General features: G+C 37.0%; 54 protein-coding genes, 1 tRNA gene and 1 pseudogene. 44 read left to right on the forward strand and 12 right to left on the reverse strand.

All coding sequences use genetic code 11. The annotated features are described in order from the left end of the window. The first annotated feature begins 209 nt into the window (after positions 1-209). Both OA84_RS10285 and OA84_RS10290 read left to right on the forward strand, forming a co-directional pair. Positions 210-1523, forward strand: a complete 1314-nt coding sequence (locus OA84_RS10285; RefSeq protein ID WP_039346123.1) for a M16 family metallopeptidase — start codon at positions 210-212, stop codon at positions 1521-1523. Positions 1524-1529: 6 nt separating this feature from the next. Beyond that, positions 1530-3578 (forward strand): M16 family metallopeptidase, encoded by a 2049-nt coding sequence (locus tag OA84_RS10290; RefSeq protein WP_039346126.1) that lies wholly within the window; start codon positions 1530-1532, stop codon positions 3576-3578. Positions 3579-3657: 79 nt separating this feature from the next. On the opposite strand, the gene azu is transcribed toward OA84_RS10290, so the two are convergent. The 8 genes from azu to OA84_RS10330 form a co-directional block, all read right to left on the reverse strand. Further along, positions 3658-4158 carry an azurin gene (azu, locus tag OA84_RS10295; protein WP_233701846.1) on the reverse strand — a complete coding sequence of 167 codons (501 nt, stop codon included), beginning with the start codon at positions 4156-4158 and terminating at the stop codon, positions 3658-3660. Positions 4159-4316: 158 nt separating this feature from the next. Then, positions 4317-4637: a four-helix bundle copper-binding protein gene (locus OA84_RS10300; RefSeq protein WP_039346131.1), complete on the reverse strand. Its 321-nt coding sequence runs from the start codon at positions 4635-4637 to the stop codon at positions 4317-4319. Between the two features lie 170 nt (positions 4638-4807). Continuing rightward, positions 4808-6259, reverse strand: coding sequence for a sigma 54-interacting transcriptional regulator (locus OA84_RS10305; RefSeq protein WP_039346136.1), 1452 nt, complete (start codon positions 6257-6259; stop codon positions 4808-4810). 96 nt (positions 6260-6355) lie between these two features. Continuing rightward, positions 6356-7507 (reverse strand): vWA domain-containing protein, encoded by a 1152-nt coding sequence (locus OA84_RS10310; protein WP_039346138.1) that lies wholly within the window; start codon positions 7505-7507, stop codon positions 6356-6358. A gap of 269 nt (positions 7508-7776) precedes the next feature. Then, positions 7777-8346 (reverse strand): pentapeptide repeat-containing protein, encoded by a 570-nt coding sequence (locus OA84_RS10315; protein ID WP_039346140.1) that lies wholly within the window; start codon positions 8344-8346, stop codon positions 7777-7779. A gap of 15 nt (positions 8347-8361) precedes the next feature. Next, on the reverse strand, positions 8362-8874 hold the full coding sequence (locus tag OA84_RS10320) for a hypothetical protein (protein WP_156965070.1): 513 nt from the start codon (positions 8872-8874) through the stop codon (positions 8362-8364). A gap of 108 nt (positions 8875-8982) precedes the next feature. After that, positions 8983-10542, reverse strand: coding sequence for an Rne/Rng family ribonuclease (locus OA84_RS10325; protein ID WP_039346144.1), 1560 nt, complete (start codon positions 10540-10542; stop codon positions 8983-8985). Between the two features lie 395 nt (positions 10543-10937). Further along, the gene (locus tag OA84_RS10330; RefSeq protein WP_039346147.1) at positions 10938-11228 is read right to left on the reverse strand and encodes an HU family DNA-binding protein; all 291 of its coding nucleotides are present in this window, start codon (positions 11226-11228) and stop codon (positions 10938-10940) included. Between the two features lie 46 nt (positions 11229-11274). Between OA84_RS10330 and mutY the strand changes: the two genes are divergently transcribed. The 32 genes and pseudogenes from mutY to OA84_RS10495 all read left to right on the forward strand — a co-directional run bounded on the left by mutY (position 11275) and on the right by OA84_RS10495 (position 43715). Continuing rightward, the gene (gene mutY, locus OA84_RS10335; RefSeq protein ID WP_039346149.1) at positions 11275-12324 is read left to right on the forward strand and encodes an A/G-specific adenine glycosylase; all 1050 of its coding nucleotides are present in this window, start codon (positions 11275-11277) and stop codon (positions 12322-12324) included. Positions 12325-12386: 62 nt separating this feature from the next. Beyond that, on the forward strand, positions 12387-12941 hold the full coding sequence (gene gldD / locus OA84_RS10340; RefSeq protein WP_039346152.1) for a gliding motility lipoprotein GldD: 555 nt from the start codon (positions 12387-12389) through the stop codon (positions 12939-12941). Between the two features lie 22 nt (positions 12942-12963). After that, complete coding sequence (locus tag OA84_RS10345) at positions 12964-13884, forward strand: PfkB family carbohydrate kinase (RefSeq protein ID WP_039346154.1); 921 nt, start codon at positions 12964-12966, stop codon at positions 13882-13884. A gap of 90 nt (positions 13885-13974) precedes the next feature. After that, entirely contained in the window at positions 13975-15804 is a 1830-nt protein-coding gene (locus tag OA84_RS10350; RefSeq protein WP_039346156.1) for a hypothetical protein, read from the forward strand. Positions 15805-15869: 65 nt separating this feature from the next. After that, on the forward strand, positions 15870-17246 hold the full coding sequence (locus OA84_RS10355) for a peptidylprolyl isomerase (RefSeq protein WP_039346157.1): 1377 nt from the start codon (positions 15870-15872) through the stop codon (positions 17244-17246). Positions 17247-17861: 615 nt separating this feature from the next. Continuing rightward, the gene (locus OA84_RS10360; protein ID WP_039346159.1) at positions 17862-18560 is read left to right on the forward strand and encodes a chymotrypsin family serine protease; all 699 of its coding nucleotides are present in this window, start codon (positions 17862-17864) and stop codon (positions 18558-18560) included. 1 nt (position 18561) lies between these two features. Beyond that, a complete protein-coding gene (locus OA84_RS10365) occupies positions 18562-19026 on the forward strand; it encodes an immunoglobulin-like domain-containing protein (RefSeq protein ID WP_156965071.1) in 465 nt (154 codons plus the stop codon). A gap of 322 nt (positions 19027-19348) precedes the next feature. Beyond that, positions 19349-19549, forward strand: coding sequence for a helix-turn-helix domain-containing protein (locus OA84_RS10370; RefSeq protein ID WP_039346162.1), 201 nt, complete (start codon positions 19349-19351; stop codon positions 19547-19549). Further along, positions 19546-22932: a helicase-related protein gene (locus OA84_RS10375; protein WP_039346164.1), complete on the forward strand. Its 3387-nt coding sequence runs from the start codon at positions 19546-19548 to the stop codon at positions 22930-22932. Before OA84_RS10370 ends, OA84_RS10375 begins: the two co-directional genes overlap by 4 nt. 2 nt (positions 22933-22934) lie before the next feature. Continuing rightward, positions 22935-26651: an Eco57I restriction-modification methylase domain-containing protein gene (locus OA84_RS11260; RefSeq protein WP_052252194.1), complete on the forward strand. Its 3717-nt coding sequence runs from the start codon at positions 22935-22937 to the stop codon at positions 26649-26651. Beyond that, positions 26651-28372, forward strand: a complete 1722-nt coding sequence (locus tag OA84_RS10385) for an AAA family ATPase (protein ID WP_039346166.1) — start codon at positions 26651-26653, stop codon at positions 28370-28372. The genes OA84_RS11260 and OA84_RS10385 overlap by 1 nt, the downstream gene beginning before the upstream one ends. 310 nt (positions 28373-28682) lie before the next feature. Next, positions 28683-29198, forward strand: a complete 516-nt coding sequence (locus tag OA84_RS10390) for a hypothetical protein (RefSeq protein ID WP_039346169.1) — start codon at positions 28683-28685, stop codon at positions 29196-29198. Positions 29199-29441: 243 nt separating this feature from the next. Then, entirely contained in the window at positions 29442-30302 is an 861-nt protein-coding gene (locus OA84_RS10395; RefSeq protein ID WP_021190095.1) for a helix-turn-helix domain-containing protein, read from the forward strand. A gap of 100 nt (positions 30303-30402) precedes the next feature. Further along, positions 30403-30696 carry a putative quinol monooxygenase gene (locus tag OA84_RS10400; RefSeq protein ID WP_039346170.1) on the forward strand — a complete coding sequence of 98 codons (294 nt, stop codon included), beginning with the start codon at positions 30403-30405 and terminating at the stop codon, positions 30694-30696. A gap of 277 nt (positions 30697-30973) precedes the next feature. Beyond that, positions 30974-31273, forward strand: a complete 300-nt coding sequence (locus OA84_RS10405; RefSeq protein WP_039346173.1) for a hypothetical protein — start codon at positions 30974-30976, stop codon at positions 31271-31273. A 780-nt stretch (positions 31274-32053) separates the two neighbouring features. Next, entirely contained in the window at positions 32054-32839 is a 786-nt protein-coding gene (locus OA84_RS11265) for a DUF6624 domain-containing protein (protein ID WP_052252195.1), read from the forward strand. 243 nt (positions 32840-33082) lie between these two features. Further along, positions 33083-33835: an abortive infection system antitoxin AbiGi family protein gene (locus OA84_RS11270; RefSeq protein ID WP_052252196.1), complete on the forward strand. Its 753-nt coding sequence runs from the start codon at positions 33083-33085 to the stop codon at positions 33833-33835. Positions 33836-33982: 147 nt separating this feature from the next. Continuing rightward, the gene (locus OA84_RS10425; RefSeq protein ID WP_052252197.1) at positions 33983-35677 is read left to right on the forward strand and encodes a hypothetical protein; all 1695 of its coding nucleotides are present in this window, start codon (positions 33983-33985) and stop codon (positions 35675-35677) included. A 229-nt stretch (positions 35678-35906) separates the two neighbouring features. Beyond that, positions 35907-36251, forward strand: coding sequence for a hypothetical protein (locus OA84_RS10430; RefSeq protein WP_039346176.1), 345 nt, complete (start codon positions 35907-35909; stop codon positions 36249-36251). A gap of 145 nt (positions 36252-36396) precedes the next feature. Then, positions 36397-36987: a hypothetical protein gene (locus OA84_RS10435; protein WP_156965072.1), complete on the forward strand. Its 591-nt coding sequence runs from the start codon at positions 36397-36399 to the stop codon at positions 36985-36987. A 186-nt stretch (positions 36988-37173) separates the two neighbouring features. Further along, positions 37174-37497, forward strand: a complete 324-nt coding sequence (locus OA84_RS10440; RefSeq protein WP_039346190.1) for a hypothetical protein — start codon at positions 37174-37176, stop codon at positions 37495-37497. Positions 37498-37724: 227 nt separating this feature from the next. Then, positions 37725-37790, forward strand: a pseudogene (locus tag OA84_RS11580) (hydroxyisourate hydrolase); the annotation flags it as partial. Positions 37791-38041: 251 nt separating this feature from the next. After that, entirely contained in the window at positions 38042-38593 is a 552-nt protein-coding gene (locus OA84_RS10450; protein WP_039346211.1) for a hypothetical protein, read from the forward strand. Between the two features lie 75 nt (positions 38594-38668). After that, the gene (locus OA84_RS10455) at positions 38669-39007 is read left to right on the forward strand and encodes a hypothetical protein (RefSeq protein ID WP_156965073.1); all 339 of its coding nucleotides are present in this window, start codon (positions 38669-38671) and stop codon (positions 39005-39007) included. Positions 39008-39192: 185 nt separating this feature from the next. After that, a complete protein-coding gene (locus OA84_RS10460; RefSeq protein ID WP_039346214.1) occupies positions 39193-39672 on the forward strand; it encodes a hypothetical protein in 480 nt (159 codons plus the stop codon). 28 nt (positions 39673-39700) lie between these two features. Next, positions 39701-40201, forward strand: coding sequence for a GNAT family N-acetyltransferase (locus OA84_RS10465; RefSeq protein ID WP_039346216.1), 501 nt, complete (start codon positions 39701-39703; stop codon positions 40199-40201). 56 nt (positions 40202-40257) lie between these two features. Continuing rightward, a complete protein-coding gene (locus OA84_RS10470) occupies positions 40258-40620 on the forward strand; it encodes a DUF2200 domain-containing protein (RefSeq protein ID WP_039346218.1) in 363 nt (120 codons plus the stop codon). A gap of 276 nt (positions 40621-40896) precedes the next feature. Next, a complete protein-coding gene (locus tag OA84_RS10475) occupies positions 40897-41979 on the forward strand; it encodes a calcium:proton antiporter (protein WP_039346220.1) in 1083 nt (360 codons plus the stop codon). Between the two features lie 183 nt (positions 41980-42162). Further along, on the forward strand, positions 42163-42357 hold the full coding sequence (locus OA84_RS10480) for a hypothetical protein (RefSeq protein ID WP_039346222.1): 195 nt from the start codon (positions 42163-42165) through the stop codon (positions 42355-42357). Positions 42358-42412: 55 nt separating this feature from the next. Beyond that, a complete protein-coding gene (locus tag OA84_RS10485) occupies positions 42413-42745 on the forward strand; it encodes a hypothetical protein (protein WP_039346224.1) in 333 nt (110 codons plus the stop codon). A 73-nt stretch (positions 42746-42818) separates the two neighbouring features. Continuing rightward, positions 42819-43439: a hypothetical protein gene (locus tag OA84_RS10490; protein WP_039346227.1), complete on the forward strand. Its 621-nt coding sequence runs from the start codon at positions 42819-42821 to the stop codon at positions 43437-43439. A gap of 27 nt (positions 43440-43466) precedes the next feature. Continuing rightward, positions 43467-43715 (forward strand): hypothetical protein, encoded by a 249-nt coding sequence (locus tag OA84_RS10495; protein ID WP_039346231.1) that lies wholly within the window; start codon positions 43467-43469, stop codon positions 43713-43715. Between the two features lie 57 nt (positions 43716-43772). Here the strand turns inward: OA84_RS10495 and OA84_RS10500 are convergent, their stop codons facing one another. After that, positions 43773-45068 carry a DEAD/DEAH box helicase gene (locus OA84_RS10500; protein WP_052252198.1) on the reverse strand — a complete coding sequence of 432 codons (1296 nt, stop codon included), beginning with the start codon at positions 45066-45068 and terminating at the stop codon, positions 43773-43775. A gap of 204 nt (positions 45069-45272) precedes the next feature. Between OA84_RS10500 and OA84_RS10505 the strand changes: the two genes are divergently transcribed. After that, on the forward strand, positions 45273-46262 hold the full coding sequence (locus OA84_RS10505; protein WP_052252199.1) for an NAD(P)H-dependent flavin oxidoreductase: 990 nt from the start codon (positions 45273-45275) through the stop codon (positions 46260-46262). Positions 46263-46556: 294 nt separating this feature from the next. Here the strand turns inward: OA84_RS10505 and OA84_RS10510 are convergent, their stop codons facing one another. After that, entirely contained in the window at positions 46557-46892 is a 336-nt protein-coding gene (locus tag OA84_RS10510; protein WP_039346233.1) for a HopJ type III effector protein, read from the reverse strand. A gap of 473 nt (positions 46893-47365) precedes the next feature. Between OA84_RS10510 and OA84_RS10515 the strand changes: the two genes are divergently transcribed. Beyond that, the gene (locus OA84_RS10515) at positions 47366-48586 is read left to right on the forward strand and encodes an ATP-binding protein (protein WP_156965074.1); all 1221 of its coding nucleotides are present in this window, start codon (positions 47366-47368) and stop codon (positions 48584-48586) included. Between the two features lie 270 nt (positions 48587-48856). Here OA84_RS10515 and OA84_RS10520 read toward each other — a convergent pair whose 3' ends face one another. Then, positions 48857-51205, reverse strand: coding sequence for a polyribonucleotide nucleotidyltransferase (locus tag OA84_RS10520; RefSeq protein ID WP_039346235.1), 2349 nt, complete (start codon positions 51203-51205; stop codon positions 48857-48859). A gap of 353 nt (positions 51206-51558) precedes the next feature. Between OA84_RS10520 and OA84_RS10525 the strand changes: the two genes are divergently transcribed. Further along, positions 51559-51801 carry a GlsB/YeaQ/YmgE family stress response membrane protein gene (locus tag OA84_RS10525; RefSeq protein WP_039346237.1) on the forward strand — a complete coding sequence of 81 codons (243 nt, stop codon included), beginning with the start codon at positions 51559-51561 and terminating at the stop codon, positions 51799-51801. 130 nt (positions 51802-51931) lie between these two features. Here OA84_RS10525 and rpsO read toward each other — a convergent pair whose 3' ends face one another. Continuing rightward, complete coding sequence (rpsO, locus tag OA84_RS10530) at positions 51932-52201, reverse strand: 30S ribosomal protein S15 (RefSeq protein ID WP_039346238.1); 270 nt, start codon at positions 52199-52201, stop codon at positions 51932-51934. Between the two features lie 164 nt (positions 52202-52365). Here rpsO and OA84_RS10535 point away from each other — a divergent pair, with 164 nt between their 5' ends. The 7 genes from OA84_RS10535 to OA84_RS10565 all read left to right on the forward strand — a co-directional run bounded on the left by OA84_RS10535 (position 52366) and on the right by OA84_RS10565 (position 57312). After that, positions 52366-52971 carry a hypothetical protein gene (locus OA84_RS10535; RefSeq protein ID WP_052252200.1) on the forward strand — a complete coding sequence of 202 codons (606 nt, stop codon included), beginning with the start codon at positions 52366-52368 and terminating at the stop codon, positions 52969-52971. Between the two features lie 380 nt (positions 52972-53351). Continuing rightward, the gene (locus OA84_RS10540) at positions 53352-53681 is read left to right on the forward strand and encodes a single-stranded DNA-binding protein (RefSeq protein WP_039346242.1); all 330 of its coding nucleotides are present in this window, start codon (positions 53352-53354) and stop codon (positions 53679-53681) included. Between the two features lie 63 nt (positions 53682-53744). Next, positions 53745-54185 (forward strand): HRDC domain-containing protein, encoded by a 441-nt coding sequence (locus OA84_RS10545; protein ID WP_039346246.1) that lies wholly within the window; start codon positions 53745-53747, stop codon positions 54183-54185. 216 nt (positions 54186-54401) lie between these two features. Then, positions 54402-54884 carry a GNAT family N-acetyltransferase gene (locus tag OA84_RS10550; RefSeq protein ID WP_039346247.1) on the forward strand — a complete coding sequence of 161 codons (483 nt, stop codon included), beginning with the start codon at positions 54402-54404 and terminating at the stop codon, positions 54882-54884. 89 nt (positions 54885-54973) lie between these two features. After that, on the forward strand, positions 54974-56323 hold the full coding sequence (gene hisS, locus OA84_RS10555) for a histidine--tRNA ligase (RefSeq protein WP_039346331.1): 1350 nt from the start codon (positions 54974-54976) through the stop codon (positions 56321-56323). A 42-nt stretch (positions 56324-56365) separates the two neighbouring features. Continuing rightward, positions 56366-57181 carry a class I SAM-dependent methyltransferase gene (locus OA84_RS10560; protein ID WP_039346250.1) on the forward strand — a complete coding sequence of 272 codons (816 nt, stop codon included), beginning with the start codon at positions 56366-56368 and terminating at the stop codon, positions 57179-57181. Positions 57182-57238: 57 nt separating this feature from the next. Beyond that, positions 57239-57312: transfer RNA gene (locus OA84_RS10565), tRNA-Ala, on the forward strand. Positions 57313-57671 lie beyond the last annotated feature (359 nt).

The following is a 57671-nucleotide window of genomic DNA, read 5'->3' on the forward strand; positions in this document are numbered from 1 at the left end:
GCGCCCCGGCTTGAACGGATCCCGATGTAAAATCGGGAGGGAGTGGAAGACGGAAAAAGGCGCCCAAAAAAATATGGCGCTAAAAGAGCAAATTTTCCCTTTTAGCAACTTTTTCTGCAAACCTCGCGGCAGCTTGCAGAATTCTTTATAAATTGTGTAACGATTACGACAAATGCACTACTTATTAATGATAGAATTAATATAATATTATGATAAAAAAATCTTTTTCAGCTTTTGGCCTCCTGCTTTTGGGAGTTTTGTCACAGGCTCAGGAAATTAAGTTTGAAGAATATGATTTGCCCAACGGCATGCATGTGATTCTGCACCAGGATAATAAAGCGCCTGTAGTTACCACCGCGGTGATGTACCACGTGGGTGCTAAAGATGAAATCGCGAACCGTACAGGTTTCGCGCACTTTTTTGAGCATTTGCTTTTTGAAGGTACGCCGAACATCAAACGTGGTGAATGGATGAAAATCGTAGGAGCGAATGGCGGTTCGAACAACGCGAACACGACTGACGACCGCACGTATTATTACGAAACTTTCCCGTCAAACAACCTGCAACTCGGTTTGTGGATGGAATCCGAAAGATTGAGACATCCGGTGATTAACCAAATTGGTGTTGATACGCAAAATGAGGTGGTGAAAGAGGAAAAACGGATGCGTGTGGACAACCAGCCATACGGAAACATCATGAAAGCCATAAAAACCGGCCTGTTTAAAAAACATCCGTACAAAAACACCACGATTGGTGAAATGGAAGATCTGGATTCTGCGAAACTGGAAGAATTTTTGACTTTCTTTAAAAAATATTACGTGCCGAACAACGCCACTTTGGTCGTTGCCGGAGATTTTAAAACCGCTGAAGCGAAGAAATTAATTGACGCTTATTTTGCGGGAATTCCGAAAGGTGCGCCGGTTGTAAGAAATTTGCCGAAAGAAGATCCGATTACGCAGGAAACGGTAATGACTTACACCGATCCGAATATTCAGTTGCCGGCTTATCTTTACACGTACAGAACTCCGGGTGATAAAACACGCGATTCTAAAGTTTTAGATATGATTTCGTCTTATTTAAGCAACGGAAAATCCTCTGTACTTTACAAAAAACTGGTCGATCAGGATAAAAAGGCGCTGCAGGTGCAGGCAATAAATCTTGGTCAGGAAGATTACAGTGTTTTTGCATTTTTTGCAATTCCGTTGGGAACTACCACTGAAGCTACTCTGCGAGCAGACATCGATGCTGAAGTGAAAAAATTGCAGACGACACTCATCAGCGAAGAGGATTTCCAGAAACTTCAAAACCAATTTGAAAATCAGTTTGTAAATGCAAATTCAAGTATTCAGGGAATAGCGAGCTCACTCGCCACAGCGCACGTATTAAAAGGCGACACGAACCTTATCAACAAAGAAATTGATATTTACCGAAACATTACGCGTGAAGATATTCGCGAAGCTGCGAAAAAATATTTGAACAGCAACCAGCGCGTTATTATTAACTATTTACCAGAAAAAAAATAAACGAAAATGAAAAAATCATTATATAGTATTGCGGCCGTATTTTTTGTTTCTGGCTTTCTGAGCGCACAGACGATCGACCTGAATAAAATGCCGACGCCGGGACCGACGCCGACTGTAAATATCGCGAAACCACAATCTTTCAAACTGAAAAACGGTTTGACGGTAATGGTGGTGGAAGATCATAAATTACCACGCGTAAACACCACTTTAACTTTCGATCATCCACCGATGGTAGAAGGAAATAAAGCCGGTGTAAGCGGAATTATGGCGGATTTGTTGGGAAGCGGAACTTCAAAAATTTCCAAAGACGACTTCAACAAAAAAGTAGATTTCTTAGGTGCTTCCATTAATTATGGACCAAACGGTGCGAGCGCAAACACGCTTTCAAAATATTACCCGGAAATCTTGTCGCTTTTTGCGTCTGGAGTCATTGACCCAAAATTTTCTGCTGAAGAATTAAGTAAATCCAAAGAAAGAGGAATTGCAGGTTTGAAATCCAGTGAGCTGAGCGCACAGGCGATCGGAAACCGCGTTTTCAATGTTTTAACTTACGGAAAAAATACAGCGAAAGGCGAGTTTGAAACTGAAGAAACCTTGAACGCAATTACTTTAGCTGATGTTCAGGATTACTACAAGAAATCTTACGCGCCTAACAACGCTTATTTAGTTGTCATCGGTGATGTGAAATATGCTGAGGTAAAGAAAATGATAGAAAACGCCTTCAGCAGCTGGAAAAAATCGGATTATAAATATCCGGCGATGCCAGATTTCGCTAATGTTGCGAAAACAGAAATCGATGTTGTAGATGTGCCAACTGCAGCGCAGTCCGTAGTTCTTCTGGGTGATCTGCACAATTTGAAAATGAAAGATCCACAATATTTTGCTGCTACAACGGCGAATTATATTTTGGGTGGCGGAAGTTTGGAAACCCGTGTGAACATGAATCTTCGCGAGAAAAACGGATTTACCTACGGCGCTTATACTTCTTTGGATACATCGAAATATGATTCAAGTTTTGGTGGAACAGCCAATGTACGCGGTGAAGTTACTGACAAAGCCATTAAAGAATTCATGACGGAAATTAACGGAATTAAAACCATTAAACCGGAAGAATTGCGCAACGCAAAAGAAAAACTGAAAGGTTCTTTCATTCTTTCCCTTGAAAGACCGGAAACCGTGGCGCGTTTTGCCTTAAACCTGATTACTCAGGATTTACCGAAAGATTTTTATACCAATTATTTGAAATCCGTCGACGCATTGACCGTTGAGCAGGTTCAAAAAGCTTCAGACAGCTTCATCAAGCCAAATAATATGAGAATATTTGTGGCAGGAAAAGCGAGCCAGTTTGCAGATCAGTTAGATACTTTGGGTTATCCGGTGAAATATTTCGATAAATACGGAAATCCCACATCAAAACCTGAAGTAAAAAAAGCTGACGCAAATGTAACGGTTGCCAGCGTTGCTGATAAATATTTAACAGCAATCGGCGGTAAAGACAAAGTTTCAAAAGTGACTTCTATCTCTTCAAATTCTTCAACCAAAATGCAGGGAATGGAATTGGGAATTAAAAATACCCAGGCACTTGGCGGAAAAATGAATATGGAAGTTTCTATGATGGGAAACACCGTGCAGAAAATTACTTTCGACGGAACGAAAGGCAGCATGTCGGCACAGGGAAATAAAATGGATATGCCAGCAGAAATGGCGGCAACTTACGCAAAAGAGAAAAATCTTTTCCCCGAATTGACTTTTGGAACTTCGAAAGATTACACATTAGCCGGTATTGAAAAAATTAGTGGTGAAGATGCTTATGCAGTGAAAACCGCAGATGCAACTTACTATTACGACGTTAAAACCGGTTTAAAAGTAGCTGAAATCAAAAAGCAGAAAATGCAGGGTAAAGAAGTTGAAATCCCTACATACTATTCTAATTACAAAGAGGTTGACGGCGTGAAGTTGCCGTTTACCATCAAAGTAAACCAAATGGGGCAGGACATGCAGCTGGATGTAAAATCTTACGAGCTTAACAAATCAAAACCTGAAGATTTTAAATAGTATTTTTTAAGTTGAATTAAATGAAAAAAACGGCACTTTAGTGCCGTTTTTTTTTATTATTCAGATGATGTGAACTTTTTTATTTCACGTTAAACTTACCTTTCATAATAGAGTAGTGACCTGGGAAAGAACAAAGGAAATCATAAGTACCTTTTTCCGGAGCCGCAAAAGTGATTGTTGTCGATTCTCCGCCACCAATCAAATCGGTGTGTGCAAGCACAGAACTCATGTCTGTTGGCAAATAGTCGTTCTCTTTATTCTTAGCAGCCTCTTCTCCAAATTTTGCCATATCAGTGCCGTTTGCCAAAAGGGTAAAGTTGTGACCCATTGCTTCTTTCGGCATTGTACCCGTGTGGTTCAATGTTAATTCTACAGTTTGTCCAGCGTAAACATTAAGTTCAGTTTGGTCGAACTGCATTTTGTCATTGGCATTTAAAGTAATTTTAATAGTGTCCTGCTTTGCAGCTTCGTCTTCAACAGCCGCTTCCGGTGCAGCTGTAGTTTCTGTGGTTACCGCAGTATCCTTTTTATCACTACAAGAGGTAAACAAAGCCCCGCTTAAAGCGACGGCAACAAACATTGTTTTTAATGGTAAACGTTTCATTTATTTTAATTTTAAGCAAAGTTAGAAATATTGTTTTGAAGATAAAAACTTTTGGGCAATTAATTAGGATAAATTTATCCTATATTATTTTTTCCGCCTGAAATAAGGCTTTTTTTCTGTTTTGTCTTGATTGCTTACGCCGCATAAGCGCCGCAGGCTTCTTCACATTTGCGGCAAATCTCAGCACAATAGCGGCAATGTTCCATATCGTGTTTTTCACATTCTGCCGCGCATTCTCCACAGATTTTCCGGCATAAATCGACCATTTCTTTCGATACAGATGATTCGAAAGTGACCACTTTTGCGGTTGCACTACATATTTCGGCACAAACAATATCCGTCTGAATGCAACGCGCCATCATCCTTACATCATCTTCGGCTAAGCAGGCGCTTGCGCAATTATTGCAGGCTGCCACACATTCATTTAAAGCATTAATTAAACTCTGATTTTTCATAATAGTGTGTTTAAAAGATTAACTTAAAATTACAAAAATATTTTTTAGCTGCTTTTCTTGCCTTTTTTTTGATTTTAGCAATTTTCATTGCCGGCTTGCATTTTAAATTTTAAAAGTCAAATTTTTCCTGCTTTTTCCGGGTATTTTTTAATTGTTAAATTGAAAGCTGCTTAATTCCGGAAGTAATGCCCGATGCCGGCGCCATCAAAAGTGAAAGTGTTTTCACTTTCAGATTTATCGAGTTTTTTGCTGATGGTTAAAGCCCATAAAACCAGTTCTTTGCAGAACTTCTGATCTTCGGTTTCCAGTTCTTTGGCATATTCCGAAATAATTTCATTTAAAGGGTTGATGCTGTCCAGTTTTCGGTTCAGCTCATTGTCCGAATCGCTGTAGTTCAGCTGAATTGATTTTTGGTTAAACCACTGTATCAAATCCGTATACGCGGTTTTCACGCCATCTTTTTCCAGTTTAGGTATTCTAGGGAAGATCATTTCAAACTGCGTCATCACCGCCTGATCGATCAATAGTTTTGCAACGTGGTCAGCGCCTTCCTGTTCGCCTTCGTACACCAACTCAATTTTCCCGGTGATCGATGGAATTATAGACATGAAATCCATCAAGCGAATTGATGTTTTGTTTTCACCTGATTCGATAAGGCGAAGTTTTGCAGCAGCGATTAGATTTTCCATCGCGCTGATGGTAAGCCGTGCACTTACGCCGCTTTTTGCATCTACATATTCGCTGTTCCGCGCTGCAAATGCAACTTCTTCCAGCAAATCTTTAGCAAGATCCGGAATCTGAATGCTTTCTTTATCTTCGGTGGAGATCCGGGCTTCCTGCTCAGTGATTTCCCGAGCGAGCGCGATTGTTTTTGGATAATGTGTAAAAATCTGGGAACCAATTCTGTCTTTCAACGGTGTTACAATACTTCCGCGGTTCGTGTAATCTTCCGGATTCGCGGTGAAAATAAACTGAATATCCAATGGCATCCGAAGCTGAAAACCACGGATCTGCACATCACCTTCCTGCAGGATATTGAACAAAGAAACCTGAATTCTCGCCTGTAAATCCGGTAATTCATTCAACACGAAAATACAGCGGTTTGCACGCGGAATCATTCCGTAATGCAAAACGCGCTCATCGGAGTAGGGAAGTTTCAAAGTTGCGGCTTTTATCGGATCGATGTCGCCAATTAAATCCGCAACATTTACGTCCGGCGTCGCCAGTTTTTCAAAAAAACGGTTGTCGCGGTGCACCCAGGAAATCGGCGTATCATCACCTTTTTCTTCAATCACATCTCGCGCAAATTTTGAAATCGGGTCAAAGGGACTGTCATTAATTTCAGAACCTTTTACAATCGGCATATATTCATCGAGGAGATTTACCATGCTGCGCGCGATTTTGGTCTTTGCCTGACCGCGAAGTCCGAGTAAATTGATGTGATGTCCGGCCAAGATCGCTTTTTTAAGCTGGGGAATCACTGTGTCTTCGTAGCCCCAAAGTCCTTCGAAAACCGGTTCTTTTGCTTTAATTCTTGCTATTAAATTCTCCTGAATTTCCTGGTTAATCGTCTTCTGACGGTATCCGGATTCTTTTAAATCTTTAAATGTTGTATCGTTCATAAATTTAGTTGTCAGTAATCAGTAATCAGATGTCAGGGAACAATTAGCAATTAACAATTAATAATTAAACATCATTCCTTCATCCTCCCTCCTTATTTAAATTCTCTTAATTCTGTTTTTTTCGTAATCTTCAAAAATCATTTGTCCTAAGCCTGACAGTCCGGTGAGAAAAGCTTTGCCTTTATTCATTGCCGTAAAGGCTTCTACAAATTTCCGCAAATACGGGTCTTGCGCAATCATAAAAGTCGTAATCGGGATTTTCAGTTTTCTTGCCTGCGCAGCTTTGGTTAAACATTGCGCCACAATTTTTTCGTCAAGACCAACGCTGTTCATATAAAATTCGCCTGTAGGCAAGGTAATACAACTCGGTTTTCCGTCTGTAATCATGAAGATTTGCTTGTTGGTATTTCTCTTTCGGCGCAGAATATCCATTGCGAGTTCCAGACCGGCAACGGTATTCGTATGATACGGACCGACCTGCAAATACGGCAAATCTTTCACCTTTATCGGCCAGGCTTCATTTCCGAAAACAATAATGTCGATAGAATCTTTCGGATATTTTCTGTTGATGAGCTCCACAAGCGCCATGGCGACTTTTTTCGCCGGCGTAATGCGGTCTTCGCCGTATAAAATCATCGAGTGGCTGATGTCGATCATCAGCACGGTGCTCATTTGCGCTTTATGTTTGGTTTCTTCAACGATAAGATCGTCTTCCGTCAGGCGCAAATCTGAAATTCCGTTATTGATTTGGGCGTTTTTCAAACTTTCGGTCATGTTGATAGTCGCAAGATCATCACCGTACTGAAAATTTCGGTTTTCACCGTCGCGCTCATCGCCAATGCCGGCTTTTTTGGTATTGTGATTACCGATGCCGGACTTTTTCAGCTTGCCGAAAATTTGGTCTAAAGCAAATTCGCGCAAAGCCGCCTCCAGTTTCGCAGTTAAAATGTTTTTACCTTTTCCTGTGCCGGTATTTCCGTCTTTATCGTCGGTTTCCTCTTTGATGTAGCCGCGCTTTTTCAGGTCTTCTTCAAAATCTTCCAGCGTATATTCATCAGTGAAGATGTCGTATTCTTTATCGAGCATGTCCAGCCATTCAAAAGCTTCTTCTATATCACCGGAAGTATGCGTGAGAAGATCCTTAAAAACATCAAAAACCCGGTCGAAATGCGAAATTTCTTCCGGAACGTGCTTACTGAACGTAAAACCTTTTTCGAAATTAAAATCGCTGTTTTTCCTCTTTTCCATTTTCTCTCACTTTCTGTTTTTTTATAAATACGAAATGTATCATAAAACGGTTTTAAAGCTAAACCGGAAAAATATGCCGTTTTAAGCAGGAATTTTTCCGTTTTCACCATTTAAAACCTGTTCCATAGCAGCAAATATAAGTCCAAGAAAATGCCTAATCAATTCCATTTTTAAATGATGGTGAGAGCAAAAAACGATAAGAGAAGTGAGGAATTTTAAAAATCAAAAAAAAGGGCGAATTAGCCCGGAATTTTTTTAATGAATTTAAACTAATCTTCGATTATAATCCGATATTTCTGTATAAGCCCGGAAATTCCCGCGGCGGAAAATTTTGCTGCTTTAAGGCGGTTTTTTTCCGGATCGAAAGTATAATTAAAAGCAGTACGGAAATCTGCTTTTTCAAGATTGGTTTGGTTGAAAACAGCTTGCGTTAAATCACAGTCCGCAAAAATCGAGGAAGTGAGATCAGCTTCCGAAAAATCAACTTCGCGAAGCTGACATTTTACAAAAACTGTTTTTCGGATTTTCAGCTGGAAAAAAGAAGAATGGTTCAGCTGGCAATTGTCAAATGAAAAGCTGAGTCCGAAATCGTTACAGTTATCGAACTGCAGACCAAGCATCTTGCAGTCTTTGAACAGGATTCCGCGGAAAACAGTTCCGTTAAGTTTCGCTAAACTCAGGTTACAATCGATAAACTCACAATCGATAAACTTAAATTCCGAAAGGTTTGCTTCGCTGAAATTGCAGTTTTGGAAGATACAATTTTCGTATTCCTGATGAATTAAAGGATTTTCAGCAAAATTGATTTTGGTAAAAGTTTGGTCGAGGAATGAAGACATTTAAATTTCTGAACTTTATTTGTTGATTTTAATTAGACCTGAATTTTTTCCCGCTAAACGGCTGTCTTTTTCCAAAGTCCAGATATTGATAATTTTTTCAGCGAGAAGGTCGCGCTCATTCGGGCTGATGATTTCCACTTCCTTGATGGCTTTTGAGGCAATTTTCATGTCATCATTATCCACCAAAAATCCATCCACATAAATTTTAGTTTTTGCGTCTACGCCGAAAAATTTCCGAATTTCTTCCTGGCTTTTCACTTCAATTTCAGGATTTTCAACGGTGAAAAGAATAAAACCGTATTCGCTTAAATTGGAAAAATTAATAGCGTTTTCAGCCGCTTTTTTCACTGCGATGCTTTTAATTTTCGCTTTCGGAATCGATGTTGAAACTTCCTGATTGGCGATAATATTTCCATTGATAATAACTGTTGGAATATCTTTTTTCGAAAACAGAAGTTTTTCAAAGCTTTGCGCATTGATCATCATGAATGAAAATAGAAATAGCAAAATGGAAAATTTGGTCTTCATAGCGGTAATTTTTGTGATTTATAAATGTAATAAAAATTTGCCCAAATAAAGCCAAAAAAAAACTTCCGAACATAATTCGGAAGCTGTGCTTTTTTATGATTTGCTATTTTAATTGGAATAGCTCATCAGTTCTTCTTTTTTAGAATTCACCATTTTGTATTCTAAATATTTAAAGGAATCGCGTGGGATGATGGTGACCCATTTTTTGTATTTCAGGTACCATTTCATCTGGATGCTCATCATTCCTTTGGTTAAATAAGCTTCCACAAACGGGTGAACATGAAGGAAAACCTTGCCTTTTTCGGTTTGAATAAGGTTTCTAATCACTTCTTCCATTCTTTCTACCACCACAATTGGTGCTAAGATTTCACCGTCAATGTTCGGGTTGTCTTCTTTGGTTTTAATCTGCTTTTCCGGGCGTGTACGTTGGCGTGTAAGTTGAATGAGACCAAATTTGCTCGGAGGCAAGATTTTGTGTCTTGCTTTATCGCGCTGCATTTCGGTTTTAAAATGTTCGTAGAGGTCGCGGCGGTGATCCGGGTTGATCATGTCGATAAAATCTACGACGATAATTCCGCCCATGTCGCGTAAACGCAGCTGACGCGCGATTTCTGTCGCCGCCATTTTATTGACGTTCAGTGCGTGTTCTTTGCTAGATGCGCCGCCGCCGGAAAGGTTATTTCCGGAATTTACATCGATGACGTGCAAAGCTTCGGTATGTTCAATAACCAAATAAGCGCCTTTGGAGCTCGGAATATTTACGTGTTTACCGAAACTCTGTTTCAGCTGTTTTTCCACGTTATAATATTCCATCAAAGGAATTGGTTTATCGTAAAACTGCACGATATTCTTGCGTTCCGGTGCAATGACTTCAAGATAATTGCGCATATCGTCCACCATTTGCTCGTCGTCGCAGTAGATGTTTACAAAATCGGCATTGAAATTATCGCGTAAAATGGACGAAGCTTTATCTTCTTCGCTTAAAACCTTGCTTGGAACCTTGTTTTTCTGCAGATTTTTAAAAGCAGTTTCCCATTTCTGAATCAGCTGATTCATGTCGTTGTGGAGTTCTGCTACTTTTTTGCCTTCGGCTACGGTTCTTATAATTACGCCGAAACCTTCGGGTTTAATGCTTTCAATCAGCGTACGGAGTCTTTCTTTTTCTTCGCCGCTACCTATTTTTTTCGAAATAGAAACACTTTTGTCGAACGGAATTAAAACCAGAAATCTTCCGGTAAGGGAAATTTGTGTTGAAATCCGCGGACCTTTAGTGGAAATTGGTTCTTTGGTGATTTGCAGGATTACGCTGTCGTCTTTAGCCAGAACTTTTTCGATAATTCCGTTTTTAGGAATTTCCTTTTGAACTTCGAAATTTTTCAGCGAAGAAGTCTGCTGTTTTTTCGAAACGGTATCGTGAAGAAATTTTTTGTAGGTGAGAAATTGCGGGCCGAGATCCTGATAGTGCAGAAAAGCATCTTTTTCATAACCGATGCTTACAAATGCCGAATTAAGGTTCGGAGCCAGTTTTTTTACTTTACCGATAAACAGGTCGCCCACCACGAAATCTCTTTTGTCTTCCTCTTCGTGAAGTTCAAAGAGGCGGCCGTCTTCGAGCAGAGCTATTTTGGACTGCGTACCTTCATGTGATATTATCAGTTCTTTTTTCATTCTGTTTGGTAGTGATTAAAATAATTGAGGATAACTTTCATTTCGAAAATTCAAAACAAAATCACTCAATTTTTTTAATAGATGTGTTTTCTTTTGTTTTTGGGTAAGGAAAAGCAAAAATCCGTCGTAAAAATACTAAATATTCGCCGTTTACCGCTGGATAAAAACAAAAATATAGTCGGTGAAATTTATACGAATAAAAACACCAACTATATTAATATATTGTAAATCGCAAAGAGATTATTTTTTCTTGTGTCTGTTTGCTCTTCTTCTTTTCTTTCTTTTGTGGGTCGCAACCTTATGTCTTTTTCTTTTCTTTCCGCTTGGCATAATTTAATTTTTTAGGTTTGTAACGTATATTTCTTTTGTTAATTGTTGAGTTCGTATTATAAAGACTATTTTACTGCAACTTTCGTTTTTACTTTCTCTACAAAGGTTTTTGAAGGTTTGAAAGCCGGTATATTGTGTGCAGGAATTTCGATTGCTGTGTTCTTAGAAATGTTTCTTCCGGTCTTCGCAGCTCTGGTTTTAATGATGAATGATCCAAAACCTCTTAAATAAACATTGTCCCCATTGTACATTGATGTTCTGATCTCCTGCATAAAAGCTTCTATAACCTTCTGTGTTTCATTCTTTTCAGTCCCCAATTTATTTGATATGGTATTCACCAATTCTGCCTTTGTCATTCCTTTATTTATTTATATTTTTGGTGTGCAAATATAATAACTATTTTTGAAAACAAAAAAACAAAATGCTGATTTTCTTCACGTTGGTCGCAACCTGCTTGGCTGGTATCACATCCACGGACGCGATTTGCCATTTCGAAAAACCAACGATCCATACAAAATCTGGATCTGTGAAATCATTTTTCAGCAAACCCGCATCGAACAGGGTTTAAATCACTACAACCGTTTCATCCAAAGATTTCCCGATGTGCAGACTTTAGCAGCGGCGTCCACCGACGAAGTGCTATTATATTGGAAAGGTTTAGGTTACTATTCACGCGCTTTGAATTTACACCACGCGGCGCAACAAATTTTAACGGCTTTTCAGGGTAATTTTCCCGAAAAATATGAAGATATTTTAAGCCTGAAAGGCGTGGGGAAGTACACGGCAGCCGCGATTTCCAGTATTTGTTTCGGTGAAAACATTCCGGCGGTAGACGGCAATTTTTACCGCGTTTTGTCGCGAATTTTTGCGGATGATTTCGATATTTCGAGTTCAAAAGCCTTCGGCTATTTTTCCGCGCTTGCTTTGCAAATGATGCCCGAAGGCGAAGCCGGTCATTTTAATGAAGCGATGATGGATTTGGGTTCCGCCATTTGCAAACCGAAAAATCCGCTCTGCGAAAGCTGTCCTTTAAATGATGACTGTCTCGCATTTCAGTTTGGAAAAGTGCAGGATTTTCCGGTGAAAACCAAAAAGACAAAAGCTACAGATTTGGAACTGAAATATTCTTTCGTGGAATTCAACGGAATTTTTTTGGTACGCCAAAGAAAAGAAGATTTTATCTGGAAAAAACTTTATGAATTTCCGGAAAAAACACCCGTTGAATGGGCAGAATTTGTCATTAACCAAAAAAGGGTTTCGCATAAACTGACGCACAAAAATCTCATGATAATTTTCGACCATGTAAAACTTCCGTCTTTGCAGATTTTACAAAAATTTGCCGCTAAAGAAGGATATTTTTTATTTTCAGCGGAACAAGCCCGGCAAAAATCTTTCCCGAAACCATTGCAGAATTTTTTAGAAAGCATATTTCCGCAAACGGAAATGGTTTAAATTTTCCCCAAAACACTCCATATATGATACTTTAAATTAAAAGTAATTCGTATTTTTGCGCAATGTTTAAAAAACTCATTTTCACTTTTTTAGGATTCGTTTTGTTTTCCTGTTCGGAAGACCCAAAACCAAAACCTTCAGGTGAACTTCGGCTGGAATATCCGGAAGCTAAATACCAGACTTTCATCTCGCCATGCAATTTTTCTTTCGATTATTCGACTTTTGCAACTGTGCGCGACGCGAAACAGCCGTGCTGGTATTATATAGAATATCCGGCGATGAAAGCCAAGGTTTTTGTGACCTATTTTCCCATAAAAAACGATTTCGACCGTCACGTGAAGGAATCCGAGAAAATGGTTTACGAACATACCATAAAAGCCAGCGCCATAGATACCAAATCTTTCAGCTATCCGGAACGTAAGGTGTACGGCAATTTTTATGAGCTGAAAGGTCCTACGGCGAGCAATCTGCAGTTTTTCGTTACCGATTCTACGCGTCATTACGTTACGGCAAATCTCTATTTCAATTCGCGGCCAAAACCAGATTCTCTGGCGCCTGCGGTAGATTATATTAAAAAAGACTTACTTCACTTGATCGATACTTTCGAGTGGAAATAAAAATTAGAATAAAAGAAATTATATGAAATTATTAGTTGTGGGCTCTGTTGCCTTCGATGCTATCGAAACTCCATTTGGTAAAACCGATAAAATTTTGGGCGGTGCCGCTACGTATATCAGCTTAACTTCCTCCATATTGAATGTAGAATCCGGCATTGTTTCTGTAGTCGGTGGCGATTTTCCGCAAAAAGACCTTGATATGCTGACCGACCGCGGCATCAACATTGAAGGACTCGAAATCGTAAAAGACGGAAAAACCTTCTTTTGGAGCGGAAAATATCACAACGATTTGAATTCCCGCGACACTTTGGTTACCGAAGTCAACGTTTTGGAAAACTTTGAACCAAAAATTCCGGCGTCGATGCAGGACGCAGAGATTTTACTTTTGGGAAATCTGCATCCCGGAGTGCAACTTTCAGTTTTGGAAAAAATGGAAGCGCGACCGAAATTGGTGATTTTAGACACCATGAATTTCTGGATGGATACCGCGTGGGATCTTTTGGTGAAAATAATCGGTAAAACCGACGTTATCACGATTAACGATGAAGAAGCGCGCCAATTAACCGGCGAATATTCATTGGTTAAAGCCGCGAAAAAAATCCACAAAATGGGACCACAGTTTGTCATCATCAAAAAAGGTGAGCACGGCGCTTTGCTTTTCGGCGATGACAAAATTTTCGCAATTCCGGCATTGCCTTTAGAAGAAGTTTTTGATCCGACCGGCGCGGGCGACACGTTCGCAGGCGGATTTGCTGCTTATCTGGCGAAAAAAGAAAACTTCAGTTTTGAAACCATGAAATCTGCACTGATTGTTGGTTCTGCAATGGCGTCATTCGCGGTGGAAAAATTCGGGACCGACAGACTGCAGGAAGTTACGCAAAGTGAAATGACAACCAGAATCCAGGATTTTAAAGAATTAACCGCTTTTGAAGTTGAAGTTTAACCTTCCGCAACAATCTGCATCTTTAAAAGATAAATTTTACCTGCTAAAACAGCATTTTTTTCTGTTTTACATTTAATTAAGAAAGAATATATGAATAAATTTTTTGGCTTCGTTGCACTGTTTGGTCTTGCCAGCACGCTTTCTGCGCAATATATGATCATCGGGAACGACAGTATTTCGCTGAACCAGTTTAAAACCGAATACAAATATGGCCTGGAAAATGCCGGAATTGAAAAAACCATCGCTTCTACCCAGAATTTCCATTTGTTCCAGCAGTTTGCAGCGGAGAAAAAAGCTGATACTTTGGCAAGTTTCCGGGAAAAAATGGCCGAAAAGGAGGCAGAATTACGCAGCAAATTTTTCTTTCCATCTCAGGTCATCGATCCGATTTTGAATGGTTATATCAAAGACAACCAAACCGAAAAGGAAGTTCAGGTTTTTATCTTAGAGAAAAAAGCTGGCGACACCAATAATTATCAGCAGGTTTACAACGATGTGAAAGCCGGAAAGCTGACGATGGAAGAGGCCATTACCAAATACACGCAGGGCAGTGGAAAAGCGCTTTACATCAAACCCGGAAGTCTCGATAATTTGATGTACAACGAGGTGAAAACAGCCGCGAACAATACCTACACGAAATTTTTCGATACGCCGTCTTACGTTGGTTTTGCTAAAGTTCTGAACTCGCGCCCAAGTTTGGGTTATTTGGTTTTCGGAACCATTACTTTTCCAAAAAATGAAAATGCAGCCGAATTGCAGCAAAAAATTTATGCGGATTTAAAAGCCGGAAAAAGTTTTCAGGAAGTCGCTAAATTATACGGTGCGAACGAAAATGAAAAGCAAAACGGCGGTGTAATCCTGGGTTCACCAACTTTACCTAATGAAGTTTACGAACTTTTCAAAGGTCAGAAAGCAGGTTATTATACGCCGGAACCGGTTTTGTACAACGACAATTATTACGTTTTCAATCTGTACAGCGTAGATCCTTATGTTTTAAATGAAAAGAACCGCGCTTTTTTACTGCGCGAAATGAACAGTACGCTGTATGCGGAATTGGTGCAGGATAAACTGATTGAATACCTGAAAAGCGATGCGACATTTAAAGAATTTCCGGCCTTTCAGCAGGTAAAAAAATCGTATGCGAACTTTGCCGCAGCTAAAGATTCTGAAATTTTATACCAATATAAGAAGCAAAAAGTTACCGTTGGAGATCTGCGTAAAATGCTCGGCGACAAAAAAGATGAAGCTGCAAAACTTTCGCCCACCATGTGGTCTGAAGCTTTAACCAATGTAAATTCTCAGGATTTACTGCGTATTTACAGCCAGAATTTTATTGAAATAAAAGAAGTAAAAGCGCAGCTGGCTGAATTTAAAAAAGGATTGTATTCGGATTTTATTTTAACCAAATATCTTTCCGAAGAAATCGCGAAACACCCGGAATGGCTCACCGAATATTACAACCAGAACAAGAGTAAATTTATGTGGGGCGAAAGGGCAGACGGCCGTGTAGCCATCATTGCTGATCCAAAACTGGTAAAAGAAATTTCAAAAGAAATAAAAACCCAGAAAGGCTGGGAAGCCATGAAAACGAAATACGGTGGGAAGCTGAACGATCAAAAGCAGATTTTAGTTGCTTTCGAAACGGGCGAAATGGCAAAAGAAGCCGAAGTTTTCACGAAATATAAAGTTCCGTTTAAAACCGGAGTTTTTAAGGCTGAAGTTGGCGCAAGAACGCTTGTAATTGCAATTGATAAAATTTTGGCGCCGGAGCAAATGTCTCAACAGGACGCAATTGAAGAAATAAAAGATGCAGTGAACGAGCAGAAAATGAATGAGATTATTGCAACGCAGAAAGCGAAGACGAAAATCTCCGTTCAGCCCGAATTTATGAAGGATTTGGAGAAGAACTTTAAGAAATAATTATAATAAAAAATGCAGATTATTTCGATTAGAATGATAATTTTGCAAGTCCTTAAAAATTAGATATGAACAAGAACATTAAAAATATTTTTCTACTCACCGTACTGATGCTGTTTTTCGGCATCACAATCGAAGCGCAATCTAAGTTGAAAGCGGGTGATTTGGTCGACGGAATTGCTGTGGTGGTTGGTGACGAAATTATTTTGGAATCTGATATCGCAGAGCAGGCGAACTATGCAAAACTGCAGGGTGGCGCAGTGCCGAACCGCTGCGATTTCGTGGAAAGTATTGTAAACAACAAACTTTTGATCTACGAAGCAAAACGCGATACCTTGATTGAAAACCGTTCTGCAATGCTGAAAGAAAATGCAAACCAGAAATACAACCAGATTTTAGGGCAGTTTCCGGACGAAAAAGCAATGTTGGCGCAATATAAATTCCGTACCTCGTACGAGATGAAAAACGCCATCGAAAAAATTGATACCGACAACTATTACGGACAGAGCAAATTTGCGAGAATTACCGAAAAAGCCGACGTTACACCAAATGAGGTAACCGACTTCTACAACACGTTCAAATTTCAGCTGCCGGCGGTAAAAGATGAAGTTTCACTTTCGCAAATCACCATGTATCCAAAACTGACGACCGCGCATAAAGATGAAATCATCGGAAAGCTGAATAAAATCAAACAGGACATTCTTGCAGGTGAATCTTTTGAAAGTCAGGCAAGAATTTATTCCGATGATCCGGGCTCTGCTTCGAAAGGTGGTTTGTACACCAATATTTCGAAAGGAAAAATGGTAAAACAGTTTGAAGCTGCAGCGCTGAATTTGGCGGAAGGTGAAATTTCCGAGCCGGTAGAATCTGATTTTGGGTATCACCTGATTCAGCTTGTGAAAAAAAGCGGTAAAAATTATGACGCGCGCCACATTCTTCTGAAAGCGGAACCAAACGACGAAGAAATCGCGGCGGCGAAAAATGAGCTGGACAGCATCAGAACTTTGGTTATCGAAGGGAAATTAAGCTTTAAAGATGCGGCATACCGTTTTTCTGATGACAAGCAAACGAAATTTAATGCAGGAATCATGACCTCGCCGGAAGACGGATCTGATAAAATTGAAAAACTTAATTTGCCACCGACCATTTCTTACCAGATTGCAGGTTTGAACAAAGGTGACATCACCGAAGTTTTTCAGGATACCGCGCAACAGGACCGCAAAACCGTAACCATTGTAAAGGTTGACGATGTTATCGCCGCTCACCAGCTGGACATTGCCACGGATTACGACCGGATTAAGCAAATGGCGCTGAACAAAAAGAAAAATGAAATGGTGGAAAAATGGGTGAAAGAAAAACTGCCGACCATTTTTATCTCCATCAACGACCGATATAAAGACTGCACTTTCAAAACCGACATCCGGAAATTAAACGCTTCGAATTAAAAATGAATCTCTGCTAAGGCAGAGATTTTTTTTGCCGCTTCAAGGGCGTTGTGTAAACTTCTAAGGTTTCGACAAGCTCAGCCTGACTTTGCCAAATGACGAAGATTTTTTTAAATTTTTTTGCCGTTATAATTGCATTTTTTTGCATTCTCAGTTTTGGAAAGCGTTGCCATATTATCGATGCGAATTTGATTCAATAATTATTAAATCAGAAAGTCAGTCTGAGCTCGTCGAAGACTTTTATTATTAAGACTGCGCTTTTAAAACCGACATCCGGAAATTAAACGCTTCAAATTAAAAATGAGTCTCTGCTTCGGCGGAGATTTTTTTTTGGAGTTTGTACGAGAAAAGTTTTTTTTCAGGGAGCGGGAAAGTTGTGTATATTTGAGAGTTAGCAATAATTAAAACTTTTAATAGGTTTAAGAAAAATATAACAGATATTATAGGCAATGAGAATGTTATTTTTGAGTCTTGTAAAAATTCATTTAAAGAATTAAAAAATGTAATGTTTAGTTTGAATGATTATAAGATGAATCCTTCTAATAAATATCAAAAAATTTTAACGCCTATGCTTTAATAGATTCTGAGAATATAGTTAAGGTTGAGCTTGAAGACATGTCGGATATAAAACAAAAAGAGTTTAAAAAGTTTGTTTTAAATAATAACAAATCAATTAGGTTTAAACAATCCGTTGGGAAATTCAAAAATCAGTTTGATTTACAACCCGGTTGCATGGCGGAAAAAACTACAACTTACGGTTCGTTTAGTTTTAGAGCCAAAAGAAATTCTGATGGGAAAATTGGAATGGTTTCATCTGGACATGTTTTTCCTATAGGACAGAACCTTTATTATCAAGATACTACAGTAATAGGAACTTGTACAAATTCTGTAACATCTGGTTCTGTTGACGCTGCTTTTATTCCAATAGACAATATTTCCAGTTTTACACCAACCAATACTATATGTAATACTACCTATTTACTATCAACATCAACGAGTCTACCAGGAAAAGGTACTTTAGTGAACCTTAGAGGCGCATTTACTAATACTTCTTCAGGCTATATTTTAAGCACAGATGCTTCAGTTTATGATCCACAATTTGGAATAACTTTTACAAACTTGACTTCAGCAGACTACCAATCAGCAGCAGGGGACAGCGGAGGAATTATTTATACCTATGTAAGCAGTACAAATACAAGATTTACTGTTGGAATTCATAAAGGAGAAAAGGAAGGTATAAGATATTTTACTAAAGCAAATCTCGCATTAAGTGCATTAAGTGCATTAAATGTTTCACGTTATTACAACAAATAAAATGAATTTAATTGCCTTTTCTTCTATGTTATTGATTTTAAGTTGTAATAATTGTCAAAACAGACCAATACATAATAATCATAATAATTCTGTTGACTCCATAAAGAAAGTACAATTAGAAGATAGTGTTCGCCTGTCAAATATTAGTGATTTTAATTTGAAAAATCTAAAAAGAGAGAACATTGTTAATCTCGAAATATTAAATAACACACCAGAAACTCTATATTTTGGGAGAGAATTTGAATTGCAGATTTATAAAGATAACAATTGGATTAAGGTTGAAAATAATATTTTCATTAACGATATTGGTTATAAATTATTACCAAAAAAATCTCTAACAATGGAACTTTTATTTAGTCAACAATCAATTCAAAAGATTGGAAAATATAAGATTACTAAAAAGTTTAAATCTAATAATAAAGTTTACGAAAGTTCTATTGAGTTTAATGTAAAAAACGACAGATAACATCGGATTGGCAATAGTGCGGAGGAATCGCAGGTTTAACCATTTTAGATATTCCGAAGATTAGTTAATAATAAGAAAATTTCCGCGTTTAAGCCGCACCATCGCCAATATGCAAAACGTTAGGGCACATGCTAAAAACCCGACCCACAAATGGCACATTTGGTTTTGCCCGACACATAAGCCGACCCTTCTCAAAACCAAAAGAGCCATTTTTTGCCAACGCACCGACAGACAGGGCGACAATTTATCAAACACTTTTTATCTTGAAAAACGATATAATCAAAATATAAAAGCTATTTTAGCTCCCTGACTTATTGTCGACATGAACAGAATAAAAGAAATACTGGAAGAAAAGGGTATTAAGCAAACTTGGTTGGCTGAAAGACTTGGAAAAAGCTACAACATGGTCAATGGCTATGTACAAAACCGACAGCAACCAAGACTTGAAGTACTTTTTGAAATTGCTAAGATTTTGGAAGTCGACCCAAAAGAATTAATCAAAACAGAGAAGCCTAGCAAATGATATTAGATAACGAAAATGAAAATTTAAAAGTCCACGAGTGGATTGCCTCTTACACCGAACAAGGGAAACTGGACATTGTAACCGGGTACTTTACTATTGGTGCTCTTGCTTGGCTTTCAAAAACTGTAAATGATAAAATTTCGGACTTTAGGCTTGTACTTGGTGACATTGTTAATTTTGACTCTATAGACCAGCGGCCTTTAGACTTGCTAAATGAAAACATTAGCATTGAAGCTTCTCTAAAATTAAGTTCTTTATCAAAAGAAGCTGTTATTTTTCTAAAGCAGGACAAAGTCGTAGCTAAAACGTTAGAACCAAATTTTTGCCATGCTAAGAGCTACTTATTCAATCCTGACAAAAAAGACGATAGAAATAAGTACTTCATTTCAGGCAGTTCAAACCTTACAGAAGCAGGAATTGGGCTAAAGCACACGAATAACATTGAGTTAAATATTGCCGAAACGGGGAACAATAACCAATACAAGGAACTTGTTGAATGGTTTGATTCTTTGTGGGTAAGACCGCAAGCACACATAGAAAAAACTTTGGTTTCACCTGACGGAACTAACACGAAAATAGATTTCAAACAATATTTGATAAATGAAATTGAACGGATTTTCATCAAATACACTCCGAGAGAACTATACTACAAAGTTTTATTTGAATTATTCGGCAATCAACTTTTAGAAACAGAAAACGACCCTGACTTTAACAGGCAAATTGGAAGATTAGAAAATTCCGTTGTATTCAACACCCTTTATGAATTTCAGAAAAAAGGTGTGCTCAGTTTGATTCGAATGCTTCAAAAGTATAACGGGGCTATTTTGGCTGATGCAGTTGGTTTGGGTAAAACATGGAGTGCTCTTGCAGTTATTAAATTCTTTCAACTTCAGGGGCGTGAAGTTTTATTGCTTTGTCCCAAGAAGCTTGAACACAACTGGAGAAGATATTTAAAACATCAGGATTCACGCTTCGAGAAAGATCAATTTGATTTTTTCTTACGTTTTCACACAGACATGCACGAAGACAGGGTTGAAAAATACGTTGACCGTGCCGACAAATACTTTACCAACGACAAACCTAAACTGATTGTCATTGATGAAAGCCACAACCTTAGAAATGATAAATCAAACCGGTATAAATTTTTGCTTGAGCAGATTCTTAAAGAAAATGAAGATATAAAAGTATTGTTGCTATCAGCAACACCCATTAACAATTCACTAAATGACATCCGAAACCAATTCAAATTAATGGTTCAGGGTGATGTTGGTGGTTACGAAGAAACCTTAGGCATCAGAAATTTGGATTACACTTTCCGAACAGCCCAAAAGGTATTCAATGAATGGCGGGAAGAACCAAGCCCAAGAATAAGTGATTTCATTAAAAAGCTACCAGCCAACTTTTTTACACTTACCGATTCATTAATTGTTGCTCGTACACGAAAAATGATTGAAGGGCAGCAGATAGGACTAAGCTTTCCAGTAAAGACAAAACCTTTAAATCTATTTGTTACACCGAGTCAGCTAGGAAATTTTGAGTCCTTCGAAGAATTGTTTGACCATTTCCCACCGATGCTTTCGGGCTACCAACCTTCTTTTTATTTGGAAGAAGAAGACGAAGAAGAAAAAGACGTACTGCATGACGAAAGACAAAGAGACCGCTTTTTGGTGAAGATGATGTACATCTTGATGGTTAAGCGACTAGAATCTTCATGGTATTCCTTCTACTCTACCGTTGAAAAAATAAAAGACCATCACCAAAATGCTTTGGACAAAATAAAAGCTTATCAGGAAGGCAAAGCCAACAGCAAACTAAATGAAAAGGATGAAAACCTTTTTGATGATGATGATTTGCAGGACGATTATGAAGAACTCACTTTAGGTAAAAAACGAAAGATTAATCTCTCTGATATTGACGCATCAGGAAACTTGGAGAACTTCAAGAAGGATTTAAAGAAAGATTTGGATGCTCTCGACAATCTTTTCATTAATCTCCAAAAGTTTGAAAACAAAATAGACAAGGAAACTCTCCGTCCCGGAAATCTTAATTCAGCAGACGATAAATTGCAAACACTGATTGCTGAAATCAACAAGAAAAGGGCAACAGGTGAAAACAATGGAAACGCAAAAGTGGTCATCTTTACAGTTTATCGTGATACTGCTCAATATCTTTTTGACCAACTAAAAAGTCGTGGTTTTGATAAACTCGCAATGGTTTCAGGTTCCGGCTCGCAGACCAGTGATTCAGATGAAGAAACCAAAAACTTTGAACCTATTCTAGAACGCTTTGCTCCATATACTAAACTATACATGGAGAAAGAATGGGACTTTCAAACACCTAAAAAAGGAACAGAAGCATACCACGAATGGATTTCTTGGGTAGCACAAAACCACCCGAAAACCTACGCTAAGATTCAACAACCAATTGATATTCTGATAGCCACGGATGCACTAAGTGAAGGGCAGAATTTGCAAGATGCCGACATGGTTATCAATTACGATATTCATTGGAATCCTGTTAGAATCATTCAGCGATTGGGACGGATTGACCGTTTAGGAAGCCCCAACAATAAAATATTCGGCATCAATTTTTGGCCATCTAACAACATCAACTCTTACTTAAATCTACAAGGAAGAATTGAACAACGCATGGCAGCCATGAAGTTGGCAGGTGCCGAAGTAGATGAAAAATTCTCCGAAACCTTTCAAGAAATGATTCATGACGAATCACTTGACCAACGCATGAAAAACCGCATGATGGAGCAAATGCAGGTTACCTTTGACGATTTGGACGGCAATGAAACCTTTGGCTTTGACGACCTTTCTTTGGAGCGGTACAGACAAGATTTATTGGAAGAATTCAATAAAGACAAAGTCAAATATCTGCGTATGCCTAAAGGCGTTTATACAGGCTTTAAAGCCGACACTTCTTTGTGTGCCGAAAACGGTTTGATTGCTTTGCTTGGCTATCCTGCTCGTCCGGCAAAATCACCAGAACACGAATACAAAGTTTTTGACCTTCTATACATCAACAAACAGGGTAAATTGGTTCTGCTTAACCAAAAAGACGTGTTGGATGCCTTAACCCATCATAAGGACAAAGACCGTTTTGTACCTGATGAGATAGATAAAGGCGATGATGCAGCCATTCAAGAATTGGTGAGTGCTATTAAAGCATGGCTAGATAGCCAAGCATCAGAAGAACAAGTACAAGAAGACGGCACTACCAAAAAAGTAATGGGAACGGAAGCAAAAGACCTTTTATCAAAATTGAGAAAGGGAGATAAAGACGCTTTATCCCGAGTAAAACAAAACGTCAAAGTGGATGAAAAATTCCAACTTGACAATTTCGATTTAATCACTTGGTTTTTAGTAACAGCATAGATATGAAACTACAGATATTCAATCAGGTTAATTTCCTTCAGGCACTCAAAGCACTTTTCAAAGACTTGAAAGTGCCCATGAACTACGTGGCGGACGAACCCACTACAGCAAAGGAAATCCTGAAAGACACTTACAAGGATAACGACACTTTCCAACTCATGGATGATGTCTATTTCTTGGGCATGGTGGACGATGCATCTTTTGAAGGCAATAAATCCTTAGAAGCAGAAAAAATCAAATCCGATTATGATGGCATACTGATTTTTGGAGTAACTCTTAAAAGCAGACCCAACGGACTGCTTCCTACCCGATCGCAATTGGCAGAAATTTCGAGAGCCTTTAACCGTGAGTTTTATTATACGCCTGTGGTGGTGGTTTTCAAATACGGATACTACTTAGCTTTTGCCAATACCGAACGACTCAAATACAAGCAAGAATGGCGTGAAGGCGAAAAGGCAGGTAAAGTAAGTTTGCTTCGGGATATTCATATTGAAAAACCACATTCTGGTCACGAACGCATTTTAGCCGAATTGCAAATTCCTACCACAGGAACAAAGAAAGTGGATTCCTTCGCCAAACTCTATGCGTATTGGCAGGAAGTATTTAGCGTAAGCCTGCTCAATAAGAAATTCTACCAAGAACTTTCCAACTGGTATTTCTGGGCAACACAGCATGTAACCTTTCCCGGAGAACCAACGATTGCCGATGCCCATCACAAAAACGCCAAACTGGAAGACCTGCTTCAAGAGCATCGAGCTACCAACGTAATCAGAATGCTTACCCGATTGCTTTTTGTGTGGTTCATCAAAGAGAAAAAACTGATTCCCGAAGAACTATTTGAACTGGATGCTTTGCAAAAAGATATTCTGAATGAAATCTCTCCTTACCATGAAAGGGGAATGTTCAAAGAGCGTAACAAGGAAAGCATATACTACAAAGCCATTTTGCAGAACTTGTTTTTTGCTACCCTCAATTGCCCTATTGAAGCAGAGAGTTTAGACAAACGCAAACGTGGCTTTCGTGGTGATGGCTATGGCACACACAGGGGCATAGACTACCTGATGCGTTACAAATCCTATTTCAAGAATCCTGATGCCTTTTTAGAAAAACTGAATCAAACTGTTCCTTTCTTAAACGGTGGGCTTTTTGAATGCCTGGACGATAAATTCAACAACCTCTATATTGATGGCTTCTCCGACCAAATGACAAAGGGCGAACAACTCATTGTGCCCGATTACCTATTTTTTGGTGTAGAAGAAGAAACCGACCTGAGCGACATTGTTGGCATCAAGGATAAAAAGTACAAACAAGCTGCTGTAAAAGGACTGATTAACATCCTCAAATCTTACAAGTTTACGATTACTGAAAATACCCCGATTGAAGAAGATGTAGCCCTTGACCCGGAACTATTGGGTAAGGTATTTGAAAACCTCTTGGCGAGCTACAACCCCGAAACCAAAACCACCGCACGTAAGCAAACCGGCTCATTTTATACACCACGGGAGATTGTAAATTACATGGTGGATGAAAGCTTGATTGCTTACCTGAAAAATGCAATCTCTGATTGGGGCGGATTGGATGATAAAACATTGGATAAAGAACTCCATGTGTTAACATCCTTTGACAGCAAAGTACCTTTTGCTGACAATCCCCGATTGCAAAAGGAAATCATTACTGCATTAAGTACTTGCACCATTCTCGACCCAGCTTGTGGTTCGGGTGCTTTCCCGATGGGCATATTGCAGAAAATGGTGCACATCCTCCAAAAGCTTGATCCGGATAATAAGGTTTGGAAAGAAGTGCAATTAGAAAAAGCCGAACAAGACTCAAAAGCAGCTTTTGAGATAGAAGACAAGCAAGCCCGTGAAGAACGCTTACTGGAAATAAACGAAGCCTTTGACCAAAGCATCAACGACCCGGACTATGCCCGTAAACTGTTCTTAATTGAAAACTGCATTTATGGGGTAGATATACAACCCATTGCCACCCAAATCTCCAAACTCCGATTCTTCATTTCTTTAGTAGTGGAGCAAAAGGTAAACGCTGAGAAAAATAATTTTGGCATACGACCTTTGCCTAACTTGGAAACGAAGTTTGTAGCAGCAAATACCCTTATTGGCATCAAAAAAGATGGTGGCTTATTTGAAACCGATGAAGTAAAAAAAGTGGAAAACGAACTTAAAATCGTTCGACATAAGATTTTCAGTCTTAAATCCAAAGAACGAAAAATTGCTTGGAGAGAAAAAGACAAGGTATTGAGAGAGAAACTTTCTACGGTCTTGAAAAATCAGGGTTTGCCTTTAGATGCTGCTGAAAAATTAGCTGGATGGGATCCTTATGACCAAAATGCTTCATCACCTTTTTTTGATTCGGAATGGATGTTTGGGATAAAGGACGGCTTTGAAATAGTAATTGGGAATCCACCATATTTGATAATTCCAAAAGAGCTGCTTAATGGAATTTACAAAGAATACAAACTTCAGGAAGGCAAACCTGATTTGTACCGTCTGTTTTTAGAAAAATCAGCAAAGATGCTTACACCTATTGGCATTTTTTCATTCATTACACCTAATACTTTTCTTACAATACCTAATAGCACGAAATTACGCAAATACATTTTAACGAATTTCCATATTTCAAGCCTTTTGAATTTTGATGAAACTGTTTTCGAAACAGCTTCAGTTAATAGCCTCGTCTTTGTGTTTGATAGAAAATTAAAAAATAACAAAACAAGGGTCTCTATTATTAACTCCAATAATAAAACAGCCCCAAGAAGCGATTATCATATTTCACAGAAAGAGTGGGAACAAAACACTCAATTTGAATTTAATATTTTTATAAATGACGAATCTAGCATTGTAATTACTAAAATTGAAGAGAATAGTAAAAAGTTGAATGACTTTGGTTTTTCTGTTTCGCTTGGAGCTCAACAATACCATAACACTATTCATTCAGAATCACAAATTCAGAACAGATTTTTGCATAGTGAAATAAAATTAAATCACAATTACATTCTTGAACTTGGCGGCAAGAATATCAATCTTTTCAAAATAGATTCACCAGCGAAGGAAATATATGTTGATTTCTCGGCTGAATTCTACACCAAACCCGATAAATCTTACTTTACAAAGCCAAGAGTAATTTTTAGAGAGATTACAGGAAAGACAATAATTTCAGCATACACAGAAAAGGTATTTGTAATAAGCAAATCATGCTATTCAATTATTGGAAAGCCTGAAAAACTAAAAAATCTGCAATTAATACTGTCATCAAGACTAATCGGGTATTGGGTTTCTAGCATTGGTGACAAATCCAAACAAAGATTATTTCCAAGAATTACAAAATCCGCAATAAACAAAATACCCGTTAAATTATTCCCTAACACAAATTTCGCATGCAATCTCCATGACATGATTGCTTTCTCATCAAATTCTTCACGTTTCGCAATATTTAGAAATATTCAAGATGGACTTGTTTTCAATCTATATTTTAAAAAGCATGTTGACGATCTAAATCTTAATGTTATTGAAATGGTTGAAAATGACGTCACGATCGCCATGCAAGGAAGCCTTTTCGAACATCAGAGCCAATTAAATAAGGAACAAATAGTTGAATCACTCTATGCCAAATGGAGCCACCCCGATAATGAAGTCCGCAATCGCATCAAACTATTTGCTGTGCGTAGCCCGGAGATTTTAAAACCGATATTGGAAAGCTAATGAAGAAAATTAAGGAAATAAAAATCCAAAACTTTAAGGCTTTTCAAAAAGAGCAGGTTTTTCCAATCAATGGAAAACATGTTTTGGTATATGGTAACAATGGTTCGGGTAAGTCGTCCTTATTTTGGGCATTGTACACACTTTTGCAAAGCAGTATCAAAGAAGATGATGGCGTAAAGAAGTATTTCAAGAAATACGTGGCATCGAATAAAGGCACACACCAAACATTGAAAAACGTATTTATGGACGAGAATGAACAATCCTTCATCAAACTCAGCGCCATAGATACAGCAACACAACATGAAGAAACTTTCACTATTTCGCATGATGTAATCAATACGAATGATGATGCCAACACGCTGATTCAAGAACTCAACATAGCCAGTGACTTTATCAATTATAAACTGCTACACAACTTCTATCGAGCATCACACAAACAGGAAGTAAATCTTTGGCCAGTTTTTGAACGGGATATTTTTCCTTTTATGACTGATGGTACACAAAACTGGCTGGATGATATTATTAAAGCACCAACGTTGGATGTTCCGAGAACGCCAAAAGGTGCAGTTGCTTCACGAAACAGAAAGCAGCGATATGTAGATGATATTGCTGCACTTAATGAAAAGATTCAAAACCTTCTAAATGAAATTACAGGTCACGCCAACATCTTTCTAAAAGACCATTTTTTTGAAGGAAAAGATGTTATCAAAGTAGCTTTAAGTTTTGAAAAGAAATTTAAATTTGACCTGATTAAGAACAAGATATGGGAAGACAATAAGCAGGGTCAGCGTCATGACCAATTGCATATCAAATTAGGCGTTGAAATTTATGATGACACCATTCCTGAAAAATGGAGAGCCATTGAACGGGTGCAATCTTTTCTAAATGAAGCACAATTAACCAGAATTGCTATTGGAGTGCGTATTGGTGCATTGCGAACAAGACCTTTGGCAAGTGCCAGATTTAAGATTTTGGTACTGGATGACATGCTCATCAGCTTAGATTTATCCAATCGAATGGATGTGGTTCGCATCATTCTAAACAAGGAAGAAAAGGAAGATTTGAAATTCTTTGACGGCTTTCAAAAGTTCATCCTTACACACGACAAAGGTTTCTTCAATCTCATACGCAGAAATACAGATGAAGAAGAATGGGTGTACTTCAATTTCAATAAAGATGAAAAAGACAGTTCCGCACCCAAAATCAAAGAAGACGAATCTCCTATACAGCGGGCAATTAAAAGATTCGAAGAAGGAGAATTTGAAGCCTCTGGAAATGAATTAAGAAAGGAAGCAGAAGCAATATTGGACAGCTTCTTAGACCCAGATATGAAATTTTTCAACCAAAAGTTCAAGGGCTTAAGTCAGAAATTAGATGATGCTTTTAAGCAACTTATTGATAAACGCCACAAGGACTTCACCGAAAAATTCATAAATGACCTGGACTTATCCAAACTCAAAAAAATCAAAACCGACTATTCAACAGACGGTACATTGACAGCAGAAGAAATCGCTAATCTCGACAGCATTAAAACCAGACTTTTCGACTTCTTAATTGAGTTTAACGAAAAGAAAAACCGAAAAGAACTGCTCATCACCGAGACCAAAGACATCTTGGACAGGATCATGAATGCAGCTTCACATCATTCAGAGAATCCATTGCACCGAGAAGAACTGAAAAACGCCATTGCAAAAATGATAGAATTAAAAGAACATCTATAGCATGACTAAGCCAACCCTTCACAGCCACACACATTGCCAAGCCACACAAGCCCATGCTCAAACCAAAGCTTGGCAAAGAGTGTGTCTGTCCCAACGCACCCCAAAACCGACAGACAAACCAACGGACGAAGAAGAAGCACGATGCCCTAACACACGTTTTGCGTCATGCGGGGTGACGTGCTTATATTCAAGTTCAGTTTTCCAATTGGGCTTTGGTGCTGGGTTGACAGTTTTGTGCTCCGAAAACCCGCAAGAACGCAAAGCGTGGGAACGTTGTAGGCAATAACGCCAAAACTCCGCTCAAAGAAATATGGAATATTTTACTTATTGGACAATAAATGACACGCCAAGTAATGCAACTCAACCCTATTCTATTTTTCTTTGGATTTTAATTTTTTCATTGATTATTTTTTCATTGATATGGAAATTCAAAAAAAATGACTCTGATAAAAATTTTTATTTATTTGGTTCCGGACTGTTTATATTACTTTCACTTCCTGCATATATTTATCTAAAATTCTTTAATGGGAATCCAAATCAAGAAAGAATTGAAAAATACTTGACTGACAAAAAAATTGAAGTGGTAGAAGGCCAAATACAGGAATTTTACAGATTTAATCCTGTGATCGTAAGAAATGGAAAACAGCCTCACGAAGAATTTAAAGTGGATTCTGTTAAATTCCACTATCTTGAAAATGCATTGTATGAATTTTCTAATTTTGGTGGAAATCACAGTGATGTATTTCATAATGGACTAAATGTGCGAATTACATACGTAAAAGGTGAAAAAGGTAATGAAATACAAAAAATTGAAATAAAAAAATAATTGTTACTGCCTACAACACGGTATTTCTATTAGCGGGGTTGAAGTTTACATCATAAAGATTTTCGCTAATTGCCCATTTTGTTACATTTATAAAAACCAGTTATAATAATCCCCGCCAACAGAAATACCCAACCGTTGTGTGCAAGGGTAAACGACCTATTCATCCAAACTTGAGCAAACAATTATTGAAATAGAATTTTAATATATTTACAATGCCAAGATGTTTTTTAAAACAACACTATCATGGACATTACAAATTTGCCAGAAGATTTATTTGAAAATAACTACACGGACACTTCAGACCTGCAAATTGCTAACTACGAGGCGTATAAACTTGTTTCCAAAAATAAGATTAACCTAAACAAAAATGTATTCAGTTTTTTGTTGGACGGACAAAAGGACATTCACTTTTCTAATGACATCGTTTCGATCGATGATACACAATCCTTGCTTCTTGCATCGGGGAATTTTTTAACAACAGAAATTGTAGGGGCAAATAGTTATAGTTGCCTACTCTTTTTCTTTTCTCAAAAAAACATTAATGATTTTTTATTGAAATATGGGCATTTATTTAACCCAAATGACTTAAATAAATCAGCGGCCAGTAGTCCCTATTTCCTTATGGAAAAAGACAATTTTATTATCCATTTTATTAATTCTATTCAACAAATTTATGGTTTGAATCAAACAATCTCTCAAAAGATTCTGGAATTGAAATTTGAAGAAATTATGCTGTATCTGGCTGATAAGTATGGGCAAAGTTTTTTTGTTTATCTACATTCATTATTAATCAATGAAAGAGAATTATCTTTTAAAATGGTCATTGAAAAAAATCTGTACACGAGTTTGAATATTGACGAGGTCGCTTTTCTATGTAATATGAGTCTGTCTACTTTTAAGCGGAAATTTTTACAATTATATCAAGAGTCTCCAGGAAAATGGTTTCAACTAAAACGACTCAACAAAGCCAAAAAATTATTGCTTAATAATGAAGCAACCCCATCAGAAATCTATATGGACTTTGGTTATGACAGCTTATCAAATTTTAGCACAGCCTTTAAAAACGAATTTGGTTACAGTCCAAAAAACATGATGAAGACTTGACCTTTTTTCATAAGTTTTTGAACTAAATAAAAAAGCACCACAAGTTTAAAGGTGCTACATTTGTTAAAACAAAATTGGTTTAATTTAAAAATAAAAAGACATGAAAAAATTAGGATTATTAGTTCGACTAGAAGCTAAAGCAGGAAAAGAAAAAGATGTTGAAGCCTTTATCACAAGTGCATTGCCACTCGCTAATGAAGAAGCAGGTACTGTTACGTGGTATGCGTTCCGTATTGACGCTTCTACATTTGGCATTTTTGACACTTTTTCAGATGAAGAAGGCAGAGAAGCACATCTTGGTGGTAAGATTGCAAAGGCGTTAATGGAAAATGCACCTGAATTGTTGGCTACTGCACCATCTATTGAGAAATTGGACGTTTTAGCGGCTAAATAAATATACCACAATTATTATAAAATGGCAGCCTGTCAAAGTTCTGTAAATGAATTTGGACAGGTTGCCTTTGTTTACAAAACAGCTTCATAATAAATTAAGCTTAGACTGACGAAGAAACCCAGCCCACAACAAGGGTTTGCCAAAAGCGGGGCTGAAGTGCTTCTATTAAACATTTCTGCAAGGTTCAACAGTAGTAATTCTATTGAATTTTTGTGCTAAAAAACTCCGCCTTCGGCAAGCCCCGAAACGTTATAGGTAATGCAAACGAATATACTGTATGAATTTTGAAATAAACGCAATTGTTGGTTTTTTAAGTGGTTCTATTGCTACTATAATTCTTAATCAAATTTTTAATTACTTTAATAAAAGAACTGAATTTGATAGGGAGCTTAAAAAAATTAAGTTTGTTCGAACTCTTGAAATATCCGAAAAAGCTGTCGCTTACTATTATACGTACTTTACCAAAGTTAATGAGATTAAAAAATCTATTGATAAGCTATCCTCAAGTCTGAAAAAATTAGATAATTCGCAGGATGGTCTTGAGGGTATCCAGAAATTAATTGAAACTAACTCTTAAGCTTTATTTTCACTAGGAGAGACGCAAGGAATAAATGTAAATGGAGTAAATTTATATTTCGACCTGGAAAACGATGAAGATTGGAATGAAGAAGATTTAGCAGGGCTTTTGGAATGTTTATCGACAACTGAGCATTTAAATAATGAGCTGCTAATATGGACAAAAGAATATGAAAAATATAATGAGTTAAATGATGATAAAATGGTAGAATTTTGTCTGGTTAAAACCGATAATATTACCCCGCTTTATATTAATGCGCTTGACAATTATTCTATTTTATTAGCAAAAAATTTAAAAGCTATACGCAACCGGATGCAAAAACTTAAAAAAGAATTTAAATAGGCACTACCTATAACAGTGTATTTCTATTAGCGGGGTTGAAGTTTACATCATAAAGATTTTTGCTAGTTGTTCATTTGTTATATTTACAAAAAGCAGTTATAATAATCCCCGCCAACAGAAATACCCAACCGTTGCCTACAATTTCCAAGATTGCGCAAAAACGAAATATTTAAATTTGCGACTTGAATTTTAAATTAAAATCCGAAGAAATTTGCCGGTATTTGCATCAAATTTTCTGAAAAATATTCTGCGAGCTTTCAACTGCGAAAAGAATTTAAAAACGAAAAAATAGCGCAAAAAGTGCGAAATTTTTCTGGAGCTGAACATCAAATAAAATTTTTAGTTTATCGGAAATTCTGCATCAAAATCTTAAAATTTTGCGTCGTGAAAAATATCGAGCAGAATTGGCAAAATTTTTAAAAATAGAGTTGCGAAAATTTGAATAGGATTCCTGAATTTTTTTCTAAGCAAAATATCGAGCAAAAAGGGGAAATTTTTGAAAAATTAATTTCTCTAAAAGGAACTGTAGGCAACATGGTATTTCTACAAGCGGGCCGGAAGTTTTCATTTAGAGATTTGTGTTATAAATTTAGTATATTTCAAGTTGAAAAAGATCGGTTATTAATGCCCGCCTGCAGAAATACCCGGTCGTTAGCTGCAATTTACCATAATAATGTAAAAATGATTTACAGATTATTCATTGTCCTATTTCTAACTTTAATTTCTTGCAAAAAAGAAAATAATTATAAAGAAGTTAAAAAAACTCTAGAAAAAGTTTATGATGATGATCAAAAATTGCGAACATATAATAATTATTCTTCTGAACAGAATCAACTTGACAGAAAGAACGTTCAAATAGTAACCAAAATAATTGATAGTATTGGTTGGTTGGGAAAAAACCAAATTGGTGAAAAAGCTAATAACGCATTATTTATGGCAATTCAACATGCTAATAAATTAGAAACAATGGAAAAATATCTTCCAGTTATGAAAGAAGCTGTGAAAAATGGAAAAGCAGAGAAAAAACAATTAGCTTATTTAATCGACAGAGTTGAAATCTTAAATGGTAGAAAACAAATATATGGAACTCAATATTCTTTGAATGAAAAAGGTAAAGTGGTTATTCTAAATAATATTGATTCCTCTAACGTAAATGACCGTAGAAAATCAATGGAATTAATATCAATTGAAAAATATAAAGAAATGATTGAAACTGAAAAATAAAGAACTACAGCTAACAGTGTATTTGCAAAAAACGGGGTTGAATTTTTCCTTTTAAAATTTATTTTTAATATCCGCAAAAATGCTTTTCATATTTCAATTTTCATTAATTTAGAAATCTGAAAAAGCATTTAGCTCCGGGCGGTTTTCCTTATCACTTTGGTTTGCAGTAGCCCGTTCTTCGCAAATACTTTTCGTTAGTGGCAATTTTAACAGACCGTAAACCAAAGACAGAAAACTAATCCAATGGCACTTTATCCAAACATACTTTTTCACTTTACGACAAAGAAAAGTCTTGAAACAATTTTAACAAGCACGTTTAAAATTTCTTATGCCAGAGAAATGATAATTGGTGGCAATAAGACAAAGAAATTTGCGGTTCCTATGGTTTCATTTAGTGACTTAAGGCTTTCTGAACTAAAAAATAACATCGGAACTTACGGAAAATTTGGCATTGGGCTAACTAAGGATTGGGCAATTAGAAATGGTTTAAATCCAGTTATGTATGCTAGTCAAAATAGCTTGTTCACCGAAAATTTTATGAATGGAATTGAGGATTTTTTTAAGCTTGTAAACAATTCAGTTGACAGAAGCGGTAGATATGAAGCTGCATACAATAACACAATAAACACATTACGCTACATAAAAAACTACAAAGGCGATTTAATTAGACCTGGAAAAGAAACCGTGTTAGATTATGTTTTTGCAAATGAACGTGAATGGAGATATGTTCCACCAATTACAGAAGACATATTATCATTCATTCCTATCGAAAAAATTGAGACATCGCAGCAAAAGTCAGCTTTCAATAAAAAAGTTAGTCATTTAAGACTCAATTTTGAGCCAGATGACATAAAATATTTAATTGTAGAAAAAGACAGTGATATAAATGCTCTTATAACTCATTTGAGATACGCTAAAAGCAGGTTCTCTAGTGAAACAGTTGACAGACTTGCGAGCAGAATTCTAACTTATGAGCAAATAGAAAAAGACGTATAAAAACTGCCACTAACAAGGGTTTTGCAATGGTGGGGCGAAACTGCAAAGTTCAACGGTATTTCTTCGATTGAACTTTTGTGCAAAATTGAAGATTTGTGCTTCGATTGCCCCACCATCGCAAAGCCCCGAAACGTTAGCCGAAATATTATGACAAGAGTAGTACTTAGATTGGAGTTTAATCATATATTTCCAGAAGAGGAAAAGAAAGATATTATTGAGTATTTAAAACTGATTTCTAAATTTTCATTAGAAAATATTATTGGCTTCTTTAATTCAAATCCAACTATAAATTTTAATAATTTTTTTTCAAATCCAGTTACTGGAAATGAAATATTTCAAAGAGTAAAAAAATATTGTATACAAAATAATATTTACAGCACACCAGAAGTAGTTTCAACTGAAGCGAGTATAAAAATTTCAGAAATAATTCTTGCCAACAAGGATATTTTAATTACAAATAATAGTATCAATGAAGATCCCGACCGTGATGAAATAAATTTATTTAAAGCATTTTTATTAATTAATGAAACAATTAATAAAAGCGATAGTCTTTTTTTGGAATCCTCTACAGAAAATATTGATAAGATTTCAGAGATAATGATTGCACTAAAATTTTCAACTTCAGATATTGGTGTATATGAAAACATCGATATTGAGTTGCTTAAACTAGCATATGTGACGTCATATAAATTTGAGAGCTTAATACACTTTCTAAAAGAAAAGGACGAAAATAAATATTTGATCGATGAATTATGTTCATTTTTTAAGCAAAATTCAATAGATGAATTAAAAAAACAAGTGGATTATTTAGTTGTTCAAATACAACTTTTTAGACAAACTAAATCTTTCAAATTTAAAGTTAATGAACCTGAAACAATCGCATTTCTTGATAGTCTAATTTCAGAACAAATTGAGGAAGATTTAGATTTTTTACATTTAAGAAATTATCCGTTGTACAAAATGGATTCAGAAACTTATACTATAATAAATGCTTTTTTTGTACTTGATAAATTCACGAAGAGTATCAAATTCTTACTTAAAGAATGTTTTAATAAAAAAAATGGACTAAAACCAAGTGACAGAACTTTCTTTAATTTTTATAATAAAGATTTTTCTGAGAATTATTTAATGAAAAATGTATTAAATAATATTTTTTCAAAAAAATATTTTATTAAACACGAAGTATTAGATACTAATGAAAGTGAGCCAGATTATTACATACGCCATAACAAAGATATTTACCTCTTTGAATACAAAGATGTATTAATTGCCAAAGAGGTAAAAACATCTTCTGACATAAATAAAATTGCTAAAACATTAAAAGGTAAATTCTTAATAAATCCAAACAATGGTAAAAGAATAGGAATTGGGCAAATTATAACTCATATAGAAGCAATATCTGATAATAATTTTATTTATGATAAAAATATTACAAATAATAAATTCTATAACATTTATCCTATTCTATTGTTATCTGATCGTACTTTGGAAATTCCTGGAATAAATTATATGTTAAATAAATGGTTTAGTGAAAACCTAAAAATTGAAAATAAATATCTAAACATTAGAAAGCTAACAGTTATTGACTTAGATACTTTGATTTTCTTTGAACTATATCTTAAAAATAAAGATAAAAACTTTAAAAAATTACTTGATGAACATATATCAAAAATGAGTATGTCAATTAAGAGTTATGGAAAAAGTAAATTAGAATATGAAGCAAATCTTTTAAAAAAAATAACTCAAAAATTAGCACCATTTAGTAGTAGATTTCAAACGGGAATGTTTAATCAAAAGCTATTTATAGAAAGATTTATGCACTTAGTTAAAGAAAAAAAATAATAATACTACGGCTAACATCGTATTGGCGAAATGGCGGGCTAAGGGAGAAATTGAAAGTTTCTCCTTTTTTTGTCGCAACAGCCTTTTATATTTCCTTTTTTCATAAATTTAGAAAATAATAAAAGGCTGTTGCTTAGCTTAGTGCAAAATTGAAAGTTTCGGTTTTCTAATCCGCCACTATCGCCAATACGCGGCCCGTTAGCGGTAACCTTATGACGACCATAGTAAAATGACAAAGGAAAAAAAGAACATACAGAAAACTGACGGAGGAATTTTTCGAATATTCGAATTAATTACGGAATCGATTGGTTGGTTACAAATAGTTGCTTCTCCTCTTTTGATTGGACTAATTGTAGGTGCAATTATCTATTTTCCTGATCCAACAACGACAAGACTTGCTTTGGTAGCGACCTTGGGACTTGTTATAGGTGTAATTTGGGCGACAAAACAATGGAAAGGAAAAGGAACTATTTGGTTTATGTCAAGAATAATGGCGACACCTGAATTGGACAAACCAGACGAAGAAGTTAAACCAAACACTGGAAGCAATGACGGACAGAAAGGCAACCGCTAACAGCACATTGGCTATAGGCGGGGTTTCGTCTCCGCTTGACAGTTTTGTGGTAGCCGAAAGTTCAGTTCTCCGAACAAACTTCTGTGCTGAAAAGCCCGCCCATCGCCAATCTGCCAAACGTTAGCCACAATATTTGAAAAACGCAATGAAGTTAAAATTTTTCTTTCTATTCATTACAATGTTATTTATACCCAAATTTTATTCACAGGAAATAGAATATCATGTTTTAATGATTGGCAAGCCTCAAGAAATATTTTTAAAAAAAGACCTAAATAATAATTACAGTGGAAAAATTATTACTAAATTTTATAAACCTTGTAAATACTTTTTAGGAATTACGTTACGAAAGTATAGTGAAATAGAAATCAAAACTAATTTGGATTCTACTATTGTAAAAGAAACAATTAATGATTTAAATAAAGCTGGAATTAATAGTCTTGAGAAATGTGATTCGAATGAAGAATGTAAATCAATCAAATTTCTAGATAGTGATTTTCTTGTTTTCAAAATAAATACTCAAAACTCATCCGAGACATTTGAATTTTCTGAAGTTTATCCTGAAGAATTGAATTCTAATAACATTGAAAAAAACTTTATAAGGAGAAAAGCTCAAATTTTAATTACACTTATCGACAATAAAATAAATTTAAAAGAACAATTTAGAATAGCAGAAAAAAATATATCAAATCCTTATTGTTACTCTTGTGGAGGAATTTCTTCATGTTGTATAGAATAATACTGCGGCTAACAGTGTATTTCTATTAGCGGGGTTGAAGTTTACATCATCAAGATTTTCGCTGTTTGTTTATTTCGTTATATTTACAAAAACAAGTTATCATAATCCCCGCCAACAGAAATACCCTACCGTTATCTGCTATGAACAAAAAGCGGTTATCAATATAAAGGATTAAAAAAATATAATATGAAAGAACATAAACTACCAATTCCAAAAGAAATATTATTAGCGCTCGCCATTATTGGATTTCTACTTGTAATTATTTGCACTTTTCTTAAAATTACTAACAAAGATTTCTCGGAAAATTATTCACAATTAGGGATTGGGATTGCTCTCCTATTTCAAATAGTTCCATGGTTTGTTGTGCTTATCGATTTGATAAGAAACCAAATAAAAAATAAAATCATGTGGTTTGTTGGAATGTTTGCATTCGGGTCTTTGACTGTGATTTTATATCTAATCAATCGGGAAAAACATTTAAGACTTTACAAAAGATTTGAAACAATCTAATAAAGTGGAAAAAATTTGTAGAACATAAAATAGAAATCACAGCAGATAACAGTGTATTTGCAAAAAACGGGGTTAAAATTTTACTTTGAGAATTTAGTTTTTAATATCCGCAAAAATGCTTTTCATATTTCAATTTTTAGTAAATTAGAAATCCGAAAAAGCCTTTGCTCGTGGAGGTTTTTCTTACCACTTTTGGTTTGCAGTAGTCCGTACTTCGCAAAAAGGACAACAATCATTACCACGTGCCGCTTACGCTTTCGGCGTTCAGATACTCCACGTACAGAGGGAATTAAAATTATTGCGAAGAAAAAAGGCGGCCTTTTTTTACAAGCCACAGCAGAATTTCTTGCGGTGGCTTTTTTCTTGACTAAAGTGAAAAAAAAATGCCGTTTAAGCGGCAAATTTTTCTGAATATTTGGACAACATTAAAGCATAAGTTCTGTGGAAAATATTACCTGCTAAAAGGCTAAATTTTTAAATTTTAGTACTGAATAATTTCTGAAATAATTATAGTATATTCAACTTCTAATAACTGCAGATTTTTATGATTAAACTTTACTTTTTTATTTTTTCTCTCTTCCTTTTTTCCTGTAAGGCGCAACAGAGCAATTCTGTAAAAATAAATTCTGAAATTAACAAAGAATATCTGGCTAGTAGAAAATCGTTCGTCGGAAAACTGTCTCCGGAAGAATATAAGGAAATTCGAAAGCTTATTACCGATGAACTACAAACGCAAGTTCCAGCTGGTAAATCAATTTTAATTAATTTTGATCAATATGGTGTAAACTGTTTTGGAAGTAAGCATAACGAAAAAACCGCTATGGCCGTTATCGATAGAAGAGTTAGCATCTCTGCCAGAATTTCAAAAGAAAATAACGCACAGGATTTTTTTGTTTATACCACTAATGTTTTGAATAAGCACCGGTATGAGAATAGAAAAAATTTCCTGCTGGATTCCGGTTTTTTTGCGAAATATATTTTTTCGCTGAATGAAAACTGCAACGCGTTTTTTATCTTAAAACCAAACGGTGAGTTTATAAAATACTATGGAACAGATTACTATTCACAAGTTGAAAAATTCCTGAAGAAAAAATAAAAAAACCTCCAATTAACACGTAATTTTTTTTGCAGAAATCAGAAATTATTTATTAAAAATTTAAAAAAAATAACCATGAAAAAAAACGCATCTATAGTTATTTCTTTGCTTGCAACGCTGATACTTATTGCAATAGTCGCAAATTGGTTCTTACATTTTAGCGCTCAGGTCAATAACCTTATAAAGGTTTCAATGTTTATAGTTATCGGCATTGCTTTTATGATTTTCAGTTACGCTTTGTCCAATAAATTAAATAAATCGATCGTTTTTCTTTGCGGTGTTTATTTAATTGTGATGAATTTTCTCCCCGATAATGAAGTTATTTCGATAATTGGTATAATCTGTTTGGTGGTACCGATGCTAATTGGCAGATTTTCGCGTGAAATGCGGGAAATTGATTCAGAGGAAGAATAAATTTTATAAGCTCAAAAGCACTTTCACCTGAAATTGACTGTTTTGTCTATTTGTACTTGAAATAATGAGCATCATGCAAACTAAAACCCGATTTCAACGCGTATTAAACGGTGAAAATATTCCCTTTAGCGATCCGGAATATTCAAAAATTTTAAAACATTTAATTTCATAATCCTAAAGCCGAAATGCCAACTTTTGTACACCTTGCCGACGAACGCGACGCTGAGAAAATCCGGAAAAACGGCATAAAATCTCGCAAAAACTTCGGCGTTTACTGCATGCCGGTCATCCAGAATTTTTACCTTTCGCACCAGTGGCTGCGCGAGCTGAAAAGAGACGGTACCAAATCGATTGTCGGAGTGTATTTCAAAATGCCTTCGGCGGAAATGGTTTTCGCGGGCCGCTACGGGCAGCGTCACCGCCATATTACGGCTGGCGAGGCGATCAAAGAAATTATGGCTTTGGACGATGCGTTAGGTTATGAATTAATCGTGGACCGGAAAATCGAAGCAAAGGAAATTGTCGGTATTAAGCATTTGCCGCAAACCTTGGGTTGGCGATACATGCCGGACAGTCACAACAAAAAGCCGTGCTCCTGCGAATATTGTCTGAAAGGCACCATCAAAGGGCGCCGCACTTTCAACCGTCTGGATTCCGAAGAGTAAAACGTGGAAAAGAAAAAATACAGCTTTTATGCCCAAAAAAATCCGTCCGCCTTTCCCGGAATTTCCGGTTTTAATGAATGACAGAATTACGCTGCGACAAATTTCAGCTGCTGATCTTCAGTCATTAATTGAAATTTCTTTCTACGACGGAATTCCCGCGAAAACTTTCGAAGAAGCGCTTGCAATGAATAACAGAATAAATGAAGATTACGCGCGCGGAAATTCGCTTCATTGGGGACTTGTGGAAAATTCCTCCGGTGAAATTGCCGGAACCTGCGGCTTTTACCGCGGTTTTGAAAACGATGCCGGCGAGCTTGGTTGTGTTTTGCTTCCGCAATTCTACGGAAAAGGTTTAATGACTGCCGCGCTTCAGCTAGCCTGTGAATTTGGGAAAAATGTCCTCAAATTGCAGCATATTTTTGCCGTCACCACTTCTGAAAATCAAAAAGCAATTTCCCTGCTCGATAAACTTAATTTTGTAAAAACTGAAAATTTGCCCGAAAAGCAGGTAAAATTTGAACTTTTTTAAAGTGAAGTGAAGATATTTCTCACCGAAAAACAATTATAAACTTTTAAATCAGATAAATGAAAGTTACACCAGAACATAACGAAAAAATTGCCAGACTTACTTTTGCTTCGGTTTACCCGCATTATGTGGCAAAAGTTGAGAAAAAAGGCCGCACACAAGCTGAGCTTCACGAGGTTATCGAATGGCTGACTGGTTTTAATGAACAGAAAATCCAGGAACTCATCGACGAAAATGTCACTTTTAAAACCTTTTTTGAAAGTGCGAAACTGAATCCGAAAGCAGAATTAATTACGGGCGTGATTTGCGGTTACCGCATTGAAGAGATTGAAAACACGCTGACACGCCAGGTGCGGTATTTAGATAAGCTGATTGACGAACTCGCGAAAGGCAAAAAAATGGAAAAAATTCTGCGTCAATAAAAAACCAAAAAAATACGCGAAAAGGGACTAATTTTTAATGAAGTTGATTAAAAATTTTAATCCGTATTTTTATAGCTTTAAGCTTTCAAAATAATTTTTTAAATACTTTAGATTCAAAAATTTGCCCTTAAAACGGCAAATTTTTTCATTTTGCCCTGCAACTTTTTTCCGGAATTTTCTTGGTTTTACCTATCTTAGCGAGGGAAAAATCGAAATTTAAACTTTTAATTTTCGGAAAGGACGCAACAAATAATCTCAGCAGCAAAACTATAATTGATGAAAAAAATACGGAAATATTATCAGTGGACCACCTCGATACCATTGCTCGCATGCGTTTTATATCTGTCCGGATATTTAAATGATAATCTGGTTTTTCAGGCTATTGCCGGTGTTTTATTGATTTTCTGTGTCATGTCCGCGGTGCACCATTCCGAAATCATCGCGCATCGGGTAGGAGAGCCGTACGGAACGATTATTTTGGCGGTTTCCATCACGATTATAGAGGTGGCGATTATCGTTTCGCTCATGATCAGCGGCGGCGAAGAATATGCGCCCTTCGCGCGAGACACGGTATATGCTGCAGTTATGCTCATTTTAAACGGAATTGTCGGACTTTCTTTGTTCATCGGTGGCAATAAATTTCACACGCAGACTTTTTCGCCACATTCTGTAAGGATCGCGCTTGTCGCTTTAATTTCGATCGTTGCTTTCACCATGATTTTGCCCACTTTTACGAAAGGTCAAGCGGGTCCGTTTTACACTGAAGCGCAGCTTGTATTTGAATTTATCGCCTGTCTGGCGATTTATATCGCTTTTATTTCCGCACAAACCGGCAAACACCGTGAATACTTCCTCACCGAAACCGGCGACTCTCCCGAGGAAGATCACACTGGCGATGTTTCCAGACAGTCGTTGTGGATCAGTATTGTCTTTCTTTTAATCAGTCTCATCATCGTGGTTTTACTTGCAAAAGTGCTGACCATTCCGATTGAAGATCTCATCCTGTATTATGGTTTGCCGAAAAGTTTAGTCGGAATTATCATTGCCGCGATCATTCTTTTACCGGAAGGTATTGCAGCGGTGAATGCCGCGCGGTCTGATAAGCTCCAGACCAGCTTAAATTTAGCTTTAGGTTCTGCCATAGCAAGTATTGGTCTAACCATTCCGGCAGTTTCCCTCGCCAGTTATATTTACGGCTTTCCGCTAGTGTTGGGGCTGGATATCGTACCTATTATTTTGCTGGTAATATCCATATTTACCGTGCTTATTTCGCTTATTGGCGGCCGCAGCAACTCGGTATACGGCGTAGTATTGTTGGTGAATCTTTTAGCTTATATTTTCCTGACCATCAATCCGTAAAAAAAGGCGGTTCAAGCACGGATTTTTTTATTATTTAAGATTTTTTTTTCTGACCGAAATTTCTAACCGTTTGTAAACGCTTAATTATTAAATTTTTAAAGAAATAATTTTGCTGTTCGAATTTTTATATTTTACTTTGTAGTACAAAGTACTTTTAAAATTAATTTAAAAATAAATCAAATTATGAAAACGCTCACCAAAGAAAGATTAAATATCTATCGCATCATTTCGCTGATCATTACACTGGTCGGAATTGCATTACTGATATTTATGATCACCGTAGAAAGTGAGCCTGGACTTTTGCCGCTGCTGCTCTTTTTTTCCGGAATTTCAGCTACGCTTTACTTCCATTTAAAACTGAAAAATCTTGCCAAATAGCGGCGGATTTTTCTAAACTACATTTAAAAGAAAACACCTAAATACCTCAGAAAAAATGAAAACACTAGAAACATTCGAAAAGAATTCCAACAAAAGATTGGTTGGTTTATTGGTCGGCGTCGCTGCGATTTTATCGCTTTTTGCCATTTTGCAAGTCACCATCGGAACGGGAATCGACGGGCAGGGCTTTAACTGGAAACTTGACGATTTCGTTGTTATCGGCGGCTTGCTGCTTGGCACCGCTTTGCTTATCGAATTTGTCCTTCGAAAAGTAAAAACCCGCAATATGCGGATTTTAATCTGTACCTTAGTTCTGTTGGCTTTTGTCTTGATCTGGATTGATCTTGCCGTCGGAATTTTCAATATTCCCGGCTTTTCCGGCAGCTAAGTTGAGCTGAAAAAATTAAAGATCATCGCCCGAAAATTTCAAAATCGGGCGATTTTTATTTGTAAAATTAAATATGAAAAAAAAGTTATCCATCTTTCTTTGTGGTGTGTTAATGGTCGGCTTTTCTTCTGCACAAAAAAAGCAGATGAAATATTTTGATGAGGATTATGTTCAGATTCCCAAAAAGGAATTTAAAAAACGCCGCGCGACTTTTAATTATTTGGATTTGCCGGGAAATTCGCCAGACGAAAGAAAACTGGTTTACCGGGAAAATGCTGGACAGATTAACAGCAGGCCGGCGCTGCAAGCATTGCTGGAAAAGGAATTAAACCTCCAACTAGATGCTGAGAAACCTTTGGTTATCATTTTTCATCCCGGAAAAGATAGATGCAATTCAACCGGCTCTTCAACGCCGGAAGATATTCGATTTCGATACTTACAACTGGAAAAAGCGGTAATGGAAACCGCTCAGACCAAACCGATTTACATCTATAAAAATAAATCAGAACTTAAAACAAGTAGTGTAAATACATGGTATCAAGATCCGAAAGCAACGATTGAAAAGCTTTTCTTCAAAGAGCATTATCCTTGTGGTAGTTTTGTGGTTATTTCAAAAAACGGCGATTTCATCTCCTATTTTGGTGAATATTCTTACAGTCAGGTTCCTGAAGCGCTGCAGAATTTAGCGAAATAGTTCATTTAAAAATTCACAAAGAAACCGATGCCTCAAAAAATCCTTTCAGAATTCACCGATGCAGAACTTTTGCTCGAAAGTAAAAGAATGAAATCTATGCAGTTTATCAATGCGGTTTTATTTGGAGTGATGATAGGCGTTGCGACATACAGCACGGTGAAAAACGGTTTGGGCATTCTGACATTTTTCCCGCTGCTTTTCATCCAAATGCTGGTAAAAAACCGTTCACGCAAAAAAGGCGTGGATGCTTTTGTCAAAGAAAGAAATTTGCAGTAAAAAGCCGGATTAATTTAGTAGAAACTTTTCTGACATTCGAGAAAAATATCGTGCTTTTTAGCTGTTTTCTGCCAAATAATTGGAGAGTACTTTGTCTACCAGTTCTTCTTTCGTCAAATGGTGAAAAATGGTTTTCACTTGCTGTCTTACGTCCTCCGGAATCTCGCGGTTGGGTTTTGTTTTAAAAACTTTTTTCGCCCAAACCAGCGTGTTGTTCCATTCAATATCTTCTGCATTTGCTTTTTTAGCAGGATGAAATTTAATTCCTAATTCTCTTTCAAAATCCGCAATTTCTTTCACTTCTTCTTCCTGAATGATCGTCATGGAAAGTCCGTTTGCGCCGGCTCTTCCCGTTCTTCCACTTCGGTGTACATACGCTTCAGTCGTGTCTGGCAAATGATAATTTACAACGTACGCGAGTTCTTTTACATCAATTCCTCTCGCAACCAAATCGGTCGCGACCAGAATATCGATATAACCTTCACGAAATTGCTCCATAATTCGGTCGCGGATCCCTTGCGTTAAACTGCCGTGCAAGGCGCCGGAAGAAATTTTACGGATCGCCAGATTTTTCGCGAGTTTATTTACAGCGGCTTTTGTTTTACAGAAAATTATACCGCGCCCTCCTTCCCGCGAATTTAAAAAGTGGAGTAGCACATCTAATTTTTCAATAGGTTCTACTATAATATATTGGTGATCAATTCCCTCATGTCCGATATTCGCTCGATCAGCACTCAAGGAAACTGCATTTTTAGACATGTAATTGTGGACAATGTCTTTCAGTTCACCGGGCATTGTGGCGCTGAATAGATACGTTCGGCGATTTTTCGGAACCGCTTTCAAAATCTCCATCGAATTTTCCTTTAAAGCCTGAAACATTTCATCAGCTTCATCTAAAACTAAGTTTTTCAAGGATTTAATATCGAAAGCACCTTTTTCCAAAAGATCTAAAAAACGGCCTGGCGTCGCGACTATAATATGGGTGGGAGATTTCAGTTCTTCCAGTTGAGATTTTAAGGAATTTCCGCCGGTTATCAAAACCGTGGAAACTTCAGGCAAATATTTCGAGAAATCGGTTATATTTTTATAGATCTGTTGGCTCAGTTCTCTTGTCGGTGCTAAAATTAGGGTTTGAATCTCTTTGTTTTCCACATCCACCAACTGCAAAAGTGGCAAGGCAAAAGCAGCAGTTTTCCCTGTTCCGGTTTTTGCGAGTGCCACCACATCTTCTGCTTGCTCCAAAATTATCGGAATTACCTCTTCTTGAATGGGAGTGGCCACTGTAATTTCTAAATCGCGTAAAGCATTTTGAAGCGGATGAATAATTCCTAAGTCGGAGATGAGTCTGGACATGCGTATCTTTTTGCAAAGATAACCACACTATTCAGGAATTGATGGTTTTAGGCAGATAATTGATTTTTAAAAATATCGGGGTAAAATACCTAATTTTTCTAAAACCAAATTTTTCCCCTTTTTTGCCGGTATTTTTTCGGACCGGAAATCCAAAATTTTAAGTTAACATTTTTTCCTCTTCTTTGATTTAATTAAATTTACCACATGAGTAATTTTATCGATTTCGGCGCGGCCAAAAAGCTGAAGCAACTGCAGGAAAGTCAGAACAGAATCTGTAACTTATTTGATATCAAATACCCGATTGTGCAGGGTGGAATGATCTGGCATTCCGGTTGGCGGTTGGCGTCGGCGGTTTCTAACAATGGTGGTTTGGGCTTGATTGGTGCCGGAAGTATGTATCCCGATATTTTGCGCGAAAATATTCAAAAATGTAAAGCCGCAACCGACAAACCTTTCGGTGTTAATGTGCCGATGCTTTACCCAAATATCGATGAAGTCATCCAGATAATTTTGGAGGAAAAGGTGAAAATTATTTTCACTTCCGCAGGAAATCCGAAAACCTACACCGAAATGCTTCAAAAAGAAGGTTTGAAAGTGGCGCACGTGGTTTCCTCCACGAAATTTGCCATGAAATGCGAAGATGCAGGCGTAGACGCCATTGTGGCGGAAGGTTTTGAAGCGGGCGGACATAATGGGCGCGATGAAACCACTACTTTGTGCCTTCTTCCAAACATGAAAAAGCACATTTCGAAACCGCTGATCGCGGCGGGCGGAATCGCGCTGGGTTCTCAAATGAAAGCGGCGATGATTTTGGGTGCGGACGGCGTGCAGATCGGTTCCCGTTTTGCCGCAACAGTGGAGGCGAGCTCCCACGAAAGTTGGAAAAGTAAAGTGGTTTCGTTGGGCGAGGGTGACACGCATTTAACCTTAAAGGAACTGGCGCCGGTGCGTATGGTTAAAAATAAATTCTTTTACGAACTCGAAAAATTATACGACCAGGGGCGTGATCCCGAAGCATTGCGTGAAACCTTAGGCCGTGCGCGCTCAAAACGCGGCATGTTCGAAGGTGATTTGGAAGAAGGCGAATTGGAAATCGGGCAGGTTTCGGCGTTGATTGAGGAAATTTTGCCCGTGGAAAAAGTGTTCGAAAATCTGCTTCTCGAATATCGGGAAGCGACTGCAATAGACTTATAGAAAAAATTCCGTTTCAGATTTGAAACGGAATTTTTTTGTTAATATGAAGTGTGGTGTACGGTTTTAACTTAGATCGGACGTCGCGCGCTTTGTTTTTTACCGGTAAATTTTTTCATCACGTAACCTAAAATCATTGGTGCCGCGAAAATTAAAGCTCTTCTCAATAGTGTTCCCATAATAATTTATTTTTGTTGGAAAGTCATTTGCAAAAATTTTGCCAAAAAAGCCCGGTATTTTTTTTAGCAGCAATAATTACGAGGAACGAAGCAATCCCAAGCTTCATATTTTAAATCGTTAACCTTGAACTTTCAACGCTTCTCCCTCAAAGGAAATGCTGTCCCAGCCAAACTGCTGGAAATTCCGGATGTTTTGGTGATCGCTTCCTTCCGGATTTTTCAAGATATCTGTTCTGTAGAAATCACCGAAAAGCGCCATCGTTTCCTTTTTCGAAAGTTGATGAAGTTTTGCAAAACTGAAAATCTTGCAGGAACCATTATTTTCACCCGCCTCGTTCACTGTATTTCCATTGGTAAATTTTGTTGGTGTGAAATCGTAATTTTCGTCGATATAAGCAATGACTTCTTTAAAGTCGATGGTTTCCGGCGAGTTTTTGAGGTGTTGTAGGAGCATTTTATTTTTTTAGCATTCAAAGTTCAAAATTTTTGACGGATTACAAACAAGCTTCGCAGGAATTATGGTGTTCTGGTGCTGTAATATGAGCGAAACTTGCTTATATTTGATTACTTGCGGCGATCACATTGATAGACACATACAACATAACACAGTTGTATTTGAACTGTTTTTTGAGACATATAATCAAATACCGACAAGTCTAAAGTGTGCTAGTATGAGAGAAGTTAATTTAATTTCGATAGTCGATTGTTTTAAATATCTAAGTGCTGAACTTTTTCAAAATTATCTCAGTTATTATTCTGTGAAAATTAAGGATAGTGAGATTGATGACCTTTCAAAATTTCTAATTGAAATAAAAAAAATCAACCAAAAAATTAGCAATTTCGATATGTACTTTGTAGGATATGTAATACCTCAAATAAGCAAAGAATTTGACCTATTAAGATTTGACAACGACACAATTCTAAACATTGAAATTAAGAGGGAAGGCACACCTCAAAATAAAAAAACAATTAGAACAAAACAAATATTATTTAAGCTTCTTGAACAGAGAAATCCACTGTTTCACATATATTTCATCCGAGAACAAGCTTTATACAATTGATGGCAACAATCAAATAACTGAGTCTAATATTAGACAATTATTAACTATTATTGCCTCTCAAAATCCTGAAAAGATTTCAAATATTGACTTCCTTTTTAATCCGTCAAATTATTTAGTGTCGCCATTTAATTCAACAAATCAATTTATAAAAGGTAAATATTTTCTTACCACTCATCAAGATAATATCAAAAAAGAAATTTTACAAGAAATTAATACACAAAATATGTCTATTCTGTCTATAAAGGGAAAAGCAGGAACGGGCAAAACATTACTAGTTTATGACATTGCAAAGGAATTTTTTGCAAATAACGAAGTTTTACTAATTCACTGTGGGCAGTTAAACGAAGGACATCTTCAACTTATTGAAGAGTATAATTGGGAAATTGTTTCTGCAAAATATGTTTTTGCACAAGATTACTCAAAATATAAACTTATAATTGTAGATGAAGCACAGAGAATATATCCAAATTTTTTTGATAAAGTTATTAACGAGGTAAAACACAATAATTCAAATTGTATTTTATCCCACGACGAAGAACAAACTTTAAGCAAAAATGAGATAAATAATAAAATTATTGATAAAATTGAAAATGTAATCACAAGTTGCACTTTTGAACTGACAAATAAAATCAGAACAAACAAAGAAGTTTCCAATTTTACCGACTGTCTTTTCAATAAGGACAAAAAATTCACCAAACAAGAAAACACCAGTGTCGAAATTACTTACCTGCAAAATTTAGAAGAAACTATGGATTTCATTAATTATCTTCAAAACAGCAGTTGGAAAATAATAAACTATACACCAGACGGATATAAAACACCACCATATGAAAGATTTAAGATAATTGGGGAAATGACAAATTCGCACAGAGTAATCGGACAAGAATTTGATAAAGTCGTTGCTGTAATTGATGAACATTTTTATTACAAGAATAATAAACTATCAACTAGAGGATATTCCAAAAAACCTTATTATCATCCCACAAAGATGCTGTATCAAATAATTTCAAGAACTAGATTGAAACTTCATTTAATAATATTTAGAAATGAAGAAATATTAGCAAGATGTTTGGAGTTAATAAAATAAAACGAATTGGCAAAACAAGATATTTGTACAAGCGGGTTGAAGTTTTCATCGAAAATTTTTAGCGATTAATAAATCTTTGCTAGTGGAAAGTTTTCGTGTTTTTAGCGCGCCGCCCGAATACTCGATCGTTATCTGTAATTTTTTAAAAAGCAAAAAATACAACGTGTAACTTGATTGTCATACGATTAATTCAAATTGTGATGTAATAAGCATCACCCCACAAAAAAAACCACCTCAACTGAGGTGGTTTTTCTTATTTTAAACCTTTAATTAAAAACCTTCCGGTTTTGTATCGGTTGGGTTTTCACCTTCGTTCAAAGGTTTGAAGGTATCATCACCAGCCGGACGCTCGTTGGTTTGTCCGCTGTGTTGAGGTCTTCCAGAGTTTCCGTCTCTGCGATCACCTCTTTGGCCGTTGTCACGGTTGTTTCGGTTATCGCGGTTTTGCGGTCTATCACCTTGTGGACGATCTCCCTGTGGTCGGTCACCTTGCGGTCTTTCCTCTCTCGGAGGTCTTTCTAAAAGAACTTTTCGGGAAAGTTTCATTTTTTTACGGTCATCATAGCCCATAAATTTCACTTCCACCATATCGCCTTCGTTGTACGGAACTTTGTCCAAACGTTTCCACTCGATTTCTGAGATGTGAAGTAAACCTTCAGTTCCTTTCGCAATTGCTACGAAAGCACCGAAATCCATTACTTTCACTACTTTTCCGTTGTACACGCTTCCAACTACAGGTACGAAACAGATTTCGTTGATCGCTGCGATGGTGGCGTTGATATTTTCTCTGTTAACACCGGAAATTTCGATTCTGCCGATTTCGCCAATTTCTTCAATCGCGATAACGGTTTCGAAATCTTTCTGCATTTGCTGGATAATTTTTCCACCAGGTCCGATAATCGCGCCGATGAAATCTTTTGGAACTTCCAAAACTTCCATTTTCGGAGCGTGAGGTTTTACATCTGCTCTTGGAGCATCGATGGTTTTCAACAATTCGTTCAGGATGTGTAATCTTCCGTCTTTTGCCTGGATCAACGCTTTTTCCATGATGTCCATGGTTAAACCTTCTACTTTAATATCCATCTGGCAAGCCGTGATTCCGTCTGCAGTTCCTGTTACTTTGAAATCCATGTCACCCAGGTGATCTTCGTCTCCTAAAATATCAGAAAGTACGGTGAATTTCCCGGATTTTGGATCGGTTACCAAGCCCATTGCAATTCCGGAAACCGGTTTTGAAATCTGTACACCGGCATCCATTAATGCTAAAGTTCCGGCACAAACTGTCGCCATGGAAGACGAACCGTTGGATTCCAAAATATCAGAAACGATACGGATGGTGTAAGGATTTTCCGTTGGGATCATTTTCGCCAAAGCCCTTTGAGCCAGGTTTCCGTGACCAACTTCTCTTCGGGAAGTTCCTCTTAAAGGTCGTGCTTCACCCGTAGAAAACGGCGGGAAGTTATAATGTAAGAAGAATTTCTGGTCGTAATTGATGGCTACGGTATCTACCATATTGGCATCTTTTACAGAACCTAAAGTTACAGCGGTTAAAGATTGCGTTTCACCTCTGGTGAAAATTGCAGAACCGTGCGCGCCCGGTAAATAATCGATTTCTGACCAAATCGGACGAATGGTATCCGGAGATCTTCCGTCTAACCGAACTTTTTCGTTCAAAATCATCTGACGCATTGCTTCTTTTTCCACATCGTGGAAATAAATTTTCGCGAAAGGTTTTACGGTTTCTAATTCTTCTTCTGAATATTGCGTTAAAAATTCCTCTAAAACAGCCTGGAAATTGTCGTGTCTTTCTTCTTTTGCAGAAGCGGTTTTTGCTACTTCGTACACTTTTTCATACGTTTCAGCCCACACTTTTTCGCGGATCGCTTCGTCGTGCTCTTCGTGGGAATATTCTCTTTTTGGCAATGATTTACCTACTCTTTCGGCTAATCTTTCCTGAGCTGCAACCTGAACTTTAATTTCTTCGTGCGCGAATTTGATCGCTTCGATCATTTCCTGTTCAGAAATTTCATTCATTTCGCCTTCTACCATTACGATAGAATCTTTCGTAGCGCCCACCATAATATTTAAATCTGCTTTCGCAAGATTTTCCATGCTTGGATTTACTACCAACTGTCCATCGATTCTGGCAACAGTAACTTCAGACATTGGTCCGTTGAAAGGAATATCAGTAATTGCAATGGCTGCAGACGCCGCCAAACCTGCAAGTGATTCCGGCATGCATTCTTTATCATAGGAAATCAGGGAAATCATCACCTGAACTTCTGCGTGGAAATCTGAAGGGAAAAGCGGACGCAAAACGCGGTCAACCAATCTCATCGTTAAAATTTCTTCATCAGAAGGTCTTGCTTCTCTACGGAAAAAGTTTCCAGGGATTTTACCTGCAGAATAAAATTTCTCGCGGTAATCTACTGTTAAAGGCAAAAAGTCTACGCCTGGTTTTGCTTCTTTGCTGGCGACAACGGTTGCTAAAAGCATCGTTCCGCCCATTCTTACTACTACAGCACCATTAGCCTGCTTGGCCAACCGTCCTGTTTCGATGGTAATTTCTCTACCATCTTTTAATTGAATTTTTTCAATAATTGCTTGTGGAGCATTCATAAAATTTGATCGTCTTGGGCACTCCGTATTGAGTGCGTTATTATTTAATTTATTTAAATTTTCGTGTGCAAATATACGGTTTTTTCACCACTTAAAAATGTAGAAAAACCGCGGTTTTTGGTCTGTTTAGCAGGTAAAATTTAAAAATATAGTTCGGAATTTTAAATAAAGGATTTCATGAAAATCGAGAAAAGATAAATTTTAAAAATAAATGAAATAAAGCGCAAATCTCCTGTTAACCGAGGTTTTCACTGAAAAACCAAAGCTGAAAAACTTAGATGTGAAAAATATTCGGCACAACTTTGGATATTGAATTTACATCAAACATTTATAAACATTAAAAATTTTACATTATGGGAATTCTATGGACGCTCATTATTGGAGCAATCGCAGGTTATTTAGGATCATTAATTTTTAAAGGCGGCAGCCTTGGATTAATCGGGAATATCATCGTAGGTATTGTCGGCGGATTTATCGGTTATTGGTTATTAGGTGGAAGACTGGGCGAAGGCGTAGTTGGAGAGATTTTAACCGGAACAATCGGTGCCATCGTACTCTTAGCGATTGTGAACCTGTTTACCAGAGGTAGGGTGTAGCTCAGTTTACACTTTTGAAAAATTAAGCAGTTTTGCGGGATATTTTTAGGAATCTCCAATTTGCAAACTGAAGAACAAAAAAAGCAACTTATTTCTAAGTTGCTTTTATTTTTTTTCGCTTCGCGGAAGATTATTTTCTCAATCCTAGTTCTGCGATGATAGCTCTATATCTAGTAATATCTTTTTTCTTCAGATAATCTAAAAGGGCTTTTCTTTTACCTACTAAAAGTACCAAAGAACGCTCAGTTGCGTAATCTTTGTGATTTTTTTTCAGGTGACCTGATAGGTGGTTGATTCTGTAAGTAAAAAGGGCAATTTGTCCTTCTGCTGTGCCGGTATCAGCATCAGACTTTCCATGTTTTGCGAAGATTTCTTTCTTCTTGTCAGTTGTTAAGTACATTCCAATATTATTTTAAATGATTATTATGTAACGGGTGCAAAAGTACAACTATTTTTTGGTACGCGGAAACATAATTTACCGCCATTTTATATAGTTTGTTAAAATATCTTAAAAATTTATTGTTTATATTCAGCCGTGGCAATATCTTTGCACTACACAAGGCCATGAAAAATCTTTATTTAGTTCGCAATTCCTTTACAGTTCTTTTACTGCTCACGAGCTATAGCTTTTTTGGCCAAACCATGGTCTCCAATAAAGATTCAGAAACTTTTAACATTCTTTATTTTAATCCTGAAGTTTTTCCGGATATCGACGAAATTAAAGAACCTACTTATACCGCATTTTTTTCAGCACTTTCGGATCAGCTCAGCAAACGCGGCGCCAACAGGCTGCTACGCGTAGATTACAATATTTCTTTTGATGATGCCGATCCTGCGTTGATCAGCGAGTTTTGTGAAAATAATAATGCGCGTTTTGCCGTGGTGCCAAAGGTGAAATATTTTAAAGTTGGTTTTGGGAAATATGTCTTTTCAAACCAGGTAATCGTCAGTTTGAAAGTTTATTCCGCGACAGGAAATCTTTTGGCTGAAACTTCGTACGACACCTACAAAAAAGGTGGAAGATTGGTTGGTTCGGCAGAAAACTCGATTAAAGTCGGGACTTTTGGAGCCTTGAAAACCATCAATAAGCAGCTTCGTAAAAAATATAATTCAGAATGGAGCACACTGAATCAGATGGAAATTCCGACTTATCAATTTTCCCGCATTTAATTCAAGAAACATTTACGATACAAAATAGAAAATTTCCTGCTTTTAGCGGGAAATTTTTTGTTTAAGTCTTTGCAAGAATAGATCCTTTTCTTCTAGCCCCGATGGAAATGAAAATCCTTTTTGCCCGGCGTCTAGCAGGGTAAAAAGATTGCAATGGACAGCGGGTTACAATTTTCTGCGAAAAAATACCCGTTTTGCTCCTAAAAAAGATTTTCTTAAAACACTGATATTCAAAATTATAAACGATACAAACGACTACAAACGACAATAAATAATTCTTTACCGGCTAATTTTCTGTTGCTGATGAATCTTTGCTCCAGAGATTTGAGGAAAGAAATTCAAGCCTCATTTCTAAAGTTTAATTTAAAAATATAAAAGTCATGTCACTAAGAAACAAAGTTAGCCTTGTAGGCCGCACGGGAAAGGAAGTAGAAATTCTAAAATTCGATTGGGGAAAAATGGCAAAAGTAAGTCTTGCGACCACCGATTTTTACACGAACTCGGTAGGCGAAAAAGTAGAAGAAACACAATGGCACAACCTGGTTGTCAACGGAAAGCTCGCCGACGTAATGGAAAAATATGTGGAAAAAGGCAAAGAAATCGCCGTGGAAGGCAAAATCGTTTACAGATCATACGACGACAAAGACGGCGTAAAGCGCCACGCCACAGAAATCCGTGTGGACGAGCTGTTACTTTTAAGTGGAAAATAAGCAGCTAAAATGCCAAATTTTTTCGATTTGGCTCTGCGAAAAAATTAATATCAAAAAACACAAATGATGAAAGTTAAAATTTTTAAAATCAGATTGTCTGAGGAATTTATTTACTCAGATCAAAAATCACTGGACCGTTTTTTAGAAGAAAACAACATTTTAAAATACGAAACCGCCTTTGTAAAAGACGACGAAAGTTATTGGTCCGTGGTGCTTTATTTCGAAGAATTGAAAGTTCTGGTTAATGAAAATGAGCCGGAGAAATACAGCGCTGAGGCTGATTGGGTGCTGTCTGCAGACGAAATAAAAATCCTGAACTCGCTGAAAATCTGGCGGTCCGAAAAGGCAAAAGATCAGAAGCTGCCGGTTTATTTTATAGCGACCAACAAAGAACTTTTCTCGATTGCGAAATTTAAACCCGCTAAAAAAGAGGAGCTGCGGGATATCAAAGGTTTTGGAAAACATAAAATTGAAAATTATGGGCAGAAATCATTGAGATTTTAGAAATGGTCTGAAAACACAAATTCTATATAATAAAGCCGGAGAAGTTGGCTCCGGCTTTTTCTGATCGCAAAGATGCGAGCATCCTAAACTTCAACTTCTTTTTTTTAAGTCATCATATAGCCTTGTGCACTCCGTGAAACCTCCGTGCTCTCTATTGTTAAAAAACGCAATATTGAAAACAAGTGCTTTCATTAGATTTTTTTCTACTTTTATAAAATGGAAATCACAATTCGAAAAATTCAGGAATCAGATAATAAAATTTTAGCGCAAATAATCCGCAGTTGTTTTTATGACTTCAATGTCGCTACGCCCGGCACGGTGTATGAAGATCCAACGACCGACAATCTTTATGAATTGTTCACGGAACCACAATCCGCGCTTTTTGTCGCCGAAGTCAACGGTGAAATCGCCGGATGTTGCGGTATTTTTCCCACCGAAGGTTTACCGGAAAATTGCGCGGAACTGGTGAAATTTTACCTCTCAAAAAATTCCCGCGGCAAAGGTTTGGGCAAAATGCTCATGGAAAAAAGCATTGAATTTGCTGAAAAATCCGGGTATAAATCCATTTACATTGAAAGTTTACCCGAATTTTCTACCGCGGTTTCCATTTACGAAAAACAGGGTTTCCGCTATCTCGAAAAACCGCTGGGAAATTCTGGACACGGCGGCTGCAACCTTTGGATGCTCAAGGAGCTTTAGCTACTTGGCGCAATAATTTTGTATTTTTGCAGACTTACTTTTATTTAGACTTTAAGGTCAATAAAAAACATAAAATTCAGCTCAAAAATATGAAGCCCAATTTAGCCAAAGGAACGCGCGATTTTTCCGCGGAAGAAGTGTACCGCAGAAAATTCATAACCAATATTTTACAGAAAAATTTTGAACTGTTTGGTTTTCAGCCATTAGAAACGCCAAGTTTCGAAAATCTGTCAACTTTAACCGGAAAATATGGTGAAGAAGGCGACCGTTTAATTTTTAAAATTCTGAATTCCGGCGATTACGCTTCGAAAACCAAAGATGAAGACTGGACGGCGAAAAATTCTCAAAAACTGACTTCTCTAATCTCCGAAAAAGCACTTCGTTACGATCTTACGGTTCCGTTTGCGCGTTACGTCGCAATGAATCACGGGCAACTGAACTTTCCCTTCAAACGTTACCAAATTCAACCGGTTTGGCGCGCTGATCGTCCGCAAAAAGGGCGTTTTCGTGAATTTTACCAATGCGACGCCGACGTTGTCGGTAGCGTCAGCTTATGGCAGGAAGTGGAATTGGTGCAGCTGTATCTGAAATCATTTACAGATTTAAATCTGAAAGTTGCACTTCATGTCAACAACCGGAAAATCCTTTCCGGTTTGGCAGCATTTGCGGGCATTTCTGACCAATTAATTGATTTTACCGTTGCGCTGGATAAACTGGATAAAATCGGGAAAGATGGCGTGGTTAAAGAACTTTTAGAAAAAAACATTTCTGATGAATCTATTGAAAAGCTCGACTTTTTATTTAACCAAAGCGAAAATGCGCTTGAAAATTTAGCTCAGCTAAAAGAGAAATTTCAGGGAAATGAAATCGGAACGAGTGGAGTAGAAGAGCTTGAATTTGTTCTGAAAAATTCCTTCGAACTTGGAATTTCCGAAGAAACTTTGAAATTCGATATCACTTTAGCACGCGGCCTTGATTATTATACCGGAGCAATTTTCGAAGTCAAGGCGCTGGATGTTGCGATGGGTTCCATCGGCGGTGGCGGTCGTTACGATAATTTAACCGAAGTTTTCGGTGTGAAAAATATTCCTGGAATCGGTGTTTCATTTGGTTTGGACCGGATTTACCTCGTGATGGAAGAACTCAATTTATTCCCGGAAGATTCGGCAAAAAAAGTGGAATTTCTTTTTGCGAATTATGGTGAAGATGAATCTTTAGCGGCGATGAAAATTATTGCTAAACTTCACCAGAAAGGCATTTCCGCGGAGCTTTATCCGGAATCGGCAAAACTGAAAAAACAGTTCGTTTATGCCGAAAAAAAAGGAATTCCAAATTTGGTTTTCTTTGGTGAACAGGAAATTTCCGACGGAAATATTACCATTAAAAATTTGGGAACCGGTGAGCAAATCACCAAATCGGTGGATGAGTTTTTGAAATAAAACAATTTCCATTTAAATTGCTATTTTTAAATTTTACAAGCAATGGAAAATTACCTCGATATCAACCGGAAATTGTGGAACGCAAAAGTTGACGCACATCTAAAATCAGATTTCTACTTTCTGGACGAATTTCTGCAGGGCAGAACGTCTTTAAATTCAATTGAACTCGATCTTTTGGGTGACGTTGAAGGCAAAGATATTCTTCATCTTCAGTGCCATTTCGGTCAGGACAGCATTTCGCTTTCGCGCCTCGGTGCTAAAGTTACGGGCATTGATTTATCAGATAAAGCCATCGACGCCGCGATTGATTTAGCAGAAAAATGCGGAACAGATACAGATTTTTTAGTTTCGGACGTCTATAATTTGCCGGACATTTTACCTCAGAAATTCGACATCGTGTTTGCAACCTACGGCACCATTGGCTGGTTGCCTGATTTACAAAAATGGGCGCAGGTCATTTCTCATTTTTTGAAACCGGGCGGAAAATTCGTTTTTGTAGAATTTCACCCTTTTGTCTGGATGTTCGATGACGATTTTAAATATATTAAATACAGCTATTTCAACGATGAGCAAATCATCGAAACCAAAACGGGAACTTATGCAGACCGCGATGCCGACATCACCGAAGAAGAAGTAGGCTGGAATCATTCAACCTCGGAAGTGCTTACCAGTCTCTTGGAAGAAAATCTGAAACTGCTCTCGTTTCAGGAATACAATTGGTCGCCGTATCCGTGTTTTTCCCATATTGAGGAGGTGGAAAAAAGTAAATATCAGATTCCGGAATTTGGGAATAAAGTTCCGCTTGTATTTTCTTTGGTGGCGCAGAAAAATAAAACGCAGAATCTTGTTTTAGAATAACAAAAATTTGTATCATTGCATTTCTGAATTTTCAGCGTCGAAAATTTAGAAATCTCTGGGGGATTAGCTCATCTGGCTAGAGCGTTAGACTGGCAGTCTAAAGGTGGTCGGTTCGATCCCGATATCCTCCACTCTTTACATTTTTAAACCCTTGATTATCAAGGGTTTTCTGTTTTTATGTAATTTAGTTGTCTTGTATTTGTCTTGTTATGGAAAAAATATTGCCAATAGACAACTTTATTTCTCCTTTTCTCCATAAAAGTTGCTTCTGAATTTCCACCTTTCAATTCACATTATTTTCTTCCGAATTTTTAAATTTTAATTCAAATCGAAGGTAAATTATTTCTTTGGATGATTACTTATTTTATCGGATTGTTTTTCCTTAACACTTCTTAACGTTATAAAAAAACTACGTAATACTTTTTTGATCTTTTTAAAGCCACAAGTATAATGGTTAAGTTAAAGTTGATGAGTAATGGCTTTGAAGGGA

This window comes from Kaistella solincola, from assembly GCF_000812875.1.
Taxonomy (GTDB): domain Bacteria; phylum Bacteroidota; class Bacteroidia; order Flavobacteriales; family Weeksellaceae; genus Kaistella; species Kaistella solincola.

Bases quoted from the DNA above. Each gene is read 5' to 3' on its own strand.
- OA84_RS10390 (WP_039346169.1), top strand. From the start codon at position 28,683: ATGGAATATTTTACTTATTGGACAATAAATGACACGCCAAGTAATGCA.
- OA84_RS10395 (WP_021190095.1), top strand. From the start codon at position 29,442: ATGGACATTACAAATTTGCCAGAAGATTTATTTGAAAATAACTACACG.
- OA84_RS11270 (WP_052252196.1), top strand. From the start codon at position 33,083: ATGGCACTTTATCCAAACATACTTTTTCACTTTACGACAAAGAAAAGT.
- OA84_RS10510 (WP_039346233.1), bottom strand. From the start codon at position 46,892: ATGCTCCTACAACACCTCAAAAACTCGCCGGAAACCATCGACTTTAAA.
- OA84_RS10290 (WP_039346126.1), top strand. From the start codon at position 1,530: ATGAAAAAATCATTATATAGTATTGCGGCCGTATTTTTTGTTTCTGGC.
- OA84_RS10545 (WP_039346246.1), top strand. From the start codon at position 53,745: ATGATGAAAGTTAAAATTTTTAAAATCAGATTGTCTGAGGAATTTATT.
- OA84_RS10560 (WP_039346250.1), top strand. From the start codon at position 56,366: ATGGAAAATTACCTCGATATCAACCGGAAATTGTGGAACGCAAAAGTT.
- OA84_RS10310 (WP_039346138.1), bottom strand. From the start codon at position 7,507: ATGGAAAAGAGGAAAAACAGCGATTTTAATTTCGAAAAAGGTTTTACG.
- OA84_RS10285 (WP_039346123.1), top strand. From the start codon at position 210: ATGATAAAAAAATCTTTTTCAGCTTTTGGCCTCCTGCTTTTGGGAGTT.
- OA84_RS10300 (WP_039346131.1), bottom strand. From the start codon at position 4,637: ATGAAAAATCAGAGTTTAATTAATGCTTTAAATGAATGTGTGGCAGCC.
- OA84_RS10425 (WP_052252197.1), top strand. From the start codon at position 33,983: ATGACAAGAGTAGTACTTAGATTGGAGTTTAATCATATATTTCCAGAA.
- OA84_RS10365 (WP_156965071.1), top strand. From the start codon at position 18,562: ATGAATTTAATTGCCTTTTCTTCTATGTTATTGATTTTAAGTTGTAAT.
- OA84_RS10305 (WP_039346136.1), bottom strand. From the start codon at position 6,259: ATGAACGATACAACATTTAAAGATTTAAAAGAATCCGGATACCGTCAG.
- gldD (WP_039346152.1), top strand. From the start codon at position 12,387: ATGTTTAAAAAACTCATTTTCACTTTTTTAGGATTCGTTTTGTTTTCC.
- OA84_RS10470 (WP_039346218.1), top strand. From the start codon at position 40,258: ATGAAAGTTACACCAGAACATAACGAAAAAATTGCCAGACTTACTTTT.
- OA84_RS10540 (WP_039346242.1), top strand. From the start codon at position 53,352: ATGTCACTAAGAAACAAAGTTAGCCTTGTAGGCCGCACGGGAAAGGAA.
- OA84_RS10490 (WP_039346227.1), top strand. From the start codon at position 42,819: ATGAAAAAAAAGTTATCCATCTTTCTTTGTGGTGTGTTAATGGTCGGC.
- rpsO (WP_039346238.1), bottom strand. From the start codon at position 52,201: ATGTACTTAACAACTGACAAGAAGAAAGAAATCTTCGCAAAACATGGA.
- OA84_RS10400 (WP_039346170.1), top strand. From the start codon at position 30,403: ATGAAAAAATTAGGATTATTAGTTCGACTAGAAGCTAAAGCAGGAAAA.
- OA84_RS10325 (WP_039346144.1), bottom strand. From the start codon at position 10,542: ATGAAAAAAGAACTGATAATATCACATGAAGGTACGCAGTCCAAAATA.
- OA84_RS10405 (WP_039346173.1), top strand. From the start codon at position 30,974: ATGAATTTTGAAATAAACGCAATTGTTGGTTTTTTAAGTGGTTCTATT.
- OA84_RS10440 (WP_039346190.1), top strand. From the start codon at position 37,174: ATGAAAGAACATAAACTACCAATTCCAAAAGAAATATTATTAGCGCTC.
- OA84_RS10480 (WP_039346222.1), top strand. From the start codon at position 42,163: ATGAAAACGCTCACCAAAGAAAGATTAAATATCTATCGCATCATTTCG.
- OA84_RS10370 (WP_039346162.1), top strand. From the start codon at position 19,349: ATGAACAGAATAAAAGAAATACTGGAAGAAAAGGGTATTAAGCAAACT.
- OA84_RS10430 (WP_039346176.1), top strand. From the start codon at position 35,907: ATGACAAAGGAAAAAAAGAACATACAGAAAACTGACGGAGGAATTTTT.
- OA84_RS10360 (WP_039346159.1), top strand. From the start codon at position 17,862: ATGTCGGATATAAAACAAAAAGAGTTTAAAAAGTTTGTTTTAAATAAT.
- hisS (WP_039346331.1), top strand. From the start codon at position 54,974: ATGAAGCCCAATTTAGCCAAAGGAACGCGCGATTTTTCCGCGGAAGAA.
- OA84_RS10330 (WP_039346147.1), bottom strand. From the start codon at position 11,228: ATGACAAAGGCAGAATTGGTGAATACCATATCAAATAAATTGGGGACT.
- OA84_RS10435 (WP_156965072.1), top strand. From the start codon at position 36,397: ATGAAGTTAAAATTTTTCTTTCTATTCATTACAATGTTATTTATACCC.
- OA84_RS10460 (WP_039346214.1), top strand. From the start codon at position 39,193: ATGCCAACTTTTGTACACCTTGCCGACGAACGCGACGCTGAGAAAATC.
- OA84_RS10320 (WP_156965070.1), bottom strand. From the start codon at position 8,874: ATGAAGACCAAATTTTCCATTTTGCTATTTCTATTTTCATTCATGATG.
- OA84_RS10505 (WP_052252199.1), top strand. From the start codon at position 45,273: ATGAGTAATTTTATCGATTTCGGCGCGGCCAAAAAGCTGAAGCAACTG.
- OA84_RS10485 (WP_039346224.1), top strand. From the start codon at position 42,413: ATGAAAACACTAGAAACATTCGAAAAGAATTCCAACAAAAGATTGGTT.
- OA84_RS10450 (WP_039346211.1), top strand. From the start codon at position 38,042: ATGATTAAACTTTACTTTTTTATTTTTTCTCTCTTCCTTTTTTCCTGT.
- OA84_RS10455 (WP_156965073.1), top strand. From the start codon at position 38,669: ATGAAAAAAAACGCATCTATAGTTATTTCTTTGCTTGCAACGCTGATA.
- OA84_RS10355 (WP_039346157.1), top strand. From the start codon at position 15,870: ATGAACAAGAACATTAAAAATATTTTTCTACTCACCGTACTGATGCTG.
- OA84_RS10495 (WP_039346231.1), top strand. From the start codon at position 43,467: ATGCCTCAAAAAATCCTTTCAGAATTCACCGATGCAGAACTTTTGCTC.
- OA84_RS10550 (WP_039346247.1), top strand. From the start codon at position 54,402: ATGGAAATCACAATTCGAAAAATTCAGGAATCAGATAATAAAATTTTA.
- OA84_RS10375 (WP_039346164.1), top strand. From the start codon at position 19,546: ATGATATTAGATAACGAAAATGAAAATTTAAAAGTCCACGAGTGGATT.
- azu (WP_233701846.1), bottom strand. From the start codon at position 4,158: ATGTTTGTTGCCGTCGCTTTAAGCGGGGCTTTGTTTACCTCTTGTAGT.
- OA84_RS10465 (WP_039346216.1), top strand. From the start codon at position 39,701: ATGCCCAAAAAAATCCGTCCGCCTTTCCCGGAATTTCCGGTTTTAATG.
- OA84_RS10525 (WP_039346237.1), top strand. From the start codon at position 51,559: ATGGGAATTCTATGGACGCTCATTATTGGAGCAATCGCAGGTTATTTA.
- OA84_RS11260 (WP_052252194.1), top strand. From the start codon at position 22,935: ATGAAACTACAGATATTCAATCAGGTTAATTTCCTTCAGGCACTCAAA.
- OA84_RS10535 (WP_052252200.1), top strand. From the start codon at position 52,366: ATGAAAAATCTTTATTTAGTTCGCAATTCCTTTACAGTTCTTTTACTG.
- OA84_RS10345 (WP_039346154.1), top strand. From the start codon at position 12,964: ATGAAATTATTAGTTGTGGGCTCTGTTGCCTTCGATGCTATCGAAACT.
- OA84_RS10500 (WP_052252198.1), bottom strand. From the start codon at position 45,068: ATGTCCAGACTCATCTCCGACTTAGGAATTATTCATCCGCTTCAAAAT.
- OA84_RS10315 (WP_039346140.1), bottom strand. From the start codon at position 8,346: ATGTCTTCATTCCTCGACCAAACTTTTACCAAAATCAATTTTGCTGAA.
- OA84_RS10520 (WP_039346235.1), bottom strand. From the start codon at position 51,205: ATGAATGCTCCACAAGCAATTATTGAAAAAATTCAATTAAAAGATGGT.
- OA84_RS10385 (WP_039346166.1), top strand. From the start codon at position 26,651: ATGAAGAAAATTAAGGAAATAAAAATCCAAAACTTTAAGGCTTTTCAA.
- OA84_RS10350 (WP_039346156.1), top strand. From the start codon at position 13,975: ATGAATAAATTTTTTGGCTTCGTTGCACTGTTTGGTCTTGCCAGCACG.
- OA84_RS10475 (WP_039346220.1), top strand. From the start codon at position 40,897: ATGAAAAAAATACGGAAATATTATCAGTGGACCACCTCGATACCATTG.